40 protein-coding genes, 1 tRNA gene and 1 pseudogene (2 of these 42 running past the window's edge) are annotated in these 57671 nt (G+C 70.0%); 26 read left to right on the top strand and 16 right to left on the bottom strand.

All coding sequences use genetic code 11. The annotated features are described in order from the left end of the window. Together ACFW48_RS23570 and ACFW48_RS23565 are read left to right on the top strand one after the other, a co-directional pair. A protein-coding gene (locus ACFW48_RS23570; RefSeq protein WP_386317580.1) for an NUDIX hydrolase crosses the window boundary here: on the top strand, positions 1-335 show its 3' portion. The gene continues 625 nt to the left of window position 1, outside the view; only the last 335 of its 960 coding nucleotides appear in the window; the start codon falls outside the window, past its left edge; the stop codon is at positions 333-335. Continuing rightward, positions 332-1174 (top strand): MBL fold metallo-hydrolase, encoded by an 843-nt coding sequence (locus ACFW48_RS23565; protein WP_386317578.1) that lies wholly within the window; start codon positions 332-334, stop codon positions 1172-1174. Before ACFW48_RS23570 ends, ACFW48_RS23565 begins: the two co-directional genes overlap by 4 nt. Positions 1175-1224: 50 nt before the next feature. On the opposite strand, the gene ACFW48_RS23560 is transcribed toward ACFW48_RS23565, so the two are convergent. Continuing rightward, complete coding sequence (locus ACFW48_RS23560; RefSeq protein ID WP_003975365.1) at positions 1225-1899, bottom strand: Crp/Fnr family transcriptional regulator; 675 nt, start codon at positions 1897-1899, stop codon at positions 1225-1227. A gap of 276 nt (positions 1900-2175) precedes the next feature. Between ACFW48_RS23560 and nth the strand changes: the two genes are divergently transcribed. The 3 genes from nth to ACFW48_RS23545 are packed head-to-tail and all read left to right on the top strand — an operon-like array spanning position 2176 to position 5184. Continuing rightward, positions 2176-3177: an endonuclease III gene (gene nth, locus ACFW48_RS23555; RefSeq protein WP_386317576.1), complete on the top strand. Its 1002-nt coding sequence runs from the start codon at positions 2176-2178 to the stop codon at positions 3175-3177. Positions 3178-3229: 52 nt separating this feature from the next. Then, complete coding sequence (locus ACFW48_RS23550) at positions 3230-3937, top strand: NUDIX hydrolase (protein WP_386317574.1); 708 nt, start codon at positions 3230-3232, stop codon at positions 3935-3937. Between the two features lie 47 nt (positions 3938-3984). Next, positions 3985-5184 carry a MarP family serine protease gene (locus ACFW48_RS23545; protein ID WP_386317572.1) on the top strand — a complete coding sequence of 400 codons (1200 nt, stop codon included), beginning with the start codon at positions 3985-3987 and terminating at the stop codon, positions 5182-5184. A gap of 43 nt (positions 5185-5227) precedes the next feature. Here the strand turns inward: ACFW48_RS23545 and ACFW48_RS23540 are convergent, their stop codons facing one another. The 6 genes from ACFW48_RS23540 to ACFW48_RS23515 form a co-directional block, all read right to left on the bottom strand. Continuing rightward, a complete protein-coding gene (locus tag ACFW48_RS23540; protein WP_121748302.1) occupies positions 5228-5419 on the bottom strand; it encodes a hypothetical protein in 192 nt (63 codons plus the stop codon). 127 nt (positions 5420-5546) lie between these two features. Further along, entirely contained in the window at positions 5547-6545 is a 999-nt protein-coding gene (locus ACFW48_RS23535; protein WP_386317571.1) for an alpha/beta fold hydrolase, read from the bottom strand. After that, on the bottom strand, positions 6542-7030 hold the full coding sequence (locus ACFW48_RS23530; protein ID WP_386317729.1) for a phage holin family protein: 489 nt from the start codon (positions 7028-7030) through the stop codon (positions 6542-6544). Before ACFW48_RS23530 ends, ACFW48_RS23535 begins: the two co-directional genes overlap by 4 nt. Positions 7031-7143: 113 nt before the next feature. Further along, complete coding sequence (nhaA, locus tag ACFW48_RS23525; RefSeq protein WP_386317569.1) at positions 7144-8574, bottom strand: Na+/H+ antiporter NhaA; 1431 nt, start codon at positions 8572-8574, stop codon at positions 7144-7146. 238 nt (positions 8575-8812) lie between these two features. Continuing rightward, positions 8813-10768: an acetate--CoA ligase gene (gene acs, locus ACFW48_RS23520; RefSeq protein ID WP_386317568.1), complete on the bottom strand. Its 1956-nt coding sequence runs from the start codon at positions 10766-10768 to the stop codon at positions 8813-8815. A gap of 218 nt (positions 10769-10986) precedes the next feature. Continuing rightward, positions 10987-13509 (bottom strand): SulP family inorganic anion transporter, encoded by a 2523-nt coding sequence (locus ACFW48_RS23515; protein ID WP_386317567.1) that lies wholly within the window; start codon positions 13507-13509, stop codon positions 10987-10989. Positions 13510-13857: 348 nt separating this feature from the next. On the opposite strand from ACFW48_RS23515, the gene ACFW48_RS23510 reads away from it, so the two are divergent. Beyond that, positions 13858-15141, top strand: coding sequence for a hypothetical protein (locus ACFW48_RS23510; RefSeq protein ID WP_386317566.1), 1284 nt, complete (start codon positions 13858-13860; stop codon positions 15139-15141). Positions 15142-15170: 29 nt separating this feature from the next. Here the strand turns inward: ACFW48_RS23510 and ACFW48_RS23505 are convergent, their stop codons facing one another. Then, positions 15171-16151, bottom strand: coding sequence for an ATP-binding protein (locus ACFW48_RS23505; protein WP_386317565.1), 981 nt, complete (start codon positions 16149-16151; stop codon positions 15171-15173). Positions 16152-16262: 111 nt separating this feature from the next. On the opposite strand from ACFW48_RS23505, the gene ACFW48_RS23500 reads away from it, so the two are divergent. Beyond that, the gene (locus ACFW48_RS23500; RefSeq protein WP_386317563.1) at positions 16263-17087 is read left to right on the top strand and encodes an oxidoreductase; all 825 of its coding nucleotides are present in this window, start codon (positions 16263-16265) and stop codon (positions 17085-17087) included. A 426-nt stretch (positions 17088-17513) separates the two neighbouring features. Here ACFW48_RS23500 and ACFW48_RS23495 read toward each other — a convergent pair whose 3' ends face one another. Then, a complete protein-coding gene (locus ACFW48_RS23495) occupies positions 17514-18359 on the bottom strand; it encodes an HAD family hydrolase (RefSeq protein WP_386317561.1) in 846 nt (281 codons plus the stop codon). Between the two features lie 671 nt (positions 18360-19030). Here ACFW48_RS23495 and ssd point away from each other — a divergent pair. The 7 genes and pseudogenes from ssd to ACFW48_RS23460 form a co-directional block, all read left to right on the top strand. Next, positions 19031-20155, top strand: a complete 1125-nt coding sequence (ssd, locus tag ACFW48_RS23490; protein WP_386317559.1) for a septum site-determining protein Ssd — start codon at positions 19031-19033, stop codon at positions 20153-20155. A 770-nt stretch (positions 20156-20925) separates the two neighbouring features. After that, on the top strand, positions 20926-22098 hold the full coding sequence (locus tag ACFW48_RS23485) for a TadA family conjugal transfer-associated ATPase (RefSeq protein WP_386317557.1): 1173 nt from the start codon (positions 20926-20928) through the stop codon (positions 22096-22098). Continuing rightward, positions 22095-22970: a type II secretion system F family protein gene (locus ACFW48_RS23480; RefSeq protein ID WP_386317555.1), complete on the top strand. Its 876-nt coding sequence runs from the start codon at positions 22095-22097 to the stop codon at positions 22968-22970. The genes ACFW48_RS23485 and ACFW48_RS23480 overlap by 4 nt, the downstream gene beginning before the upstream one ends. Beyond that, on the top strand, positions 22967-23764 hold the full coding sequence (locus tag ACFW48_RS23475) for a type II secretion system F family protein (protein WP_386317553.1): 798 nt from the start codon (positions 22967-22969) through the stop codon (positions 23762-23764). Before ACFW48_RS23480 ends, ACFW48_RS23475 begins: the two co-directional genes overlap by 4 nt. Positions 23765-23859: 95 nt before the next feature. Then, complete coding sequence (locus ACFW48_RS23470; RefSeq protein ID WP_386317551.1) at positions 23860-24087, top strand: DUF4244 domain-containing protein; 228 nt, start codon at positions 23860-23862, stop codon at positions 24085-24087. After that, positions 24074-24475, top strand: coding sequence for a TadE family type IV pilus minor pilin (locus tag ACFW48_RS23465; RefSeq protein ID WP_386317549.1), 402 nt, complete (start codon positions 24074-24076; stop codon positions 24473-24475). Before ACFW48_RS23470 ends, ACFW48_RS23465 begins: the two co-directional genes overlap by 14 nt. 287 nt (positions 24476-24762) lie before the next feature. Then, positions 24763-25095: pseudogene (locus ACFW48_RS23460) on the top strand (Rv3654c family TadE-like protein); the annotation flags it as partial. Between the two features lie 253 nt (positions 25096-25348). On the opposite strand, the gene ACFW48_RS23455 reads toward ACFW48_RS23460, so the two are convergent. Beyond that, complete coding sequence (locus ACFW48_RS23455) at positions 25349-27946, bottom strand: DEAD/DEAH box helicase (RefSeq protein ID WP_386317547.1); 2598 nt, start codon at positions 27944-27946, stop codon at positions 25349-25351. 83 nt (positions 27947-28029) lie between these two features. Between ACFW48_RS23455 and bldG the strand changes: the two genes are divergently transcribed. The 11 genes from bldG to ACFW48_RS23400 all read left to right on the top strand — a co-directional run bounded on the left by bldG (position 28030) and on the right by ACFW48_RS23400 (position 44413). Then, a complete protein-coding gene (gene bldG, locus ACFW48_RS23450; protein WP_003975386.1) occupies positions 28030-28371 on the top strand; it encodes an anti-sigma factor antagonist BldG in 342 nt (113 codons plus the stop codon). 107 nt (positions 28372-28478) lie between these two features. Beyond that, positions 28479-28910: an ATP-binding protein gene (locus ACFW48_RS23445; RefSeq protein WP_386317546.1), complete on the top strand. Its 432-nt coding sequence runs from the start codon at positions 28479-28481 to the stop codon at positions 28908-28910. Positions 28911-29266: 356 nt separating this feature from the next. Further along, positions 29267-31672, top strand: a complete 2406-nt coding sequence (locus ACFW48_RS23440; protein ID WP_386317544.1) for a sodium-translocating pyrophosphatase — start codon at positions 29267-29269, stop codon at positions 31670-31672. Between the two features lie 206 nt (positions 31673-31878). Further along, positions 31879-32469, top strand: coding sequence for a small secreted protein (locus ACFW48_RS23435; RefSeq protein WP_386317542.1), 591 nt, complete (start codon positions 31879-31881; stop codon positions 32467-32469). A 49-nt stretch (positions 32470-32518) separates the two neighbouring features. Then, entirely contained in the window at positions 32519-34039 is a 1521-nt protein-coding gene (locus ACFW48_RS23430) for a methyltransferase (protein ID WP_386317540.1), read from the top strand. Positions 34040-34204: 165 nt separating this feature from the next. Next, on the top strand, positions 34205-34402 hold the full coding sequence (locus tag ACFW48_RS23425; protein WP_386317538.1) for a hypothetical protein: 198 nt from the start codon (positions 34205-34207) through the stop codon (positions 34400-34402). A 270-nt stretch (positions 34403-34672) separates the two neighbouring features. Then, a complete protein-coding gene (gene topA / locus ACFW48_RS23420; protein ID WP_386317536.1) occupies positions 34673-37525 on the top strand; it encodes a type I DNA topoisomerase in 2853 nt (950 codons plus the stop codon). Positions 37526-37671: 146 nt separating this feature from the next. Beyond that, positions 37672-41085, top strand: a complete 3414-nt coding sequence (gene tmk, locus ACFW48_RS23415) for a dTMP kinase (protein ID WP_386317534.1) — start codon at positions 37672-37674, stop codon at positions 41083-41085. Between the two features lie 177 nt (positions 41086-41262). Beyond that, positions 41263-42468 (top strand): DNA polymerase III subunit delta', encoded by a 1206-nt coding sequence (locus tag ACFW48_RS23410; RefSeq protein ID WP_386317532.1) that lies wholly within the window; start codon positions 41263-41265, stop codon positions 42466-42468. A 135-nt stretch (positions 42469-42603) separates the two neighbouring features. Further along, positions 42604-44220 (top strand): alpha/beta hydrolase, encoded by a 1617-nt coding sequence (locus ACFW48_RS23405; RefSeq protein ID WP_386317530.1) that lies wholly within the window; start codon positions 42604-42606, stop codon positions 44218-44220. Positions 44221-44339: 119 nt separating this feature from the next. Continuing rightward, a tRNA-Thr gene (locus tag ACFW48_RS23400) sits at positions 44340-44413 on the top strand. A gap of 630 nt (positions 44414-45043) precedes the next feature. Here the strand turns inward: ACFW48_RS23400 and ACFW48_RS23395 are convergent. The 5 genes from ACFW48_RS23395 to ACFW48_RS23375 form a co-directional block, all read right to left on the bottom strand. Further along, complete coding sequence (locus ACFW48_RS23395; RefSeq protein WP_386317528.1) at positions 45044-46645, bottom strand: protein kinase; 1602 nt, start codon at positions 46643-46645, stop codon at positions 45044-45046. Between the two features lie 68 nt (positions 46646-46713). Then, complete coding sequence (locus ACFW48_RS23390; RefSeq protein ID WP_383648571.1) at positions 46714-49860, bottom strand: type I restriction endonuclease subunit R; 3147 nt, start codon at positions 49858-49860, stop codon at positions 46714-46716. After that, positions 49857-51188: a restriction endonuclease subunit S gene (locus tag ACFW48_RS23385; RefSeq protein WP_386317526.1), complete on the bottom strand. Its 1332-nt coding sequence runs from the start codon at positions 51186-51188 to the stop codon at positions 49857-49859. The genes ACFW48_RS23390 and ACFW48_RS23385 overlap by 4 nt, the downstream gene beginning before the upstream one ends. Next, on the bottom strand, positions 51185-53140 hold the full coding sequence (locus ACFW48_RS23380) for an N-6 DNA methylase (RefSeq protein ID WP_386317524.1): 1956 nt from the start codon (positions 53138-53140) through the stop codon (positions 51185-51187). The genes ACFW48_RS23385 and ACFW48_RS23380 overlap by 4 nt, the downstream gene beginning before the upstream one ends. A 23-nt stretch (positions 53141-53163) precedes the next feature. Beyond that, entirely contained in the window at positions 53164-54924 is a 1761-nt protein-coding gene (locus ACFW48_RS23375; RefSeq protein ID WP_386317522.1) for an N-6 DNA methylase, read from the bottom strand. 714 nt (positions 54925-55638) lie between these two features. Between ACFW48_RS23375 and ACFW48_RS23370 the strand changes: the two genes are divergently transcribed. Next, positions 55639-57420: a DUF6119 family protein gene (locus ACFW48_RS23370; protein WP_386317520.1), complete on the top strand. Its 1782-nt coding sequence runs from the start codon at positions 55639-55641 to the stop codon at positions 57418-57420. A 92-nt stretch (positions 57421-57512) separates the two neighbouring features. Here ACFW48_RS23370 and ACFW48_RS23365 read toward each other — a convergent pair whose 3' ends face one another. Next, on the bottom strand, positions 57513-57671 hold the final stretch of the coding sequence (locus tag ACFW48_RS23365) for a hypothetical protein (protein WP_386317518.1). Its footprint extends 1122 nt past the window's final position; only the last 159 of its 1281 coding nucleotides appear in the window; its start codon lies off the right edge, out of view — the gene reads right to left on this strand; its stop codon occupies positions 57513-57515.

Raw genomic sequence — 57671 nt, 5'->3', positions numbered from 1 at the left:
GTAACGCCTCCACGGAGGCCGACCGCACGGTGTGGGTCACCCCGGCCGAGGCGGCGGCCGGGTACGACAAGGGCGAGCTGCTGATGATGCCGCCGACCATCGCGACCCTGCGCGGTCTCGCGGCGTGCGGTACGGCGGCCGAGGCGCTGGCGTCGGCTCCGGGCCGCGACATGACGCCCGTGCTGGCCCGGGCACGGCTCGTCGGCGGCGAGATCGTGCTCTCCTGGCCGGGGCACGACGAGTTCACCAAGCACGTCCCGAGCACGGATACGGCCGCGCGTTCCGGTCCGGCGCCGGCGACACCTTCCGACCCGACCGGAGGAGCCTCCGCATGACGGACGCAGCAGCACTGCCCGGACAGCCGCGCGGCGGCGTCCTGTCGGGCCCGGCCACCGCGCGCGCGGTGAACGTCCTGGCACCCAACGCCTCCGCGATGACCCTGGACGGCACGAACACCTGGATCCTCGCCGAACCCGACTCCGACCTGGCCGTCGTCGTCGACCCGGGCCCCCTGGACGACATCCACCTGCGGCATGTCGTCGACACGGCCGAGCGGGCGGGCAAGCGGGTCGCGCTGACGCTCCTGACGCACGGTCACCCGGACCACGCGGCGGGCGCCGCGCGCTTCGCCGAGCTGACGCGGACGAACGTGAGGGCCCTGGACCCGGCGCTGCGGCTGGGCGGCGAGGGGCTGGCCGCCGGTGCCGTGATCGAGGTGGGCGGTCTGGAGCTGAGGGTCGTACCGACCCCCGGGCACACGGCCGACTCCCTGTGCTTCCATCTCCCGGCCGACCGGGCGGTCGTGACCGGCGACACGATCCTGGGCCGCGGTACGACGATGGTGGCCCACCCCGACGGCCGTCTCGGCGACTACCTGGACTCACTGCGCAGGCTCAGGTCGCTCACGGCCGACGACGGGGTGCACACGGTGCTTCCGGGCCACGGCCCCGTCCTGGACGACGCCCAGGGCGCCGTGGAGTACTACCTCGCCCACCGCGCCCATCGCCTCGCCCAGGTCGAGACGGCCGTGGAGGACGGCTACCGGACGCCGGGCGAGGTCGTCGCCCACGTGTACGCGGACGTCGACCGCTCACTGTGGCCGGCGGCGGAACTGTCGGTGCGGGCGCAGCTGGAGTACCTGGACGAGCACGGGCTCATCGAGCTGCCCGACTGACGTCTGCCCGACCGACGTCTGCCCGACCGAGGTCGCCCGATCGAGCCGCGTCAGCGGGAGCGCTTGGCCAGCCGCTCCACGTCCAGCAGGATCACCGCGCGGGCCTCCAGGCGGAGCCAGCCGCGCTGGGCGAAGTCCGCGAGTGCCTTGTTGACCGTCTCGCGGGACGCGCCGACCAGCTGGGCCAGCTCCTCCTGCGTCAGGTCGTGCACGACGTGGATGCCCTCCTCGGACTGCACGCCGAAGCGGCGGGACAGGTCCAGCAGGGCGCGGGCGACACGGCCGGGGACGTCCGAGAAGACGAGGTCGGACATGGCGTCGTTGGTCTTGCGCAGGCGGCGCGCGACGGCGCGCAGCAGTGCGGTGGCCACCTCGGGGCGGACGTTCAGCCAGGGCTGGAGGTCGCCGTGCCCGAGGGCGAGCAGCTTGACCTCGGTCAGCGCGGTGCCGGTCGCCGTGCGCGGGCCCGGGTCGAACAGCGACAGCTCGCCGATCAGCTCGCTGGGGCCGACGACGGCCAGCATGTTCTCGCGCCCGTCGGGGGACGTGCGGTGAAGCTTGACCTTGCCCTCGGTGACCACATAGAGGCGGTCTCCGGGGTCCCCCTCGTGGAACAGGGTGTCGCCGCGGGCGAGGGTCACCTCACTCATGGAGGCGCGGAGCTCCGCGGATTGCTCGTCGTCGAGCGCCGCGAAGAGCGGGTTGCGCCGCAGAACGTCGTCCACGAGTTCTCTCCTTGTCGACCGGCTCAGAGGATCATGTTCCCCCGGTGTACCAGGGGTCCGTGGTGCCCATTTTGCCGGACAGTCCAAACAGTGTGATCTGTCACAAGGATGCCGCACTGGTGTCCTGGGGTACGCGGCAGGGGTCCAATTGGACGCCGATCTTCGGGGTCCGGGGCGGATGTCGGTGCCGGGCCGTACGCTGGCCGGGTGTCCAAATCGCCGGTGAGAGCACAGGCCGAGGGGGCTGCGCGGGTGGGTGTACGTCGCGATTCCGCCGTGGGCGAACAGAGCCCCGATGGCGGTAGGAAAACGGCGAAAGCGACAAAGAAGGCGGCACCTGCCAAGAGGGTGACTGCGGAGAAGGGTGCCGTGAAGAAGAAGACCGAGAAGAGCCTCAAGAAACAGGCGCCCGCCAAGAAACCCGCCGTCGCCCCGAAGAAGGCCACCGCCGCCGTCAAGGGCGTCGCCGCGGCGAAGACCGTCGCCCCGAGTGCGCCGCGCGGCGAGTCGCGCACCGCGCTGGTCCGCCGCGCGCGCCGTATCGACCGCGAGCTCGCGGAGGTCTACCCGTACGCGCACCCGGAGCTGGACTTCGAGAACCCGTTCCAGCTGGTCGTGGCCACGGTGCTGTCCGCCCAGACCACCGACCTGCGCGTCAACCAGACGACGCCCGGCCTCTTCGCCAAGTACCCCACTCCGGAGGACCTGGCCGCCGCCAACCCCGAGGAGGTCGAGGAGATCCTGCGCCCGACCGGTTTCTTCCGGGCCAAGACCAAGTCGGTCATAGGGCTGTCCAAGGCCCTGGCGGAGGACTTCGGCGGCGAGGTGCCCGGGCGCCTCGAAGACCTCGTGAAGCTGCCCGGTGTCGGCCGCAAGACCGCCTTCGTCGTGCTCGGCAACGCGTTCGGCCGCCCCGGCATCACCGTGGACACGCACTTCCAGCGCCTGGTGCGCCGGTGGCAGTGGACCGCCGAGACCGACCCGGACAAGATCGAGGCCGCCGTCGGCGCGCTCTTCCCCAAGAGCGACTGGACGGACCTCTCCCACCACGTGATCTGGCACGGCCGCCGGATCTGCCACGCCCGCAAGCCCGCCTGCGGCGCCTGCCCCATCGCCCCGCTCTGCCCGGCGTACGGCGAGGGCGAGACGGACCCGGAGAAGGCGAAGAAGCTGCTCAAGTACGAGAAGGGCGGCTTCCCCGGTCAGCGTCTCAACCCCCCGCAGGCCTACCTGGACGCGGGCGGGAAACCGGCGCCGCCGCTGGGGGCGGCCGGGTGACGGAACGATCTCGGTGGCGTCGGGCGTTGGAATCGGCAGATCGGGGGTGGCTATGACTCGGGCGAGCGACACACAGGGGCACATCCGGGGCGAGATCCTCAGCGAGGAGGGCCTGCCGGGCTGGCTGGAGCCGGTGGTGCGGGCCGTCGAGACGGTGCGGCCCGACCAGCTGAGCCGCTTTCTGCCGCCGGAGGACGGCGCCGGGCGCCAGTCCGCCGTCCTGATCCTCTTCGGTGAGGGCGAGGCCGGTGGCGGCCCCGAGCTGCTGCTCATGGAGCGGGCCGGTTCCCTGCGCTCGCACCCCGGTCAGCCGGCTTTCCCGGGCGGCGCCCTCGACCCCGACGACGGCGATCCGCAGGGCGACGGGCCGTTGCGGGCCGCCCTGCGCGAGGCCGAGGAGGAGACCGGGCTGGACCCGGCCGGCGTGCAGCTCTTCGGCGTCCTGCCCAAGCTCTACATCCCGGTCAGCGGCTTCGTCGTCTCACCGGTCCTGGCCTGGTGGCGCGAGCCCACCCCGGTGGGCGTCGTCGATCCGAACGAGACGGCGCGCGTCTTCACCGTCCCCGTGGCGGATCTCACGGACCCCGCCAACAGGGTCACCGCCATCCACCCGAGTGGTCACCGAGGTCCGGCATTCCTGGTCGAATCGGCGCTCGTGTGGGGCTTCACGGCCGGCATCATCGACCGGTTGCTGCACTTCGCGGGCTGGGAGCGGCCCTGGGACAGGGAGAAGCAGGTCCCGCTGGACTGGCGGTCATGACAGGGTGACCGGTGTGAGCGTAGGACGACAAGGCGGGGCCTGAATCGGTGAACGTGCTGGACATCCTGTTGCTGCTGGCCGCCGTCTGGTTCGCGATCGTCGGCTACCGCCAGGGCTTCGTCGTCGGCATCCTGTCGGTGACCGGTTTCCTCGGCGGCGGTCTCGTCGCCGTCTATCTGCTGCCGGTGCTCTGGGACGGCCTGACGGACAACGCGGAGGTGAGTACGACCGCCGCCGTCGTCGCGGTCGTGGTCGTCATCGTCTGCGCCTCCGTCGGCCAGGCCCTGACCACCCACCTCGGCAACAAGCTCCGCCGGTACATCACCTGGTCCCCGGCCCGCGCCCTGGACGCCACCGGCGGCGCCCTGGTCAACGTCGTGGCGATGCTTCTGGTCGCCTGGCTGATCGGCTCCGCCCTGGCCGGCACCACGCTGCCGACACTCGGCAAGGAGGTCCGCAGCTCCACCGTGCTGCAGGGCGTCTCCCGGGCGCTGCCCGCACGGGCCGACACCTGGTTCGCGGACTTCTCCTCCGTCCTCGCGCAGAACGGCTTCCCGCAGGTCTTCAGCCCGTTCTCCAACGAGCAGATCCCCGAGGTCCAGCCGCCCGACCCGGCGCTGGCGAACAGCCCGGTCGCCACCCGCGCCAAGCGCTCCATCGTCAAGGTCATGGGCACCGCCACCGACTGCGGCAAGGTCCTGGAGGGCACCGGCTTCGTCTTCGACGACCGCCGCGTCATGACCAACGCCCATGTCGTGGGCGGCGTCGACGAGCCCACGGTGCAGATAGGCGGCGAGGGCAGGAAGTACGACGCGACGGTCGTCCTCTACGACTGGCGGCGCGACATCGCCGTACTGGACGTGCCGGAGCTGAACGCACCCGCGCTGCGGTTCACCGACGAGGACGCGGCCCGCGACGACAGCGCGATCGTCGCGGGCTTCCCGGAGAACGGGGCGTACGACGTCCGAGCCGCGCGCGTACGCGGGCGCATCACGGCCAACGGTCCGGACATCTACCACCGCGACACCGTCCGCCGCGACGTCTACTCGCTGTTCGCGACCGTCCGTCAGGGCAACTCCGGCGGACCGCTGCTGACGCCCGAGGGCGAGGTCTACGGCGTGGTCTTCGCCAAGTCCCTGGACGACGCCGAGACCGGTTACGCGCTCACCGCGGACGAGATCCGCGAGGACATCGCCAAGGGTCGCACCGCGAACCAGCAGGTGGACAGCGACAGGTGCGCTCTCTAGGAACGGGAACCCTGGGGCGCGTGTCGGGCGGGCGTCAGCTCGGTCAGCTCACGCCGCGTGGATGGCGCAGGCGCACGGAGACCCAGCGGGCCCGGCGGCGCAGGATGCGCGGAATGCCCACCCGTAGGTCCGCACCCGCCAGTTGCGGGGTGCCTCCTCGTCGGTGGGTGCTGCTCACGCCGCTCGTGGAGCGGCCGTCGCGTGCTACGTCACTGTAGTCGTGCGTCCAGCCCATACCCGGACGTGTGCCCCCGCCCCAAGGTCGATAACCGTTCTCGGGGCCCCCAATTGGCCTATGCGTCGGGCAAGTGGCCGTTCATAGGACAAGCGTTCCGGTTCGGATACCGGGAGCGTTCGTTCGGTCACCGATCGGGTTCCGGATCCTTCAGCCAATTGATCAGTTCGGTGGAAAACGCGACCGGATCCTCTTCGTGCGGGAAGTGCCCGAGACCGTCGAACAGCCGCCAGCGGTAGGGCGCTTCGACGTACTGCCCGGACCCGGCCGCGCTCCGCGTCCGCATCACGGGGTCCAGCGAACCGTGCAGATGCAGGGTCGGCACGCGCACCGGCCGCTTCATACGGCGGTAGAACTGGATGCCGTCCGGACGTGCCAGGGAGCGCACCATCCAGCGGTACGGCTCGACGGAGCAGTGTGCCGTGGACGGGATGCACATGGCCCGGCGGTAGATCTCCACCGCCTCGTCGTCCAAGGGCCGTGGCCCCGACCAGTCGTGGATCAGCCGACCGACCAGCGCGCCGTCGTCCGCGGTCAGTTGGCGCTCCGGGATCCAGGGGCGCTGGAAGCCCCAGATGTAGGACCCCGCCCGGGTCTGGCGGACGTCCCCGAGCATGGCCGAGCGCCAGCGCCTCGGGTGCGGCATCGACGAGACCGCGAGCCGCCGCACGAGCTTGGGCCGCATCGCGGCGGCCGTCCAGGCCAGGTAGCCGCCCAGGTCGTGGCCGACCAGCGCGGCGTCCGGCTCGCCGAGCGAGCGGACCACGCCGGTGATGTCGAGGGCGAGACCGGCCGGGTCGTAGCCGCGTGGGGTGCGGTCGCTGCCGCCGACGCCGCGCAGGTCCATGGCGACGGCGCGGAAACCGGCGTCCGCGAGTGCCACCAGTTGGTGCCGCCAGGTCCACCAGAACTGGGGGAAGCCGTGCAGCAGCAGTACCAGCGGCCCGTCACCCAGTTCGGCGATGTGGAAGCGGGCGCCGTTGGCGGCGACGTCCCGGTGGGTCACCTCGTGCCCGCCCGGGATGTCGTGCCGTACGGCCGAGGTGGGTTGTTGCGCCGATGGGGATTGTCCCGAGGGGGAGTGCCCCGAGGGGGACTGTCCCGAAGGGATGGAGGAGCCCGTCATGAGGACGAGCGTGCCACAGCCTCGATGGCTTCGGGGGACCGGTCCGCGGGGAGTTCCGGCCGCGGGTGCGGCTTGGCGTTCTGCAGGACGCCCGCCGACTGCTTCACGGACGCGGCGACCTTCTGCGGGCCGCGGCCCTTCTTGGCCTTCTTCGCGAAGACGACGCCGATCAGCGCGAGGAGGGCCGCGAGGAGGACGTTCGCCGCGAAGGACAGCAGGAAGCAGACCGCCAGGTTCCAGTCGCTCCAGGTCCGGATGGCGTAGGCCAGCGCGAAGCTCAGCATCGGCAGCGAGAACAGGAGAACGGCACCGGCCAGCGAGAACGCGCCGCCGCTCGTCGCCCCGCGCTTGACGTCCTGCCTCAGCTGCGCCTTGGCCAGCGCGATCTCGTCGTGCACGAGCGCCGACAAATCGGTGGTCGCCGAGGCGAACAGCTGACCGATGCTGCGTTCGGTGCCGACCGGGCTGCCGTCGGGTGCGCTCATCGCGGTCTCCCTCTTCTGCTGGCTCATCTGCGTACGGTTCCGTGGCAGTCGTGTGCCGCCCGCCTGCTGCGGCCCGACCGCGTACGGTCCGTCTTCTGTACCGTCTCGTCAGATCATGCCGGACGGTCGCCCTCATCGCCTGCCCCGCCGGTCACTTCGGCAAGCCCGTGGCGTTCCTGGGTCTTCTCCTGGGCGAGCCGGCGGTGCTCGGCGGCCTTCTTCTCGTGGATGGCGGCCATGCGCAGGTGGTACGCCGGGTCGTCCTCCTCGTAGATGTCCGGGATGCCGCTGAGGTCCTCGTCGCGCTCCTCGGCCTCGATCAGACGCCGGTACTTGGCGTTCCGTACCTTCAGCAGCACCGTGGCCAGGAGTGCCGCCATGAGGGAGCCGATCAGGACGGCGGCCTTGACCTGGCCGGTCATCTCCGCGTCGCCCTCGAAGGCCAGCTCGCCGATGAGCAGCGAGACGGTGAACCCGATTCCGGCCAGTGTCGCCACCGCGAACACGTCGGCCCATTCCAGGTCGTCGCTGAGCGAGGCCCGGGTGAAGCGCGCCGTCAGCCAGGTGCCGCCGAAGATGCCGAACGTCTTGCCGACCACGAGCCCGAGCACGACACCGAGGGTCTCCGGCTTGGTGAACACGTCGGCGAGCGCGCCACCCGACAGCGCGACACCGGCGCTGAACAGCGCGAACAGCGGCACGGCCAGGCCCGCCGACAGGGGCCGCACAAGGTGCTCGATGTGCTCGCCGGGGGAGTGCTGCTCACCTTCGCGGGTGTGGCAGCGCAGCATCAGGCCCATCGCGACGCCGGCGATGGTGGCGTGGACGCCGCTGTTGTACATCAGCCCCCAGATCACCAGGCCGAGCGGGACGTACACGTACCAGCCGCGCACGCCCTTGCGGAGCAGCAGCCAGAAGACGCCGAGACCGACGATCGCGCCGCCGAGCGCGGCGAAGTTGAGCGACTCGGTGAAGAAGACCGCGATGATCAGGATCGCGAACAGGTCGTCCACGACGGCGAGCGTCAGCAGGAAGGCGCGCAGGGCGCTCGGCAGGGACGTACCGATGACGGCGAGTACGGCGAGTGCGAACGCGATGTCGGTGGCGGTGGGCACGGCCCAGCCGGCCAGCGAGCCGCCGCCCGCGGTGCTGGCGAAGGTGTAGACGAGCGCCGGTACGGCCATGCCGCACAACGCCGCCACCACAGGGAGCGCGGCGGCCTTCGGGTCCTTCAGGTCTCCGGCGACGAGCTCGCGCTTGAGCTCGATGCCGGCGACGAAGAAGAAGACCGCGAGCAGTCCGTCGGCGGCCCAGTGCGCTACCGACAGGTCCAGGCCGAGGGACTCTGGACCGAAGTGGAAATGGCTGACGCTCTCGTAGCTGTCGCTCAGCGCCGGTATGTTCGCCCACACCAGTGCGGCGACCGCGGCGATGAGCAGCAGGACACCGCCGACCGTCTCGGTGCGCAGCGCCTCCGCGACGTAGTTCCGCTCCGGGAGGGACAGCCGTCCGAAGGCTTTGCGGGGGGTCTGGGGCGCGGTCACGGGGAGAACCTCCGGTCGGTGGGCAGCACGAAACGCTTGCCGACCAGACTTCCCGGCACACCATGAGGATCTTCGAGGTGGAGTTCTTCGAGGATCTTGTTGACTCTCTTACGCGTTCCTTAGCCTACCTAAACTGCGGCGAGGGTGCCGGGTGATCTCCGTGACGGTGCGTAACGGGGTATTCCGCACGAAAAGGGCACCCGGCGCGTTCTCGCCGGGTGCCCTCGGAACAGGCGGTTCAGTCCTCGCTGGACGCTGCCGGGAGCTTCGTCTGGATGAGATCCATGACGGTGGAGTCGGTCAGGGTGGTGACATCCCCGAGCTGCCGGTTCTCCGCCACGTCGCGCAGCAGGCGCCGCATGATCTTGCCGGAGCGGGTCTTCGGCAGCTCGGCCACCGGCAGGATCCTCTTGGGCTTGGCGATCGGGCCGAGGGTGGCGCCGACGTGGTTGCGCAGCTCTCCGACCAGGGTCTCGGTCTCCGCGGCCGTACCGCGCAGGATCACGAAGGCCACGATGGCCTGCCCGGTCGTCTCGTCCGCCGCGCCGACCACTGCCGCCTCGGCGACCGACGGGTGGGAGACGAGAGCCGACTCGACCTCGGTGGTGGAGATGTTGTGGCCGGAGACCAGCATCACGTCGTCGACGCGGCCGAGCAGCCAGATGTCGCCGTCGTCGTCCTTCTTGGCGCCGTCGCCGGCGAAGTACTTGCCCTCGAAGCGCGACCAGTACGTGTCGATGAACCGCTGGTCGTCGCCCCAGATGGTGCGCAGCATCGACGGCCACGGCTCGGTGAGGACCAGGTAGCCGCCACCGCCGTTCGGCACCTCGTTGGCCTCGTCGTCGACGACGGTGGCGGAGATGCCGGGCAGCGCGCGCTGGGCGGAGCCCGGCTTGGCGTCCGTGACGCCGGGCAGCGGCGTGATCATCATCGCGCCGGTCTCGGTCTGCCACCAGGTGTCGACGACCGGGGTGGCGTCGGCACCGATGTTCTTGCGGTACCAGATCCACGCCTCGGGGTTGATCGGCTCGCCGACCGAGCCGAGGACGCGCAGGGACGACAGGTCGAACTTCGCGGGGATGTCGTCACCCCACTTCATGAACGTCCGGATCGCGGTGGGCGCGGTGTAGAGGATGGAGACCTTGTACTTCTGCACGATCTCCCAGAAGCGCCCCTGGTGCGGGGTGTCCGGAGTGCCCTCGTACATGACCTGCGTCGCGCCGTTGGCGAGCGGTCCGTAGACGATGTACGAGTGCCCGGTGACCCAGCCGACGTCGGCGGTGCACCAGTAGACGTCGGTCTCCGGCTTGAGGTCGAAGACCGCCCAGTGCGTGTACGCCGTCTGCGTGAGGTAGCCGCCGGAGGTGTGCAGGATGCCCTTGGGCTTGCCCGTCGTACCGGAGGTGTACAGGATGAACAGCGGGTGCTCCGCCTCGAACGCCTCCGGCGTGTGCTCGGCGGACTGCCTCTCGACGGTCTCGTGCCACCACTTGTCGCGTGAGCCGTCCCAGGCGACCTCCTGGCCGGTGCGGCGGACGACGAGCACGTGCTCGACGATGCCCGCGCGCTCGACGGCCTCGTCGACGGCCGGCTTGAGCGCGGACGGCTTGCCGCGCCGGTAGCCGCCGTCGGCGGTGATGACGACGCGGGCGTCGGCGTCCTGGATGCGGGTGGCGAGGGCGTCCGAGGAGAAGCCGCCGAAGACCACCGAGTGGGCGGCGCCGATCCGGGCGCAGGCCAGCATCGCGATCGCCGTCTCGGGGATCATCGGCATGTAGACGGCGACCCGGTCGCCCTTCTGCACGCCCAGCTCCAGCAGGGCGTTGGCGGCCTTGGAGACCTCGTCCTTGAGCTGGGCGTAGGTGATGGCGCGGCTGTCGCCGGACTCGCCCTCGAAGTGGATGGCGACCCGGTCGCCGTTCCCGGCCTCCACGTGCCGGTCCACGCAGTTGTAGGCGACGTTGAGCTTGCCGTCCTTGAACCACTTGGCGAACGGAGGGTTCGACCAGTCGAGGGTCTCGGTCGGCTCCTCGGCCCAGCTCAGCCGGCGGGCCTGCTCGGCCCAGAAGCCGAGCCGGTCGGCCTTGGCCTGTTCGTACGCCTCCGCCGTGACGTTGGCGTTCGCGGCCAGGTCGGCGGGGGGCGCGAACCTGCGCTCTTCCTTGAGCAGGTTGGCCAAGGATTCGTTGCTCACGACATCTCCCGTTCTCAGGGTTGTCCGTTGTGTCCCAGGCCACAGCTCATCAGACCCGGGGGGCCGGTGACAAGGGTCGACGGACAATTGGTTTAGACCTGTCTGGCGCTCGCCTGTCTTCGCGGCCAGTGGTCATCCGTACCCACGGACGCCGACGGCGCGGGGTTCAGGGTCTGTAACACCCCTCACACTCCCCGCGCCTCGGCCCGCCGTGTCGCTCAGGCGGTCAGGTCGGTCTCCAGCACCAGCTCGAACACCCCGTCCCCGGCGTCCTCGGAGAGCAGGTACGCCTGGGCCTCGCCCACGTGGAAGTACATGCCGTGCAGCTCCAGGTCGCCCGCGCCCAGTGCCCGGGACACCGCGTCGTGGGCGCGCAGGTGCTCCAACTGCTGGACCACGTTGGCCAGGCAGAGCTGCTCGGCCGCGTCGGCGGACCGGCGTCCGGCCAGGCGGGGCCGGGACGTCTCGTCCTCGGAGATGCGTTCCAGGCTCGGCAGCGCGTGCCGCAGCCACCGCTTGAGCGGGGTCTGCACACCTCCGGGCTCGGCGCTGAGCAGCGCCTGCATGGCCCCGCAACCGGAGTGCCCGCACACCGTGATGGACCGCACCTTCAGGATGTCCACCGCGTACTCGATCGCGGCGGCCACCGAGTCGTCGCCGCTCTCCTCGCCGGGCAGCGGCACGAGATTGCCCACGTTGCGCACGACGAAGAGGTCACCGGGGCCGCTGGAGGTGATCATCGACGTGACCACCCGCGAGTCGGCGCAGGTCAGGAACAGCTGAGAGGGCTGCTGCCCCTCGCGAGCCAGCCGGGCCAGCTCACCGCGCACCAGCGGGGCGGTGTTGCGCTGGAACGCGCTGATGCCACGGGCCAGTTCCCGCCCGCTTGGTCCGTTGGGGCTGCTCGGTCTGACAGGCGCGTCGGTCCTGCCGGTTGTGCCGGTTGTGCCGGCCCTGCCGCTCGTGCCGGGCACGTCGGGCCGTCCGGCTGGTCCGTTGGGCCCGTTGGGTCCATCGGATCCGTTGGGCCCGCTCGGGCCGGTCGCCGCGTCGGCGTTCTCGCCGGCGTCGTCCTGCAGGTCCGTGTCGGGCGGGGGTGCCGACTGCTGGGGTGCCGGCCGCGGGGGTTCGCACTGGTGATTGCGCCAAGGCGTCCAGGGGCGGCAGCGGCAGCCGTCCAGGTCGGCCGGTTCGGAGATACGGGTGCCGGGCCGGCGGCCGGTGATGTCGACGGAGCCGCCCTGCGCGATGTGCGTCCTCTGCCAGTCCTGCAGTGTCTCGTACGCCGCGTGGTCCATGAACGAGCCGTCCAACTCCACGACGACATCCGCACCTTGGGGAACGTGGTGCAGGACCCGGCTGAGCCTCGGCACCGCGAGGAACGTCAACTGGCCTCGGACATGTACGTGATGGACTCCTTCCGTCTCGTCGTGCGTGATACGGGTGCGGGTCAGGCGGTGCAGGGCGACGCCGACGGCCACGGCGATGCCCAGCGCGACGCCCTCCAGGACCCCGAGGAACACTACGCCGCAGGTGGTGACCGCGTAGACCAGCACCTCACGGTGGCGGGTCACCGTGCGAATGTGGTTCAGCGACACCATCTTGAGGCCGACGGCCATGACCAGGGAGGCCAGCGCGGCCAGCGGGATGAGCTCCAGGGCCGGGACCATCAGCAGTGTGGCGATCACTACGAGAACGCCGTGCAGCATCGTGGAGTTCCGGCTGACGGCGCCCGCGGCCACGTTCGCGGAACTGCGCACGGCCACGCCGGCGATGGGCAGCCCGCCGAGCGACCCGGAGACGATGTTGGCGGCGCCCTGTCCCAGTAGCTCGCGGTCCAGGTCGGAGCGCTTTACGCGGCCGGTCAGGCCGGGCCGGGCGGCGGCCAGCTTGTCCACGGCGACCGCGCCGAGCAGGGACTGCACACTGCACACCAGCGTGGTGGTGAGGACGGCCGCGACGAGTCCGAGCACCGGGCCGTCGGGCAGCGTGGCCAAAGCGTGGCTGCTCCAGGACGGCAGGTCGACCTTGGGCAGGCGGAGCCCGGCGAAGGCCGCGACCGCGGTGGCGCCGGCGACGGCGATCAGGGCGGCGGGGAGCTTGCCCAGGAGTCGGCCGGCCCGGCCGGGGACGCGCGGCCAGAGCAGCAGCAGGGTCAGGGTCAGCACGCTCACCGCGAGGTCGGCCGGTCTGGGGCTCGCCAACTGGGCGGGCAGGGCACGCAGGTTGTCGGGCACGGAACTCTGCGGGGTGCCGCCGAGGACGATGTGCAGCTGGGCGACGGCGATGGTGACGCCGATGCCGGCGAGCATGCCGTGCACGATGGCGGGGCTCACGGCGAGCGCGGAGCGTGCCACGCGCAGACAGCCGAGGCCCAGCTGGGCGAGCCCGGCGAGAACGGTGATGGCACAGGTCGTACGCCATCCGTAGCGCACGATGAGGTCGGCGGTGACCACGGTGAGCCCGGCGGCCGGGCCGCTGACCTGGAGCGGGCAGCCGCCGAGCCATCCGGCGACGATCCCGCCCACGGCGGCGGCGACGAGGCCGGCCTGGAGGGGGGCGCCGGTGGCGAGGGCGATGCCCAGGGAGAGGGGCAGGGCGATCAGGAAGACAGCGATCGAGGCCGACAGGTCGGCGCCCGCGACGCGGAAGCGCCGGGGGCCGCCGGGCGGCGGGCTGTGCGGTGGATGGACGTGTTCGGTACGGGCCGAATCGGCACGGGCGGGGACGCAGGCAGACATGTTTCCCGTCTCCTCCGGGGCTGCGCGGTCGCGGTCATGGTCGGTCCCCCGCTGGACGGGGGCGGTTCGCGGCCGTGGGTCACGGCGTACAGCGGCGGGATGCCCGAGCGCTCGGTTGTTGCGCTCTGTAAACAGATCGTAATTCAGAGTAAAGAGGAGGCATAGACTTTTCCCGCAAATGGAGTAATGGGCTGCTCAGGCGGGTGAATCAGGCTTTTCATCGGCTTGTCGTACTAATTCCTTCTCACATTCGTGCCACCTTGACGGCGCTGACGGCACGTCCCGGCTCAGCACCCGACATCGCCCTCGTCGGCGTTGGCCCGAGAGAAGGAAGAAGGTGGGCGGAACATGGCCGCCACCCAGAGGATCGCCGCGCGCACCGCGATCGCCGTCGCGGTCTGCGCCGCGTCGCTCGCCGGTTGCGCGATCGGCAGCAGTAACGGTTCCGGTGAAGGGACGCACAGTCCGCAGAAGGAGAAGGGGAAAGCGGCACCGGCGCCCAAGAACGCGGTCCGGCTCATCGGCGACGGTTCCACCGCGTACACCGGGGCCCAGCCGCACCTGCCCCGCCCCGAACGTCTCAAGCCCGGCCAGAAGCCCCCGCAGTTCGTGGTGTTCTCCTGGGACGGCGCGGGCGAGGACAGCCAGAAGCTGTTCTCCCACTTCCGTGAAGTGGCCAAGGAGAACAACGCGACGATGACGTACTTCCTGAGCGGCGTGTACATGCTGCCGAAGGAGAAGCGGGACCTGTACCGGCCGCCGCAGCACTCCCCGGGCCGCTCGGACATCGGCTTCAACGACGAGCAGGGCATCGCCGACACCGTCAAGCAGCTACGGCTGGCGTGGCTGGAGGGCAACGAGATCGGCACCCACTTCAACGGCCACTTCTGCGGCGCCGGCGGCGGGGTCGGCGAGTGGTCCGTCGAGGAGTGGAAGGACGAGATCAGCCAGGCCAAGCAGTTCGTGAAGACCTGGAAGACCAACACCGGGGCGAAGAACGCGGCACCCCTGCCCTTCGACTACGACAAGGAGCTGATCGGCGCCCGCACCCCGTGCCTGGAGGGCCAGAAGAACTTCGTGCGGGCCGCCGGTGAGATGGGCTTCCGCTACGACAGCAGCGGCGTGAACAACCAGGTCTGGCCGAAGAAGAAACAGGGGTTGTGGGACCTGTCGATGCAGCTCGTGCCGTTCCCCGGGCACACCTTCGAGCAGCTCACCATGGACTACAACTTCATGGTCAACCAGTCGGGCACCACCACCCAGGGCGACCCGGCCAAGCATGAGTTCTGGGGCGACCAGATGCGCGACGGCCTGCTCCAGGGCTTCCAGCGGGCCTACGACGGCAACCGTGCACCTCTGATCATCGGCAACCACTTCGAGTCCTGGAACGGCGGCACCTACATGCGTGCCATCGAGGAGGTCATCGAGGGGGTGTGCACCAAGGACGAGGTGCGCTGCGTCTCCTTCCGGCAACTCGTGGACTGGCTGGACGCCCAGGACCCGAAGGTTCTGAAGAAGCTGCGCACCCTGGATGTCGGTGAGGCCCCGAAGAAGGGCTGGGCGTCCTTCCTCTCGGCCGCCCCCGCACCGGCGCCGAAGGGCGTGCCCGGGGCGCCGGCCGCCAAGCAGTAGCCGAGGCGGCGGGAACGGTGAGGGTGTCGTCACGCCGGGGCGACGACTCCCTCGCCGAGGACGAACCCGGGGTCGACCTGCGCCGCCAGGTCGGCCCCGGTGCGCTCGTTGCCCCAGCTGAGGGCGTTCTTCACGTGGAAGTGGACCATCTGGCGCGTGTAGCGCTCCCGGTCCCGCAGCTCGTACGTCGCGTCGACGGCCGTGTGCAGGGCGCTGAGCGCACGGCGGTTGGCGTCCTCCAGGAGCTCGAACAGGGGTGGCCGGCCCTTCTCCATGGCGCGCACCCAGTCCGAGTGCCCGACGGTCACCAGCAGGTCGTCTCCCACCTGTTCACGGAGGAAGTCGAGGTCGTCCGGTCCCTGCACCTTGTTGCCGACGACCTTCAGGGCGACGCCGAAGTCGCGGGCGTACTCCTTGTACTGGCGGTAGACGGAGACTCCCTTCCGGGTCGGCTCGGCGACGAGGAACGTGATGTCGAAGCGGGTGAACATGCCGGAGGCGAACGAGTCCGAGCCGGCGGTCATGTCGACCACGACGTACTCGTCACGGCCGTCGACCAGGTGGTTCAGGCACAGCTCGACCGCTCCCGTCTTGGAGTGATAGCAGGCGACACCCAGGTCGGCGTCCGTGAAGGGCCCGGTGACCATCAAACGGACGGCCCCGCCGTCCAGTTCCACCGGCCGGGCGCAGGCGTCGTAGACCGGGTTGTCCTCGCGCACCCGCAGCAGGCGCGACCCCTCGCCGGGCGGGGTGGTTTTGATCATCTTCTCGGCGGAGGCGATGCGCGGGTTGGTGCCGCGCAGGTGGTCCTTGATCAGCGGGAGGTGCTCGCCCATCGCGGGCAGCCCGGCCGCCTCCGCCTCGTCGAGCCCCAGCGCGGCCCCCAGGTGCTGGTTGATGTCGGCGTCGATCGCGACGACGGGTGCCCCGGTGGCGGCGAGATGACGGACGAACAGGGAGGACAGGGTGGTCTTGCCGCTGCCGCCCTTCCCGACGAAAGCAATTTTCATGTTCACCAAGCGTAGTTGTGCGGTGGCCGTAGGTGGCGCGGGAGTCCGGAGGTACGTGAAGAAGACCACTCGTTCGTGGGGTGTGGCGCCGGGATGCGTAGGGTCGTACTCATGAGTACGACAGGCGCGACCGCCGATCCGCTCGCGGCCCTGGGCGCACTGCCCGGCGTGGCCGAGTCCGTGGAGTCCGTACGCAAGGCCGTGGACCGGGTCTACGGCCACCGGATCATGCGGCGCCGCAGCAACGAGATCACCTCCGAGGCGGCCCTGCGCGGCGCCCGGGGCTCGGCGGCGCTGTCCGGGGCGGACTGGGTCCTGGAGGAGGTGCGCAGGCGGACCGACTTCAGTGGTGACGACGAGGCGCGTGCGGTGGGTGCGGCCCTGCGGCTGACCGCCGAGGCGGGGCAGCTGCTGTCCATCTGGCGGCAGTCCCCGCTGCGGGTCCTGGCCCGGCTGCACCTGGTGGCGGCCGCGGACAAGGCCGACCACGTGGGACGGCCCCGCCAGGAGGGCGAGCCGGTGGACGAACCGCTCGTGGAGCTGCCGCTGCCCGGCGCCGAGGAGGCGCACGGCCGCCTGGACGGCCTGGCCGCGCTGGTCATGGCGGGCGGGTCCGCGCCGGCTCTGGTGACGGCGGCCGTCGTGCACGGCGAACTCCTGGCGTTGCGTCCCTTCACGACGCACAACGGCCTGGTCGCGCGCGCGGCCGAGCGAATCGTTCTGATCAACAGCGGTCTGGACCCGAAATCGGTCTGTCCGGCCGAGGTCGGCCATGCCGAGCTGGGCCGCGCGGCCTACTTGGCGGCGCTCGACGGCTACGTCTCCGGGACCCCGGAGGGCATGGCCGCCTGGATCGCCCACTGCGGCAGGGCGGTCGAACTGGGCGCGCGCGAGTCGACGGCGGTGTGCGAGGCGCTCCAGCGCGGGGCGGCGTAAGAGTACGCAAGACAGGCGCCCGAGGGGCGTACGAGAGGCGCACAGGAGGCGCGCGAGACGGAGAAATGCGGCGGTACGAGTGCTCGTACCGCCGCTGGCATGACCACCGGGTTACCAGGCGTCCTCGATGTGTTGCCCATCAGGTCGGGAACTTTGCCCGTCACCTGGTGCGGCTGGCCCGTAATCGACGGGTCGACGTCGCGTGGGTGCCCGGTGTCCATGCTCGGTCCGTGGGGCCAGATGCGTTCTTAAGGTGATCCTTTCGGATGTCCTTGGTCTCGCGGGCCGTTGATTCCTTTGTACTCCTGCCCCGGAGCAAGCGGAAGTGCCGACCGCACTTCTTTACTTTTGCGCTCATACACGGGTGAAAGGGTGGATCCGGATCAATGGCTGCCGGATCAATGGCTGCGGATTCGGATCAGTGGCTCAGGCCGCCGCGGACCGCCGTCGGCTCGCGTACCAGACGAGGCCCGCGGTGGCCGCCGCGGCGCCTACCGCGGCCGCGGCGACGAGCGCCGGACGCGGCGGTACGGAGAAACCCCGGATCCGCTGCTTGAGGCGTACCGGACGATGGAAATCGAGAATCGGCCACTCGCGCGCGAGAGCCTCGCGGCGCAGAGTTCGGTCCGGGTTCACCGCGTGAGGGTGTCCGACGGACTCCAGCATCGGCAGGTCGGTCGCCGAGTCGCTGTAGGCGTAGCAGCGGGTCAGGTCGTACCCCTCGGACTTGGCCAGCTCCTGGATCGCCTCCGCCTTGGTGGGGCCGTACGCGTAGTACTCCACCTCTCCCGTGAAGCATCCGTCGTCGCCCACGATCATGCGGGTCGCCACCACCCGGTCCGCGCCGAGCAGCTCACCGATCGGCTCGACGACCTCGGCGCCCGACGTGGAGACGATCACGACGTCGCGGCCGGCGGTGTGGTGCTCCTCGATCAGGGAGGCGGCCTCGTCGTAGATGATCGGGTCGATCAGGTCGTGCAGGGTCTCGGCGACGAGTTCCTTGACCAGCTGGACGTTCCAGCCGCGGCACAGTGCGGAGAGGTACTCGCGCATCCGCTCCATCTGGTCGTGGTCGGCTCCGCCCGCGAGGAAGACGAACTGGGCATATGCGGTACGCAAGACTGCCCTGCGGTTGATCAGCCCGCCTTGGTAGAACGACTTGCTGAACGTGAGCGTGCTCGACTTCGCAATGACCGTCTTGTCCAGGTCAAAGAAGGCGGCTGTGCGGGGCATGGAGTGCGGCAAGGAGTGGTTTTCCACGACCCCGAGCATAGGCGCAGCCCATTCGGCGTAAGGTGGGGCGCGTGGGTTTGCCTGAGATGGCTCTCGGGTACACCATGGAAGTCACGGATCGTTCGCGACCGTGCTAACCCGGTCCGACTCCTCCCCCCCCGAGTCGGCCGTGGAGACGACCCCCGCTCTCCCCCCCGGCGGGGGTCGTCGCATGTCCGGGTGGGTTTTTCCGCTCTCCTCGCTCCCGGTTCCGGGTCGTGGCGGCGCCGATCCCCGATGACATGTCATGCGCATGACCCGCTACGCAGCGTAGTCGTCGGACTGCTCTGCGGGAGTCGTACAAGGGCTGGAGCGGCGCGCGTGCGGGCTCACCGGTTTGAGTGACGCGATATTCACAATCGTTGAGTTGTCCACAGTTTTTGAACAAGATCCACACGATTTTCCGGATCGCTGCACCGTGATTCCCATGCGTCCGGGCCGCGCCGACTTCCACGGCCGGTTCTGTTAGCCGGATGCGTATGGCCGGGCTCGACCGATGTTCAAGCCGACGCGCAAGTCGGTGCCCAAGTCGGGCGTTCACGTCGGCCGTTCATGTGGGGACCGTTTTGCCGGTTCTCCACACGGTTGGGAAGCGCGGGGCCGCAAGGGCTGCGCGAGGTCACAGAAGTCGGGCGCGACCGCGGGAGTCGCGGCGAAGGGGGACACGAGTCATGACCGGAACCATCACCCACGATCCGCCGCCCGCAGCCGGAGGGCGGCAGAGCGGACCACTGATCGTCACCGAGGACACCGAACTCCTCGACGACCTGCTGCGCCTGTGCGCGGCGGCCGGCGCCACGCCGGAGGTGCACCACTCGGTGCCCTCGGCGCCCTCTGCCTCCGGACAGCGGGGTGGCTGGGAAGCCGCGCCGCTCGTGCTCGTCGGCGACGACGCCGCGCGACGTGTACGCGGAGCCGTGCGGAGACGAGGAGTGGTCCTCGTGGGCCGTGACCAGGACGATTCGGGGGTCTGGCAGCGGGCCGTCGAGATCGGCGCCGACCACGTCCTGATGCTGCCCGACGGCGAGCAGTGGCTGGTCGACCGCATCGCCGACGTCGCCGAGGGCGTCGGCCGGGCCGCACTCACCGTCGGCGTCATCGGCGGCCGAGGCGGCGCCGGAGCGTCCACGCTGGCCTGCGCGCTCGCCGTCAGCTCCGCACGAGAGGGGCTGCGCAGCCTCCTGGTGGACGCCGACCCGCTGGGCGGCGGCCTCGACGTGCTCCTCGGCGGGGAGACGGCCGAGGGGCTCAGGTGGCCCGCGTTCGCGGCCTCGCGGGGGCGGGTCGGCGGCGGCGCCCTGGAGGAGTCGCTGCCCGAGCTGCACTCGCTGCGGGTGCTCAGCTGGGACCGGGGGGACTGCGTCACGGTGCCGCCCCAGGCCGTTCGGGCGGTGCTCGCTGCGGCCAGGCGCCGGGGCGGCACGGTCGTCGTCGACCTGCCGCGCCGGATCGACGACGGCGTCGCCGAGGTCCTCGCCCAGCTCGACGTCGGACTCCTCGTCGTCCCGGCCGAACTGCGGGCCGTCGCGGCGGCCGGCCGGGTGGCCGCCGCGGTCGGCATGCTCCTGCGCGACCTCCGAGTCGCGGTACGCGGGCCGTACGCCTCCGGACTCGACGACCGCGAGGTGTCCCGGTTGCTCGGACTGCCCCTGGCCGGCGAGGTGCCCGTCGAGTCCGGGCTCCTGCGCGCAACCGAGGCCGGGCGTCCCCCGGGCGCGTCCGCACGCGGGCCGCTCGCGCGCTTCTGCAGGGAGTTCTGGGAGCGGGCGCTGGTGGAGACGGGAGGGGACGCATGAGGGCGCTGATGGGACCTGAGAGGGCGACTGGTGGCGTGTGGGCCGACGCGGTGAGTGGTGAGAGGCGGGTTGAGGTGGGTGCGGGGACGTCTGGTGGGACGTCGGGCGCGGGGTCCGCGGGGATGACGCTCGGGGGGTGTGGGGGGATGACGCTCAAGGGGTCTGCGGGGCGGGCCCTCGGGCTGTCTGCGGGGACGGGCTCCGGGCTGTCCGCGGGGCGGGCCCTCGGGCTGTCCGCGGGGACGGCCTCCGGGCTGTCTGCGGGGATGGGCTCCGGGCTGTCCGAAGGCCCGCCCGCGGGCGGGCCTTCGATGGCATCGGCCCGGGCGGCCGACGGGGCGGCGGCGGGGCGGTTCGCGGGGGAGCCCGCTGGGGTGGCCTGCGGACCGAGGTCCGTGAAGGTGGACACGGCCGGGAAAGCCGGAGGCAGGCGTGCAGGGCCCCCTGGGGGAGAGCCCGGGGCGGTGATGGCCTCACGGCTGTCGGCGATGGCGGGCTCCGGGGAGCTACGACGGCCGGTCGGCGAGCGGTCGCCGGGCGGGGTCCCCGGGATGCCCGAGGGGCGGTCCGCGGGTCAGGGCCGGGGCGGCCGGACTTCCGGGACGCCCGCGGGGCCGGCTGCGCGGATGGTCCCGGGCTGGGCTTCCCGGGCGTCCCCTGGAGCAGCTTCCGCCCGGCCTGCGGGGTCGGCCGTCGGGCGGCTGTCGGGGGCGGCTTCCGGGCGGACGCCGACGGCGACTTCCGGAAGTGGGCCGGGCCCGGCTGCCGGGATGCTCGACGGTGTCCGGCGGTGGCTTGCCGAGAGCGGGGCCGAACCGACGCCCGCGCGTGTGGCACAGGCCCTGCGGGAGCAGGGGCGGGTGCTCGGGGACGCCGAGATCCTCGGTGCCGCCGAGCAGCTGAGGTCGGAACTCGTCGGCAGCGGACCACTGGAACCGCTGCTCGCCGACCCGTCGGTGACCGACGTACTGGTGTCCGCCCCGGACCGGGTCTGGGTGGACCGGGGCGGCGGCCTTGAGCTGACGACGGTCTCCTTCCCGGACGCCGGTGCGGTACGGCGGCTCGCGCAGCGCCTCGCCACTGTCGCCGGGCGCCGGCTGGACGACGCCCGGCCGTGGGTGGACGCCCGGCTGCCCGACGGCACCCGGCTGCACGCGGTACTGCCTCCGGTAGCCGTCGGCTGCACGTGTCTGTCGCTACGGGTGGTACGGCCGCGCGCGTTCACCCTCGACGAACTCGCGGCGGCCGGCACCGTGCCGCCCGGCGGTGACCGCGTACTGCGCGCGCTGCTGGGAGCACGGCTGTCCTTCCTCGTCAGCGGTGGCACCGGCAGCGGCAAGACGACGCTGCTGAGCGCGCTGCTCGGGCTCATCGGACCGGACGAGCGCGTCGTGCTCGCCGAGGACTCGGGGGAGCTGCGGCCGGACCATCCGCACGTCGTCCGCCTGGAGACCAGACCCGCCAACCAGGAGGCCGCGGGCCTGGTGACCCTGGAGGACCTGGTGCGGCAGGCGCTGCGCATGCGCCCGGACCGGCTGGTCGTCGGCGAGGTGCGCGGGCCCGAAGTGGTCCATCTGCTCGCGGCGTTGAACACCGGCCACGAGGGCGGCTGCGGGACGGTGCACGCCAACGCCGCCGCCGACGTACCGGCCCGGCTGGAGGCGCTCGGCACAGCCGCGGGCCTCGACCGGGCGGCCCTGCACAGCCAGCTCGCGGCGGCCCTTTCGGTGGTCCTGCACTTGGTACGGGACAGGTCCGGACGACGCCGGATCGCCGAGGTGCACGTACTGGAGCGCGACCCGACGGGGCTGGTGCGGACGGTGCCGGCGCTGCGGTGGGGAGCGGAGGCCTTCGTGGCCGAACGCGGGTGGGAGCGGCTGCGGGAGCTGCTCTGCGGTGACGGGCTCGACATGCGAGCCGTTGGACGGGAGGCGTACAGGTGACGGGGACGGTTGAGCTGTCGACGGGCGTGGCCCTGGTCTGTCTGGGGGCGGCGGCGTGGCCGGCCGGGAGTGGGTGGCACTCCGGGGTGCGGCGTGCGCGGCTGGTGCTCGCCGAGGGCGGGGCGGCCGGCACCGGACCGCCCGCACTGCGCCGGGTGACCGACGCTCTGCGGCGTGTCCGTGGCCGGTTGCGGCCCGAGTGGTGGTCGTTCGGGGCCGGGCTGCTGCTGGCCGTGCTGGGCAGTTCGGTGCTGCCGGTCGTCGCGGGGGCGGCCGGGGTGCCGGTGCTGCGGCGGACACGGCTGGCCGGCCGGGCACGGCGGGCCCGGGAGCACCGGCAGGACGGGGTGATCGCGCTGTGCGGGGCGCTCGCCGGGGAGGTGCGCGCGGGGCGGCAGCCGGGCGAGGCGCTGCTGTGCGCCGCCCACGTCTCCGGAGGGCTCGGTGAAGCGCAGGCGGCGGTGCTGGCGGCGGCCCGGTTCGGAGGGGACGTCCCGGGGGCGTTCGCGGCGGCGGCGCGGCAGCCGGGTGCCGAGGGGCTGCGGGGGCTCGCGGCGTGCTGGTCGGTCGCCGTGGATCAGGGTGCCGGGCTGGCGGCCGGGCTCGATCGGCTGGAGGGCGCTCTACGCGCCGAACGGGACCAGCGCTCCGACCTACGAGCCCAGTTGGCGGGCGCTCGCGCCACGGCGGTGATGCTCGCCGGCCTGCCGGTCCTCGGGCTCCTGCTCGGCTTCGCCCTCGGAGCCGACCCGCTGCACGTGCTGCTGCACACCGGACCCGGGCTGGGTTGTCTGCTGGTCGGCGGGGTTCTGGAGGGCCTGGGCGTGTGGTGGGTGACGCGGATCGTGCGAGCGGCGGAGGCGGTGTCGTGAACGGGGACGTTGTCCACAGGCTGGGGGCGGTGGTGGGGACGGTGCTGGTCGCCGGATGGCTGGCGCGTGCGGTCGGGGCCGCGCGGCGGGAGCGGACGGTACGCAGGCGGCTCACCGCGCTGCTGACCCCGCGACCGGCCCGTACCGTCCCACGACGCGCCGAGGTGCTGGGCGCCGTGCGCGGATGGCTGCCGCTGGTGGGCACGGTGGGTGCCGGCTGGGCCCTGATCGGGGGCGGTGCCGGAGTCGTGGTGGGGCTGCTGGGCGCGGCAGCGCTGTGGCGTTGGCGCTCCCGACGGTCGGCTTCCGGTACGGCCGCGGCGGAGACCGTTGCCGCGGAAGCCGCCCGCCAGATGCCGTTGGCGGCCGATCTGCTGGCCGCGTGCATCGCGGCGGGTGCCGGACCGGTGGCCGCGGCCCAGGCGGTGGGCGACGCCCTCGGCGGACCCGTCGGAGACGCGTTGGGGCGCGGCGCCGCCGAGGTCCGGCTGGGCGGCGAACCGGGCGGATCCTGGCGGGGCTTGGCCGCGATTCCGGGCGCCGGGCCGCTGGCGCGGCTGCTGGAACGGGCCGACGTGTCCGGCCTGCCCGCGGCCGGCCCGGTCGCCAGGCTCGCCGCCCAGGCCCGTGCCGACTGGGGCCGCGCCACGACCGCCCGGGCCCGTCGGGCGGCCGTCATGGTCACCGCGCCGGTGGGGCTGTGCTTCCTGCCCGCGTTCATCGCGGTGGGCGTACTGCCGGTGGTGATCGGGCTCGCGGGCGAGGCGCTGGGAGACGGAGGAGGCGGCGGCTGACGGAACGGAGAGGGCGGGCGGGCGCCGGGCCCGCGAGTGAGTGACCGGCGACGGACGAGCAAGTGGCAACGGGAACGGACCTTACGGGGGTTGCGATGTATCAGGTGGTACGGGCACAGGTGGTACGGGCACGGCTGAGTGCCCTGGTGCGCGGAGCAGTACGGATGGCGCGGCGGGACGCGGGGATGGTCACCTCGGAGTACGCGATGGGGATCGTCGCGGCGGTGGCGTTCGCCGTGGTCCTCTACAAGGTGGTGACGAGCGGCGCGGTCAGCGCGGAGCTGCAGGGCATCGTGAAGCAGGCACTCGATGCGCGGATGTGAGCGGGCAGCGAGGGCGGGAGCCCGCAGAGGCTTCGTCGGCCGCTCCGACAGGGGGTTCGTGACGGCGGAGACGGCCGTGGTGCTGCCGGTGCTGGTGGTGTTCGCGATGGCGCTGGTGTATGGGCTGCTTGTGGTGGCCGCTCAGATCCAGTGCGTGGACGCGGCCCGGACGGGCGCCCGCGCGGCGGCCCGTCAGGATCCGGCCGACGCGGTCGCCGAGGTCACGAGAGAGGCGGCACCGCGCGGGGCGCGGGTCACGGTCAGCCGGGAGGCGGACCGGGTCCGTGTGACCGTGGTGGCCGAGCCACCGGCGTTGCACGGGCTGCCCTTCGAGGTCCGGGAGGAGGCCGTGGCTTTGGTGGAGCGGACGGTGGGGGCGGGGCCATGAGGGGCGGCGTCCTGCTCCGGTCGGGGACCGGCCGATGCGCTGGCGCCGGCTCGGGTGCCGGGTCGGGCTCGGGATCGGGCTTCGGCTCTGGTTCGGGCGCTGGCTCTGCCTTGGGCGTCGGCTCGGGCTCTGTCTTGGGCTTCGGCGCAGGCGCAGGCGCTGGCTCGGGCTCTGCCTGGGGCGCTGGCTCGGGCACTGGTTTCGGCTCGGACGCCGGCTTCGGCACTGGCTCCGGCTCGGGTACTGGCTCCGGCTCCGGCTCCGGAAGCGGTTCCGGCTTCGGAGGCGGCTCCGACAGAGGTTCCGCAACAGTCTGGAGCGTAGGCGCCGTCGCCATCCTGTGCCTGGTGTTCGGCATCGTGCTGGCCCTGGGTCAGGCCGTCGTGGCCCGGCATCGCGCGGCCGGCGGCGCCGATCTGGCGGCGCTCGCGGCGGCGGACCACTGGGCACGCGGCGGCACGGCCGCGTGTGCCAGGGCGGACCAGGTCGCGCGGGCCCAGGGGGCCCGGCTGGTGCGGTGCGTCCTCACTGGCCAGGTCTCGGACGTGACGGTGGCGTCGGGCCGAGGGCCGTTCGCGGCGGAGGTCCGGGCGAGAGCGGGGCCGGCGACGGATCTACCGGGGACGGGTGCCCCGCTGGGGGATGTCCCGGGGGAGGGCGTCTCGCTGGGTGGTGCCCCGGGGGTGGGTGACCCGGGGGCGGGTGTCCCGCTGGGTGGTGTCCCAGGGACGGGTGCCCCGCTGGGTGGTGTCCCAGGGACGGGTGCCCCGCTGGGTGGTGCCCCAGAGACGGGTGCCCCGCTGGCTGGTGCCCCGGCGACCGATGTCCCGGCGACCGGGGCCCCGCCGAGCGGGCTCACGGCGGGGGTTCCGCCTACCCGGCCTCCGTACCGGCCGACTCCGGCCCGGCGGCGGGACTCACCTCCGGATCCGACCCCGGATCCGACCCCGGATCCGACCCCGGATCCGACCCCGGATCCGTCCTCGGACCCGTCCTTGTCTCCGCGCCTCGGCCCGCGTCCCCCTCCGCCGCTCCCCGCAACAGCACCGTGAGCAGCCGTACGGCCCCCCGCTTGTGCAGCGGCTCGTTGCCGTTGCCGCACTTGGGGGACTGGATGCAGGACGGGCAGCCGGCGTCGCACTCGCAGGAGGCGATGGCCTCCCGGGTGGCCGTGAGCCAGTCGCGGGCCGTGTGGAAGGCGCGCTCGGCGAAGCCCGCGCCGCCGGGGTGGCCGTCGTAGACGAAGACCGTCGGGAGCAGTGTGTCGGGGTGCAGGGGAACCGACACGCCGCCGATGTCCCAGCGGTCGCAGGTCGCGAACAGGGGTAGCAAGCCGATCGAGGCGTGCTCGGCGGCGTGCAGGGCTCCGCCGAGGATCTCCGGGTTGATCCGGGCAGCGTCCAGCTGGTCCTCGGTGACCGTCCACCACACCGCGCGGGTGCGCAGCGTCCGAGGGGGGAGGTCCAGCTTCGTCTCACCCAGGACCTCGCCGGTGATGAGGCGTCGGCGCAGGAAGGAGACCACTTGGTTGGTGACCTCGACGGAGCCGTAGCACAGGCGCCCGTCGCCCCAGGGGACCTCGATGTCGGTCTCCAGGACCGAGATCGCCGTCGTGTCGCGGGCGACCGTCGAGTAGGCGGGTGTGGCCTCCTCGACCAGCGCGACGGAGTCCTCCAGGTCGAGGGAGCGGACGAGATACGTGCGGCCCTGGTGGAGGTGTACGGCGCCCTCGTGGACCGTCGTGTGGGCGGCGCCGGCGTCCACCGTGCCCAGCAGTCGGCCCGTCCCGGCCTCGACGACCTGGACCGGCCGTCCGCCCTCCCCGCGGATGTCGGTCAGGTCGGCGGCCCTCTCCCGGCGCGTCCAGTGCCAGGCCCGCGTCCGGCGGCGCAGCAACCCGGCCGCCTCCAACTGGGGGAGCAACTCCTCGCAGGCGGGGCCGAACAGCGTCAGGTCATCGTCGGTCAGGGGCAGCTCGGCCGCCGCCGCGCACAGGTGGGGGGCGAGGACGTACGGGTTGTCGGGGTCGAGGACCGTGGACTCCACGGGCTGGTCGAACAGGGCCTCGGGGTGGTGGACGAGGAAGGTGTCCAGCGGATCGTCGCGGGCCACCAGCACCGCGAGGGCTCCCTGCCCGGACCGCCCCGCCCGGCCCGCCTGCTGCCACAGAGAGGCCCGGGTGCCCGGGTAGCCGGCGATCACCACGGCGTCCAGGCCGGAGATGTCGAGGCCGAGTTCGAGGGCGTTCGTCGCCGCGAGGCCGAGGAGTTCGCCGGAGTGGAGGGCCCGTTCCAGGGCGCGGCGCTCCTCGGGGAGGTAGCCGCCGCGGTAGGCCGCGACGCGCCCGGGCAGCGAGCGGTCGACCTCGGCCAGACGTTCCTTGGCGATCACCGAGATCAGCTCGGCGCCACGCCGGGAGCGTACGAAGGTGATCGACCGCATCCCCTGCACGGTGAGGTCGGTGAGCAGGTCGGCGGCCTCGGCGGTGGCCGTGCGGCGGACCGGCGCGCCCTTCTCGCCCTCCAGCTCGGTCAGTGGCGGCTCCCAGAGGGCGAACACCAGTTCACCGCGCGGTGAGGCGTCGTCGGCGACCTCGACCACCGGCAGGCCGGTGAGCCGGCGGGCCGCCACCGAGGGCTCTGCGGCGGTGGCGGAGGCGAGCAGGAAGACGGGCGACGCGCCGTAGCGGGCGCACAGTCGGCGCAATCTGCGCAGCACCTGGGCGACATGGGAACCGAAGACGCCCCGGTAGGTGTGGCACTCGTCGATGACGACGTACTTCAGCGACTTCAGGAAGGAGGACCAGCGGGGGTGGGACGGCAGGATGCCGCGGTGCAGCATGTCCGGGTTGGTCAGCACGTAGGTGCCGTACTGGCGGATCCACTCGCGTTCCTCGAACGGCGTGTCGCCGTCGTACACCGCGGTCCGCACTGATGTGCCCAGAGGCTGTGAAAGTTCCTTCACGGACCGGCACTGGTCGGCGGCCAGCGCCTTGGTCGGAGCCAGGTAGAGGGCGGTGGCGCCGCGCCCGTTGGGGGCCTCGGATCCGTCCAGGAGCGTCGACAGCACCGGCACCAGATACGCCAGGGACTTGCCGGAGGCGGTGCCCGTGGCGACGACCACCGAGTCGCCGTCCAGGGCGTGCTCGGCCACGCGTGCCTGGTGGGCCCAGGGGTGTTCGATGCCCGCGGCCCGCACCGCCGCGAGGACCTCTGGTCGAATCCGGTCCGGCCAGACGGCATGACGGCCCGCACGCGGGGGCAAGTGCTCCGTATGAGTGATGCGCGCAGCCCGGCTCGGTCCCGCGGCGAGCCGGTCCAGGAGCATGCCCGGTTCCGGCCTGGAGCCGGGCTCCGCCGGGGGTCGATCGGTTCGGTGATTCTTGGCCATCGGCACCGAGTCTGTCACCGGCGTGACGGACAATGGGACCAAGGCGTCGTGCACGCCTGCCGGTAAGTGATTGAATGCCATCGCGGCTGGCGAACCGTCCTGGGGGCTTCAAGCCGAGGTGTCCCGAAGGGCGACCCGCTCGATAGCAAGGTGCTGGAGGATCCGTGGACCTGTCCCTGTCGACCCGTACCGTCGGCGATCGTACGGTCGTCGAGGTCGGTGGCGAAATTGACGTATACACCGCGCCCAAGCTGCGTGAGCAGCTGGTCGAGCTCGTGAACGACGGGAGTTTCCACCTCGTCGTCGACATGGAGGGCGTGGACTTCCTCGACTCCACCGGGCTCGGCGTGCTGGTCGGCGGACTGAAGCGGGTGCGTGCCCATGAGGGCTCGCTGCGCCTGGTCTGCAACCAGGAGCGCATTCTCAAGATCTTCCGTATCACCGGCCTCACCAAGGTGTTCCCCATTCACACCTCGGTCGAGGAAGCGGTGGCGGCCACCGACTGACGACCGGTTCCGGGCCCCTGGGCCCGGGACGGCAAGAGAACAAGGGGGGTCCGGGCTGTCGGCGGCCCGGACCCTCGTAAGCACGCCCGTAGTTCCGAGGGGGATGCATGGCCACCGTTGAACTCCGCTTCAGCGCGCTGCCCGAGCATGTCCGCACCGCCCGTCTGGTGGCGGCGGCGGTGGCACGCAGGGCCGGAGTGGACGAGGCCGTCCTCGACGAGGTCAGGCTCGCCGTCGGCGAGGCCTGCACCCGGGCTGTGGGTCTGCATCAGCACGTCGGCATCACGGCGCCGGTCAAGGTGTCGCTGATCGAGGAGGAGAAGCAGTTCTCCATCGAGGTCGGCGACGAGGCGCCGCACGCGGTACCCGGGGCCGGAAACCCGGGCACCGCCGCGGACGCGCTGGAGGCCGAGGAGGACGAGATGGGTCTCGCGGTCATCAGCGGACTCGTCGACGACGTGGAGGTCACGGCCGGCGAGGAAGGCGGACTGATCCGCATGACCTGGCCGACCGCGCCGGCGGTGCTGCCGCCGGTCTGACACCCACTTCGGCTCCCCGAAGTCACGCACTTCGACCCCCCGAAGTCACCTGCTTCACCTGCTTCACCTGCTTCACCCGAAGGGCCCTACCTCGTAGGGCCCTTCGTCATGTGCGGAAGTCGAGGTCCACGCATACAGTGGTGCCGAGCGGGCGTTAAGTGAATTCATTCACGATCAGTCGTGCGGTCAATCGCGCGGAAAAAGGATCACGGCGTTAATGCCGGAAGGGCATTACTACTTCTGGGCCCCTTGTGGTTGACAGGCCAATTCCTTTTGTCGTGCACTGTTTTGATCAGGTTCCGGTACCTACAATCCCGTCCACATCTTGAGCTCAGCCCAAGCGTCAAGGAGGACGAATGGCGGAGCTTTCCACCCCTCATCAGTTGGGCGATGCCTCGACCATCGCAGCCGCCGTACTGACCGACTCGAACCGCGCCCTGGTCGCGGTCATCGCGGTCGTCGCGCTGGCCGCGCTGGTGCTCGCGGGTGTCCTGGTGCGCCAGGTACTCGCGGCGGGCGAGGGAACCGACAGCATGAAGAAGATCGCGGCGGCCATCCAGGAAGGCGCGAACGCCTACCTGGCCAGGCAGCTTCGCACGCTCGGCGTATTCGCCGTCATCGTGTTCTTTCTGCTCATGCTGCTGCCCGCGGACGACTGGAATCAACGTGCCGGACGATCGATCTTCTTCCTGATCGGCGCGGCGTTCTCCGCGGCCACCGGCTATATCGGCATGTGGCTCGCGGTACGCAGCAATGTGCGCGTCGCCGCGGCGGCGCGGGAAGCGACACCGGCCCCCGGCGAACCGGAAAAGGATCTCACCCTCGTCTCGCACAAAGCCACGAAGATCGCATTTCGCACGGGCGGCGTGGTCGGCATGTTCACGGTGGGGCTCGGCCTGCTGGGCGCCTGCTGCGTGGTGCTGGTGTACGCGGCCGACGCGCCGAAGGTGCTGGAGGGCTTCGGCCTCGGTGCCGCGCTGATCGCGATGTTCATGCGAGTCGGCGGCGGCATCTTCACCAAGGCCGCCGACGTCGGCGCCGACCTGGTCGGCAAGGTCGAGAAGGGCATCCCGGAGGACGATCCGCGCAATGCCGCGACCATCGCCGACAACGTGGGCGACAACGTCGGCGACTGCGCGGGCATGGCGGCCGACCTCTTCGAGTCGTACGCCGTGACCCTGGTGGCCGCGCTGATCCTCGGCAAGGTGGCCTTCGGCGACGCGGGACTGGCGTTCCCGCTGCTGGTGCCGGCGATCGGCGTGATCACGGCCATGATCGGCATCTTCGCGGTGGCGCCCCGGCGGTCCGACCGCAGCGGCATGAGCGCGATCAACCGGGGCTTCTTCATCTCCGCGGTGATCTCGCTGGTGCTGGTGGCGGTGGCCGTCTTCGTCTACCTGCCCGGGAAGTACTCGGAGCTGGACGGCGTCACCGACGCGGCGATCGCCGGCCGGGACGGCGATCCGCGGGTCCTCGCGCTCGTCGCGGTGGCGATCGGCATCGTGCTCGCCGCGCTGATCCAGCAGCTCACCGGTTACTTCACCGAAACCACCCGGCGCCCGGTCAAGGACATCGGCAAGAGTTCGCTCACGGGGCCCGCCACCGTCGTCCTGGCCGGCATCTCCATCGGTCTCGAATCCGCCGTCTACACCGCCCTGTTGATCGGTCTCGGCGTCTACGGGGCCTTCCTGCTCGGCGGTACGTCGATCATGCTGGCGCTGTTCGCGGTGGCGCTGGCCGGCACCGGCCTGCTCACCACGGTCGGTGTGATCGTCGCCATGGACACCTTCGGGCCGGTCTCCGACAACGCGCAGGGCATCGCCGAGATGTCCGGCGACGTCGAGGGCGCCGGCGCCCAGGTGCTCACCGACCTGGACGCGGTCGGCAACACCACCAAGGCCATCACCAAGGGCATCGCGATCGCCACCGCCGTCCTGGCGGCGGCGGCCCTGTTCGGGTCGTACCGCGACGCCATCACCACCGGCGCGGCGGACGTGGGCGAGAAACTCAGCGGCGAGGGAGCGCCGATGAGCCTGATGATGGACATCTCGCAGCCCAACAACCTGGTCGGGCTCATCGCGGGCGCGGCGGTCGTCTTCCTCTTCTCGGGGCTGGCGATCAACGCGGTGTCGCGGTCGGCGGGCGCGGTGGTCTACGAGGTGCGGCGGCAGTTCCGGGAGCGTCCCGGAATCATGGACTACACCGAGAAACCGGAGTACGGCAAGGTCGTCGACATCTGCACCAGGGACGCCCTGCGTGAACTCGCCACGCCCGGGCTGCTCGCCGTGATGGCGCCCATCTTCATCGGGTTCACGCTCGGCGTGGGCGCGCTCGGCGCGTTCCTGGCCGGCGCGATCGGCGCGGGCACGCTGATGGCGGTGTTCCTCGCCAACTCCGGTGGTGCCTGGGACAACGCCAAGAAACTCGTCGAGGACGGTCACCACGGCGGCAAGGGCAGCGAGGCCCACGCCGCCACCGTCATCGGCGACACGGTCGGCGACCCGTTCAAGGACACCGCGGGTCCGGCGATCAACCCCCTGCTCAAGGTCATGAACCTGGTGGCGCTGCTCATCGCGCCGGCGGTCATCAAGTTCTCCTACGGCGCCGACAAGAGCGTAGGCGTACGGATCGCGATCGCCGTCCTCGCGTTCGTCGTCATCGCCGCGGCGGTCTACGTCTCCAAGCGGCGCGGAATCGCCATGGGTGACGAGGACGACGCCGACCGGGACCCCAAGTCAGCCGATCCGGCGGTGGTTTCGTAGGTCTCAGCCAGGAGCCTCGTCACAGGCGCAGGACAAAGAGTGGGCGGACGGCGCGTATTGACGCGTCGTCCGCCCGCGTCGTGCGTGCGTGCGCCCCTCACCGTGAGCCTTCTCTCTCTTGGTGCAAATGGCTGCAATACGGTCTTAATGGATGTTCGTCCTGCGAGTGTCCCCCATCCGGCGTGTATGTTCCGGGGCCGAGAGCCATGGAAGGGACCAATCCGGTGAACAAGAAGCTCGCGGCCGCACTGTCCGGCGGTGCGGTACTGGTACTGGCGCTGACGGGATGCAGCAGCAGCGACGACAACGACAAGCTGGACTCCTGGGCGAAGGAGGTCTGCGACGCGGTGAAGCCGCAGGCCACGAAGATCGAGGCGGCCAACGCGGCGATCCAGAAGGAGACCTCGGACAACAGCACGCCGGTCGAGGTCCAGAAGACCGACGCCAAGGCGTTCCAGGACATGTCCGACGCCTACAAGGCGATGGGCACCGCCGTCCAGAAGGCCGGAGCCCCGGACGTCGAGGACGGCGAGAAGAAGCAGAAGGACGCGGTCACCGAGCTCAACGGCCTCTCCTCGTCGTACGCCTCCCTGAGGAAGCAGGTGGAGGACCTCGACACCAAGGACCAGGCGAAGTTCGCCGACGGCCTCAAGGACATCGCCACCGAGCTGAACAAGCTCAGCAAGAGCGGCAACGACGCGCTGAAGACCCTGGAGGAGGGCGACGTCGGCCAGGCGATGGCCAAGCAGGAGAGCTGCAAGTCGGCCTCGGTGACGCCGTCGGCCGCGGCCGGCTGACCTCTGCCGCACGGGGGCGGGGCGGGGGACGCGGGGCCACAATGGGGGTGTGAGTAACGCCAGCCTGTTGTCCCCCCTGCCCTCCGCCGACCGTCCCGACGTCACCGCCCGGTTGCGGGACGCCCTGCTCGGGGCCTCCTTCACCGCCGACGGACTGCTGGAGCTGCTCGGCGCCCCCGCCTACGCGGCGCTGTCGCGCAGCGAGACCGTGCCCGCGCTGCGGGCCACCCGCGGCGACACGCCGCTCGAACTGCTCGTACGGCTGTTCCTGCTCCAGCAACCCGTGCTCCGCGCGCGCGTGGCCGACGTCCTGCCCGTCGACGCCTGCCTGGAGAGCGGGTGGCTCGTCCGCGCGGGCGACGACGAGGTGGCGGCCACCGCGGACGTACGGCCGTACGGCGGGCCCGGCGGCGAGGACTGGTTCATCGTGTCCGACCTGGGCTGCGCGGTCGGTGGCGCCGGTGGCATCGGCAATCGCGCCGAGGGCGTCGTCCTCGGAGTCGGCGGCGCCTCCATGACGCTGGCCGGCCTCACCGTCCGTACGCCCGTCTCCGCAGCCCTCGACCTCGGCACCGGCTCCGGCATCCAGGCACTGCACGCCGCCCGGCACGCCACGCGTGTGACGGCGACCGACCTCAACCCGCGCGCGCTGCACATCACCGCGCTCACGCTCGCCCTGTCCGGGGCCCCGGCCGCCGAGCTGCGCGAGGGCTCGCTCTACGAGCCGATCGAGGACGACGAGACGTACGACCTGATCGTCTCCAACCCGCCGTTCGTGATCTCGCCCGGCGCCCGCCTCACCTACCGCGACGGCGGAATGGGCGGGGACGATCTGTGCCGCTCGCTCGTTCAGCAGACGGGGGAGCGCCTGAACGACGGCGGGTTCGCGCACTTCCTCGCCAACTGGCAGCACGTGGAGGGGGAGGACTGGACGGACCGGCTGCGCTCCTGGGTGCCGCGCGGCTGCGACGCCTGGATCGTGCAGCGCGAGGTGCAGGACGTCACGCAGTACGCCGAGCTGTGGCTCAGGGACGCGGGCGACCACCGCGCCGACGCGGCCGAGTACCAGGCGCGGTACGACGCGTGGCTGGACGAGTTCGAGACACGCAAGGTCAAGGCCGTCGGCTTCGGCTGGATCACCCTGCGCCGGACCGGGTCCGACGAGCCCTCGATCACCACCGAGGAGTGGCCGCACCCGATCGAGCAGCCGCTCGGCGAGACGGTGCGCGCGCACTTCGACCGCGTCGACTATCTGCGCGCCCACGACGACGCCGCCCTCCTCGAGGCGCACTTCACACTGGCCGGCGAGGTCGTCCAGGAGCAGGTCGGGCTGCCCGGCGCCGAGGACCCGGAGCACGTCGTCCTGCGCCAGAACCGCGGCATGCGCCGGGCCACCCGGGTCGACACGGTCGGCGCCGGTTTCGCGGGCGTCTGCGACGGGACCATGAGCGCGGGCCGCATCCTGGACGCCATCGCCCAGCTGGTGGGCGAGGACCCGGTGGCGTTGCGCGACCGCACGCCCGCCCAGATCCGGCTGCTGGTGGAGCAGGGGTTCCTCGAACCGGCGTAGAGACGCGTCGGCGGAGGGCGCCGTACGGGAGAAACGAGCCACGGGCAGGGCCGCACCGAGTCCGTCGGCTCCCCGTTCACCTGGGGTTCGCCTGTCCGCCGCCCGTGCGTGACAGCCTCCCGGAGGCTGGACACTCGCGGGTTGGAGAAAAGGGGCACGGGGACCATGGAAAGCGGGCCGGCGATCTTCGCGGGAATGGTGTTCGCCCTGTTCGGGGCCGGTCTGCTGGTGTGGACCGCGACGCGGGTCCGGCACGGCCGGCCTGTCGCGCACGGTGTGAGCCCCGTCGCATCGGCGACCGTCGCGAGCGTCGCCGCAGTGGTCGCTCTCGCCCTCGGGGCATGGTGCCTGACGCACGTGTGAGAGGCCGGTTCCGGCCCCCGGCCGCACCCCCGCCCGAGTAATCGGGGGATCGCGCTCCGGATACACGCATCAGGGCCGGTAAACACTCCGGGCGGCAGGAACAGGGTTCGTCGGGTTACCGTTCGAGTGGCCGTTGCGGGCTTTTCCCGTTTGACACGGGGGCGGGAGGTACCGTCACACTCCGCAGCGTCACGACCGAAGCGCAGCACGACCCGACCCCGGGAGCACTGCCTGGGGACGCCCCAGCGTCGACCGGAGAGAAGAGCGAAGTTGTCCCCGACCAGCGAGACCGCGAACGGCGGCCGCCGACTCGTCATCGTCGAGTCGCCTGCCAAGGCGAAGACGATCAAGGGCTATCTCGGCCCTGGCTACGTCGTCGAGGCGAGCGTCGGGCACATCCGCGACCTTCCCAGCGGCGCGGCGGAGGTGCCCGAGAAGTACACCGGCGAGGTCCGCCGCCTCGGTGTGGACGTCGAACACGACTTCCAGCCGATCTATGTGGTCAACGCTGACAAGAAGGCGCAGGTCAGAAAGCTCAAGGACCTGCTGAAGGACTCCGACGAGCTCTTCCTCGCCACCGATGAGGACCGCGAGGGCGAGGCCATCGCCTGGCACCTCCAGGAAGTCCTCAAGCCGAAGATCCCGGTCAAGCGCATGGTGTTCCACGAGATCACCAAGGACGCGATCCGCGCCGCCGTCGCCAACCCGCGCGAGCTGAACCAGAAGCTCGTCGACGCCCAGGAGACCCGCCGCATCCTCGACCGTCTCTACGGCTACGAGGTCTCGCCGGTCCTGTGGAAGAAGGTCATGCCGAAGCTCTCGGCAGGCCGCGTCCAGTCCGTCGCCACGCGCCTCGTGGTCGAGCGGGAACGCGAGCGCATGGCGTTCCGTTCCGCCGAGTACTGGGACCTGACGGGCACCTTCGCGACCGGCCGCGCGGGGGACGCCTCCGACCCGTCGTCGCTGGTCGCCCGCCTCCAGACCGTCGACGGACGGCGGGTCGCGCAGGGCCGCGACTTCGACTCCCTGGGGCAGATCAAGAGCGCGAACACCCTCCACCTCGACGAGGCGAACGCCCGCGCGCTCGCCGCCGCGCTGGAGAACACGCGCTTCGCCGTCCGCTCCGTCGAGTCCAAGCCGTACCGCCGCTCGCCGTACGCCCCGTTCCGTACGACGACGCTGCAGCAGGAAGCTTCGAGGAAGCTCGGCTTCGGCGCCAAGGCGACCATGCAGATCGCCCAGAAGCTGTACGAGAACGGCTACATCACCTACATGCGTACGGACTCGACGACCCTGAGCGACACGGCGGTCACCGCCGCCCGCGCCCAGGTCACGCAGCTGTACGGCGCCGACTACCTGCCCGCCCAGCCGCGGACGTACGCCGGCAAGGTCAAGAACGCGCAGGAGGCGCACGAGGCGATCCGCCCCTCGGGCGACCGTTTCCGTACGCCCGCCGAGACCGGTCTGACCGGCGACCAGTTCAAGCTGTACGAGCTGATCTGGAAGCGGACCGTCGCCTCCCAGATGAAGGACGCGACCGGCAACAGCGTGACCGTGAAGATCGGCGGCGCGGCCTCCGACGGCCGGGACGTCGAGTTCAGCGCGTCCGGCAAGACGATCACCTTCCACGGCTTCCTGAAGGCCTACGTCGAGGGCGCCGACGACCCGAACGCCGAGCTGGACGACCGCGAGCGCCGGCTGCCGCAGGTCGCCCAGGGCGACGCGCTGACGGCCGAGGAGATCACGGTCGACGGCCACGCCACCAAGCCGCCGGCCCGCTACACCGAGGCGTCGCTGGTCAAGGAGCTGGAAGAGCGCGAGATCGGCCGCCCTTCGACGTACGCGTCGATCATCGGCACGATCCTGGACCGCGGCTACGTCTTCAAGAAGGGCACGGCCCTCGTCCCGTCCTTCCTGTCGTTCGCCGTGGTCAACCTCCTGGAGAAGCACTTCGGGCGGCTCGTCGACTACGGCTTCACCGCCGAGATGGAGGACGACCTCGACGCCATCGCCCGCGGCGAGGCCCAGGCCGTGCCGTGGCTGCGGCGCTTCTACTTCGGCGAAGGCGCGGGCAACGGCGGCGCGGCCGACGCCGGCAACGGCGACGGGGACCACCTCGGCGGCCTCAAGGAGCTGGTGACCGACCTCGGCGCGATCGACGCGCGCGAGGTGTCGTCCTTCCCCGTCGGCAACGACATCGTGCTGCGCGTCGGGCGCTACGGTCCGTACATCGAGCGCGGCGAGAAGGACTCCGAGAACCACCAGCGCGCCGACGTCCCCGAGGACCTGGCGCCGGACGAGCTGTCCGTCGAGCTGGCGGAGGAACTGCTCGCCAAGCCGAGCGGCGACTTCGAGCTGGGCACCGACCCGGCCACCGGCCACGCCATCGTCGCCAAGGACGGCCGTTACGGCCCGTACGTCACCGAGGTGCTTCCCGAGGGCACCCCGAAGACCGGCAAGAACGCCGTGAAGCCGCGTACGGCCTCGCTGTTCAAGTCGATGGCGCTGGACACGGTCACCCTGGACGACGCCCTGAAGCTCATGTCGCTGCCGCGTGTCGTCGGCGCCGACGCCGAAGGCGTCGAGATCACCGCGCAGAACGGCCGCTACGGCCCGTACCTGAAGAAGGGCACGGACTCGCGGTCCCTCACCTCCGAGGAGCAGCTCTTCACGATCACGCTGGAGGAGGCGCTGGCGATCTACGCCCAGCCCAAGCAGCGTGGCCGGGCCGCGGCCAAGCCGCCGCTGAAGGAGCTGGGCACCGACCCGGTCAGCGAGAAGCCGGTCGTGGTCAAGGACGGCCGCTTCGGCGCGTACGTCACCGACGGCGAGACCAACGCGACCCTGCGCTCCGGCGACAGCGTCGAGGAGATCACGCCGGAGCGCGGTTACGAGCTGCTCGCCGAGAAGCGTGCCAAGGGGCCCGCCAAGAAGACGGCGAAGAAGGCCGCCGCGAAGAAGGCCCCGGCCAAGAAGGCGACGGCGAAGAAGACCGCGGCCAAGAAGACGGCGGCGGCCAAGACGACGGCCGCGAAGAAGACCACGGCCAAGACCGCCACCAAGACGGCCACCAAGAAGACGGCCACCAAGAAGGCGACCGCGTCGAAGACTTCGGAGGACTGACCTCCTCTCCTCGACGCTTCGCGGACTCTTCCGCAGTGTTCCGCGCTCTTCGCGAAACGAACGCCCCGGCATCATTTCGATGTCGGGGCGTGCGTACGTTCGGCCGGGCACGCCGGACTGTCGGTGCCGACCGATAGGCTGAACGCATGACGCGAGCCGAGCAGCCAACGGCCCCTCACCCCGCCCCGGACGACGCCCTGGTCGCGGACTCCCGCGAGCGCGCCGTCCGCGCCCTGCTGCGCCGCCCGCAGCTGAGGCGGTTGTGGAGCGCACAGCTCGTGGGGGGTGTCGGCGACATCCTCGCCCTCCTGGTGCTGGTCCTCCTCGCCGTCCAGGCCGCGATCGGCGCGGGCTCGTTCGGCGGCGGCTACCGGGGCGTGGCGTTCGCAGTGGCGACCGTTTTCGGCGTACGCATCCTGGCGACGCTGCTCTTCGGTGCCGTACTTCTGGGGCCCCTCACTTCACTCACCTCGCATGACGGCCCGCTCGACCGCCGCTGGACCATGGTCGGCGCCGACGGGCTGCGGGCCGCGCTGCTGATCGTCGCGCCCCTGTGGATCGACTGGACGCCGGACGACGCGCTCGCCGTCCTCCTGGTGACCGTCTTCGTCACCGGCGTCGCCGAGCGTTTCTGGACGGTGTGCCGGGAGAGCGCGGCGCCCGCGCTGCTGCCCGCCCCACCCCCGGAGGGCGCGACGGTACGACCGCTGCCCGACCACATGGACGCGCTGCGCCGCCTGTCGCTGCGTACGGGCTTCGTGGCGGTCCCGCTCGCCGGTGCCGTGCTGGTCGTCGCGGGGCTGCTCAACAACCTGCTGGGCGCCGGTGTCGACTGGTTCGCCGAGCACCAGGCGGCGCTCGGTTCGTATGTCGCGGCCGGGCTGTTCGCCGCCTCCCTGTCCGTGGTGACCTTCCTGGAGCTGCCCGGCGTCCGCACCCCGCGCGCGCGGTCGCCGCTGGAGGGCATGCGCCGTCCGAAGAGCGACTCGGGTGTCGACAAGGGCCGCACCGGCGCCCTCCCGCTGCTGGTGCTCGCCTGCGCGGCGGTCGCCGCGGTGGTGGCCGCCGCGGTCGCCGTGGCGGTGCTGCACGCCAAGGACCTCGGCGGCGGCCCCGTGCTGTACGGACTGATGGTGGGCGCGCTGACCGGCGGTGTCGTCGTCGGCATCCGCACGGCCCCCGCCCTGCTGCCCTCCCTGTCCCGTCGGCGGCTGCTGGCCCTGGCGATCGCCTTCGCCGGCGTCGCCCTGCTGGCCGCCGGCCTCGTTCCGGACGACACCTCCGTGCTGCTGCTCCTCGCGCTGGCCGGAGTCGGCGCCGGCGTCGCGGCCAACACCGGGCACACGCTGCTCGACCAGGAGACCGAGGATCACCGCCGGACGCGCACGACCGAGCACCTGCACGCGGTCGTCCGGGTCTGCGTGGCGCTCGGCGCGGTCGTCGCGCCCGTGGTGGCGGCGGCGATCGGACCGCACCGCCTGGAGAATGGCAAGTTCGTCTTCGCGCACGGCGGCGCCGCGTTCGTCCTGATGCTGGTCGGCGCGCTGCTGCTGCCGGTGGCCGCGCTGGTGCTGGCCAAGGTCGACGACCGTTCCGGCGTACCGCTGCGGCACGACCTGCGGGACGCGCTGCTCGGCGGCGACGACCCGGTGCCGATGCCCGCGACCGACGGCTTCTTCATCGCCCTGGAGGGTGGCGACGGCGCGGGGAAGTCCACCCAGGCCGAGGCACTCGCCGAGTGGATCAGGGGCAAGGGGCACGAGGTCGTGCTGACGCGCGAGCCAGGGGCGACCCCGGTGGGCAAGCGCCTGCGGTCCATCCTGCTGGACGTCTCGAGCGCCGGTCTGTCGCACCGCGCGGAGGCGCTGCTGTACGCCGCCGACCGCGCGGAGCACGTCGACACCGTGGTCCGGCCCGCGCTGGAGCGCGGTGCCGTGGTCATCTCCGACCGGTACATCGACTCCTCGGTGGCCTACCAGGGCGCCGGCCGCGACCTGTCGCCGACCGAGATCGCCCGCATCAACCGCTGGGCCACCGACGGGCTCGTTCCGCACCTGACCGTCCTGCTGGACGTCGCGCCGGAGGCCGCCCGTGAGCGGTTCACCGAGGCGCCGGACCGGCTGGAGTCGGAGCCCGCCGAGTTCCACGCGCGCGTGCGCTCCGGTTTCCTGACCCTGGCCGCGGCCGACCCCGGGCGCTACCTCGTCGTGGACGCGGGCCAGGAGCCCGAGGCCGTCACCACCGTCGTACGCCACCGGCTCGACCAGGTGCTGCCGCTTTCCGAGGCTGAGATCAAGGCCCAGGAGGAGGCACGCCGCAAGGCCGAGGAGGAAGCGCGCCGCAAGGCCGAGGAAGAGGCCGCGCGCAAGGCCGAGGAGGAGCGCCTGGAGCGCGAGCGCCTCGAACAGCTGGAGCGGCTGCGCGCCGAGGAGGAGGAGCGCAAGCGCCGCGAGCTGGAGGAGGCGCAGCGGCGCGAGGCCGAACGGCAGGCCGAAGAGGCCCGGCAGCGGGCCGAGGAAGCGCGCCGCAAGGCCGAGGAGGAGCGGGCACGGCTCCTCGCGGAGGAGAAGGCACGGGCCGAGGAGGAGGCGCGGCGCCGGGCCGAGGAGGAACGGCGGCGCAAGCAGGCCGAGGAGGAGGAGCGGCTGCGGGCCGAGGCCGAGGCCCGGCGCCTGGAGAAGCAGCGCAAGGCCGAGGAGGCCCTGATGCGGGCCGAGGAGGCACGCCGGGCGGCGGAGCAGGCGGCGGCAGCGGCCGCGGCGGGTCCGAGGCCGACGGTGCCTCCCGCGGCGGACGCGCCCCGGCCGAAGCCGGCCGCTCCGGCCCCTTCGGACGCGGTGACCGTGCCGACGCCGGTCGTGACTCCGACGAACGCCTCCGGCGGGCCGGTGGAGGACACGGCGGTACTGCGGCCGGTGCGGGACGCGGCCGATGCTCGGGACGCGGCCGTCTCGCGGGACGACCGGGGCGGCGCCGAGGACGACACCCGGGGTGGGCGCGGCGACGACGGCCGGGCGTTCGGGGTGTCCGAGGCGCCCGCATCCGAATCCGCATCCGAGTCCGAGGCCGAGTCCGAGTCCGAGGTGACGACCGAACTGCCCAAGCCGCCGGTGCCGCCCGGCCCGGCGGACGAGACGGCGGTGGAGCCGCGGGCCGCCGACGAGACGGCGGTGCTGCCGCCCGTGACGCCGGGAGCTGCCGACGAGACGGCGGTGCTTCCACCCGTACGCGGGGACGACCCCGCCGACCGGGTCCCGCCGGGCTACTTCCGGGAGGAGGGCCCGGCCGCTCGCCCCGACCGGTCCGAGGAGTCCCAGGACCGCACGCGCGAGCTGCCCCAGATCGACCCCGACCAGGCACCGCCCCGCAGGCGCCGCTCGGACTGGGCCGAGGAGACACCGCTGGACGACCTGCCGACGCTGGCGGACGAGCTGCTCGGCCCGCGTGACGGCGACCGCGACGGAGGCGGCCGGGGTGACGGCGGCCGAGGTGACGGTAGGCGGGACGACGGCCGTGACGGCGACGAGGGCCGTCGGGGGAAGGGGCGGGGCCGACGCTGACCGGCCGGCCCCCAGGTTTCCGCCCGCCGCCCGCCGCCCGCCGCCCGCCGCCCGCCGCCTCCCCGGGCGCCCCCGGCCCCCGTTGTCAGTGCCGCCCCGCACAATGGAGGACGCGACGCGGAGTACGGAGCGGCGCGGTGGAGCATGACGGAACGTGACGGAAGGGCGGCGTGACCCATGACCGTGTGGGACGACCTCGTCGGGCAGGAGAAGGTGAGCGAACCGCTCGCCGCCGCTGCCCGGGACGCCGACGCCTTCGTCACCGCCGCCGCGGCCGACGGCCCGCTCCCGGAGACGTCGAGCATGACGCACGCCTGGCTGTTCACCGGCCCGCCCGGCTCGGGGGTGACGCAGACGGCGCGGGCCTTCGCCGCCGCGTTGCAGTGCGTGAGCCCCGACCGCGCACTCGGCGGTGTCCCCGGCTGCGGCTTCTGCGACGGATGCCACACGGCGCTCATCGGCACCCACGCGGACGTCAGCACGGTGGTCGCCATGGGCGCGGAGATCCGCGTCACGGACATGCGGGACACCGTCCGCAAGTCGTTCACGTCGCCCGCGAACGGCCGCTGGCAGATCATCCTCGTCGAGGAGGCCGAGCGGCTGAACGAGAAATCCGCCAACGCCGTCCTCAAGGCCGTGGAGGAACCCGCTCCGCGTACGGTCTGGCTGCTGTGCGCCCCGTCCGTCGAGGACGTCCTGCCCACGATCCGCTCCCGCTGCCGCCACCTGAACCTGCGCACCCCGTCGGTCGACGCCGTCGCCGACATGCTCGTACGGCGGGAGGGCATCGAGCCGGACGTCGCCGCCGCGGCGGCCCGCGCCACCCAGGGCCACATCGACCACGCCCGCCGCCTGGCCACGGACCCGGCCGCCCGGGGCCGCCGGGCCGCCGTGCTGAAGCTCCCGCTGCGGGTCGAGGACATCGGCGGTGCCCTCAAGGCGGCCCAGGAACTGGTCGACGCCGCGGCGGAGGACGCCAAGCAGCTCGCCGAGGAGATGGACACCAAGGAGACCGAGGAACTGAAGGCCGCCCTGGGCGCGGCACAGGGCGGCCGGCTGCCGCGCGGCACGGCGAGCGTGATGAAGGACCTGGAGGAGAACCAGAAGCGCCGCAGAACCCGCACCCAGCGCAACAGCCTCGACCTCGCCCTGACCGACCTCACCGCCTTCTACCGCGACGTCCTCGCCCTCCAGCTCGGCTCCCGTGTGGCGATCGCCAACGCCGACGCCGAGGACGCCCTGGATCGTCTCGCCCGCGGCAGCTCGCCGGAGTCCACCCTGCGCCGCATCGAGGCGATCGCCGCCTGTGGGGAGGCCCTCGACCGCAATGTGCCGCCGCTTCTCGCAGTCGAGGCGATGGCGATGGCACTCAGAGCGGGCTGACCCTCCGAAGGCCGGACGCCGAGACGCCGGACGCCGAGACCCCGGACGCGGAGACCTTGGTTGACGGCGTAACTCGTACGAGGCACGTCGAGCACGCAAAGCATCGATGCCGTCGCGGAGAGTTACGCTCGCTGAATGCACACAAGGCGCACTCACCGCAGGACCCGCATCGGCAGGACCCGTACCGGAGCCACGCTCCTGGCCGCCGCGCTGCTCGCCACCGCCTGCTCGGCCGGGGGCGCGTCGACGTCGGCCGGTTCGGCGGCGGAGGCGGCCGGATCGACGGAGGCGGCGAAGGCGTCCCTGGCCGCGCTGCCGCAGGCCACGCCCTCCGCGCTGTCGCCGTACTACGAGCAGAAGCTGAGCTGGCGCGACTGCGGTGTTCCCGGCTTCCAGTGCGCCACCATGAAGGCCCCGCTCGACTACGCGAAGCCGACCGAGGGAGACGTCCGGCTCGCCGTGGCCCGTAAGAAGGCCACCGGCCCGGGCAAGCGGCTCGGCTCGCTGCTGGTGAACCCGGGCGGACCGGGCGGTTCGGCGATCGGCTACCTCCAGCAGTACGCGGGCATCGGCTACCCCGAGGAGGTCCGCGCCCAGTACGACATGGTGGCGGTCGACCCGCGGGGCGTGGCCCGCAGCGAGCCCGTCGAGTGCCTCGACGGCCGCGAGATGGACGCGTACACGCGGACGGACGTCACCCCGGACGACGAGGCCGAGGCGGACGAGCTGGTCGACGCCTACCAGGAGTTCGCCGAGGGCTGCGGAGCGGACGCGCCGAAACTGCTACGGCACGTGTCGACCGTCGAGGCGGCCCGTGACATGGACATCCTGCGGGCCGTGCTGGGCGACGAGAAGCTGACCTACGTGGGCGCGTCGTACGGCACCTTCCTCGGGGCGACGTACGCCGGCCTGTTCCCGGACCGGGCGGGCCGCCTGGTGCTGGACGGCGCGATGGACCCGTCGCTGCCCGCACGCAGGCTGAACATGGAGCAGACGGCGGGCTTCGAAACGGCGTTCCAGTCCTTCGCGAAGGACTGCGTACGGCAGCCCGACTGCCCCCTCGGCGGCCAGGGCACCACCCCCGACCAGGTCGGCAAGAACCTGAAGGCCTTCTTCGACGACCTGGACGCCAAGCCCATCCCCACCGGCGACGCGGACGGCCGCAAGCTCACCGAGTCACTGGCCACCACCGGCGTGATCGCGGCGATGTACGACGAGGGCGCCTGGCAGCAGCTACGCGAGTCGCTGACCTCGGCGATGAAGGAGAACGACGGCGCCGGCCTGCTGGTCCTGTCCGACAGCTACTACGAGCGCGAGGCCGACGGCAGCTACAGCAACCTGATGTTCGCCAACGCCGCCGTGAACTGCCTGGACCTCCCCGCGGCCTTCTCCTCCCCGGACGAGGTGCGAGACGCGCTCCCCGACTTCGAGAAGGCGTCCCCGGTCTTCGGCGAGGGCCTCGCCTGGTCCTCCCTGAACTGCGCGTACTGGCCGGTGGAGCCCACGGGAGAGCCGCACCGCATCGTGGCCGCCGGCGCCACCCCGATCGTCGTGGTCGGTACCACCCGCGACCCGGCCACCCCGTACCGCTGGGCCGAGGCCCTGGCCGACCAGCTCGCCTCCGGCCGCCTCCTCACCTACGAGGGCGACGGCCACACCGCCTACGGTCGCGGCAGCACCTGCATCGACTCCGCGATCAACACCTACCTGCTGCGCGGCACCGCGCCGGAAGACGGCAAACGCTGCTCGTAGCCGCCCCGGCAACCGTCCCGTCCGCCCCGGAGCCCCAGCCTCCGGGGCGGGTACGAAGCACCCTCGGAAACTGTGTAGACTTACCGACGTTGCTGATCGCACCATGGTGTCCAGCGCACGCCGCCTTAGCTCAGATGGCCAGAGCAACGCACTCGTAATGCGTAGGTCTCGGGTTCGAATCCCGAAGGCGGCTCAAATTAACCCCAGGTCAGGCTTCTGACCTGGGGTTTCTTGTATTCGTGAGTCTTGAAAACCGGGCTAATCGGTCACCTGCGACCTACGCATTTCAATGCGTAGGTCGCAGGTGACGCTTTCTCGACCCGGCGGGCGAAGTTCCTCTGACCTGCTGTTTCTCTATCTAGGACAGTTGGTCAGGTCATGCAGTGGGTCGCGGTGGACAACCGGTGGACAGGCGCGCTTGGCGCTCCGCAGAGGTCTACCGCTGCCGTCCTAATCATGGTGAAGTGCGCCCCTCCTTCGCTGGGGAATCGGCGGCGTCGAGACTGGCCAGTTCTCACAAGCCTCAAGAGCTGGCCTGCCTCGGAGGCGGCTATGCAGCGAGAGACGGTTGCGATACCCGACGGCGAGCTGGGCGTGGGTGTCACCGCACCGTAGATGAACCAGAGCGACCATGTCCGACGTGCGGCGGTACAGTGTCGCCACTGCGCCCCGATCTCCTGCAGCCTCACGTTCAGTCGCGCTCTTGGTGGACACGGGTGATTTCGCTTGAGAGCCTGTCTACCAGGCGTTTCGTCCTTATACAGGACTGTCCAACTCTCGGCCCGCCAGGCCAGCTTGGAAACGGCTCACTGTTTGGGGCGGTTCAGTGTTCCCTCCGCATGTGTTCCGACAGCCGGTGGATTTGTTTGTCCAGGTTACGTACCTGGGTCGAGTTGCTACCGAAGGCGGCGGTCAGAAGTGGACGAACGGCTTCGAGTTCCGCAAGAGCTTCGTCTAGGTGTTCCGAGGCGGCGAGCATCTGGGCGATGACGAAGCGCGACTCGCGGATTTGGTCTGCGGTATCGCGGCTCGCTGAGGCGTCGGCGTTCTGCACGTAGAAGCGGAGTTGGGGCAGCGACTTATCCGGTTTGTCGACTTCCGCATACGCGTGGCCTGCGTGGTAGGCGCAGTCAAGGACGTACGAGTCGGTCGAGGCCAGATGCTTGCGGTAGGCACGACCGACGACCTCGAAAAGCGTGGCGGCACGGGTGTACTCGCCGGCGTAGAAAAGTGCGGCGGCGAGGAAGTGCCGCAGGCGCAGGTCCAGGAACGGATCGTGGGCGGCGCGGGCGACACCGTCCTCGAGCAGCCGGATGGCCTCGGAGGGATGATCGTTTTCCAGCAGTACCCTTACGTTCGCCTGCAGTTCCTCGGCCTCGGCGTCGGTGAGCTTTCCTCGGCTCGTGGGCTGCTCCCGCTGCCTGGCCGGGGCAAGGAGGGGGCGACGGAATGGACGCGTCGGGTCCCGGTTCTCGTCGCCGCCTGCAGTGGAAACGCTCGGAGTCGATGCCAGGGGCAGCAGAGCCTCGTAGACCGCCTCCGCGGAGGGCCTCTCCCGTGGTTCCTTCGCGAGCATTGACGACAGGAGCGCGCTAAGAGCACCTGGTATGTCGGCCCGTCGGCTCTGGACGGAGGGGGCGGGTGTCTGCAGGTGATGGGCCCGCAGCGGCATGCTGTCGGTCCCGTGAAAGGGCACGTCGCCAGTGAGCAGCTCGTAGAACAAGCAGCCGAGCGAGTAGATGTCCGAGGCGAAGGTCACCGCCTTGCCGAGACACTGCTCAGGCGACATATAGGGCGGGGTCCCGACGGTCTTGTCGATCTGAGTCAGACGTGGCAGCGCGCCGGCGCCGCGCAAGATGGCAATGCCGAAGTCTAGGACCTTGACCAAGCCGCCGTTAACGAGGATCACGTTGGAGGGCTTGATGTCGCGGTGAACGATGTCAACTCGGTGCACATCCGCTAGTACTGCTGCGATCTGGGCCGCGATCGACGCTGCCCATGCCACGTTCGGCGCTGCGGTGTCGTAATCCGTACGGTCGAGCACCGCTTCCAGCGTCGAGCCGCGCAACAACTGCATGACGAGCCACAGCTGCACGCTGCCATCGGGGACGGTTTCAACTCCCGTGTCGTAGACCGCAGGAATCCCGGGATGCTCCAGCTGCGCCGTGGTACGGATCTCGCGTAGGAACCGCTTACGGTCACGTTCCAGACCGTCAAGGATCTCCGCTGCTTCTGGACTGTCCGGCGAAGCCGGGATCGCAGCCGCCGGCGACGGGCGAAGCACCTTGATGGCGACGCGTCGGTCCAGCCGTTCGTCATAGCCGTGGAAGACCTCGCTCATGCCACCGCGGCCGATCGAACCGTCCACGCGGTAGCGTCCTGCGAGCAGAGGTCTTTCGGCTGGATGTTCTGTATCGTCCGTCATGCCCCACTCCTGCCAGAGAGCTCGGAGCATACGGCTCAGCCTGCCCCGCTGCCTGTCTGTTACAGCGATTACTGCTCGATCGCCTGGCCTCCGGTTTCACGACGCATCTCACTGCGAAGTTTCGCGAGGGCTTCGTCCCGCGCTGGTTCGGTGATGATCCGGTAGGCACGCTTGCGAGCCGCCTCCTTGATCGCCTTCTGGAACTCGTTGTTGTCGAAGTACAACTTCATGAAGTCGGTGTTGCGTTCGGCGTTCTCCGCGACGATGTCGTCGAGGCGGTCGTCGGCGACCTGTCCGAAGCGGGCCTCGTCGTTCATGAGCGCGATCTGCTGCATCGAGGTGTCCTCGACCAGGCCGACGACCTGCTGGTAGACCAGGATCTGGTCGGAGGTGCTCAGGTCGAGGCCGAAGCGCTCGTTGAGATCCTCGATGATTTCGGAGAGCGGTTTCACCTCTGGCTCGCGGTAGCCACCGCCGTCGGCGGCGTGCCCCCGGACGTCGCGGTCGCCCGCGGTGGAGAGCGAGACGTTGTGCCGGCCAGTGAACTCGAGCCGGAAATGACTCAGGTCGGCGTCCCCAATGTCCACCGAGGCCGAAGGCCGCCCCGGCAGGCGGATCAGCAGGATCCTGCCGTACTGGTAGAGGCGCTCCAGGTCCCGGTCGCCCCAGTCGACGATCTGGGCGATGAGGCTGTAGGCGCGTACGTAATCCTGCAACGCGCCCCGGAAGCCTTCGCGTTCGTCGTCTGTTTCCAGGGCGTTGAAGCGGTCGAGAGCGGGCTTGAGATACTCGTGGAGTTCGGCATGGAGCTTGCGTTCGGCGGCGTCCGGCATCCGGCCGGGGCCAGCTGCGGACAATACGCGGATGAAGGCTTCCATTTCCGATGCGGCGAGGAGGCCGTATCCCATCACCTCGTGCTGCTTGGTGTAGAGGAGGTTCGGGTCGCTCGGCTCGGTGATGGTCGTCTCGAACCAGTCTTCGAAGGCGGCCTGGACATCGGCAGCCTCGTTGACGAAGTCGAGAATGTGCACGTCATCCTGCGACTTGAGCGGGTGGATGCGGTTGAGCCGGGAAAGCGTCTGCACGGCCGCGACACCGGTCAGCGGCTTGTCGACGTACATCGCGCACAGCAGTGGCTGGTCGAAGCCGGTCTGGTACTTCTCCGCGACGACCAGAAGCCGGTACTCATCCTGGGCACGCGCGACTGCCTGTGGATCGTCGGCCTTGGTGTAGCCGAACCTGTCCGGCAACTGCCCCTCGGGGAAACCGTTGAGCTGGGCCTCCGTGAACTCCAGACCGGCGTCGTCCTTGAGCTGCCCGGAGAACGCGACGAGAGCGCCGCAGTCCTTGTACCCGCGCAGAGTGACGTACGCGCGAATCGCTTGGTAAAGGTCGAGCGCGTGCTGACGACTGCTGGTGACGACCATGGCCTTGGCCCGGCCGCCGAGCCGCCCGGTGATGTTCTCTCGGAAGTCGTCGACGATCAGCCGCGCCTTCTGCTCCAAAGACTTGGGGTGCTGCTCGGCGTATCGGACAAGCTTGGTCTTGGCTTTCCTCTCATCGACATCAGGGTTCGAGATGGCCGACTCGGCCTGGTCGACGGCAGCGTTACGCAGGCGCCACTTGGTGTCATACGTGATGTAGTTGGCGAGCACGTCGAGGATGTAGCCCTCGTCGATCGCCTGCCGCATCGAATAGATGTGGAAGGGCACGTACATGCCCAGCTCGCCGGTGCGCTGATTCACCCGGTCTGGGTCAAAGGTGCCGAACAGCTTGAGGGTGGGCGACTTCGGGGTGGCGGTGAAGGCGAAGTAGGACAGGTTTGGCTGCTTGCCGCGTACCCGTGTCATGTACTCCACGGGGTCCTCGTTCTCCTCGCGAGGGGGAACATTCGAACCGAGTGCTTGCTTGATCTTGATCGCCGATTCGCTGCCCTGTGAGGAGTGAGCCTCGTCGATGATGACCGCGTAGCGCTTGCCGGACAAGCCCATGTCGGTGATCTTCTTCAGCACGAACGGGTACATCTGCAGCGTGCTGATGACAATCTTCGACGTGGAGTCGTCCAGGGAGCTGGCGAGTTGAGTCGAGTCCTCGTCGATCTTCTTGACAACACCAGGGGTGTGGTCGAACTGGAAGATGGTCTTCTGGAGTTGCCGGTCGAGGACCACCCGGTCGGTGATTACGATGATCTTGTTGAAGACCGGCTGATTAGCGGCGTCGAATAGGGTGGAAAGGCGGTGCGCCAGCCACGCGATCGTGTTCGACTTGCCGGAGCCGGCTGAGTGCTGGATCAGGTAGTTGTGCCCGGCCCCGTGCTCCCGTGCGTGGGTGACCATCTTCTGTACGGCGTCCCACTGGTGGTAGCGCGGGAAGATGCGGGGCGAGGTGTGCGGGTTCACCTTCGCGCCCTTCTTGTCCGGGGCCTGGACGTGGATGAAGCGGTGCAGGATCTCCAGCCAGTTGTCGCGCTGCCAGATCTGCTCCCATAGATAGGCGACGCTGTACGAGCCGGGGGCGCCGGCCGGGTTTCCGGCCCCGCCGGACACACCGGGGCCGTTGGAGCCGAGATTGAACGGCAGGAACTGTGTATCGGCACCGCGCAGCCGCGTGGTGATGAAGGCTCGGTCGGGGTCCACGGCGAAGTGGACCAGGGCGCGTTTGGCGAAGAACACGTCGTTCGGGTCGCGGTCGCGGCGGTACTGCGCGACTGCGTGGTCGGCGTTCTGCTGCGTACTAGGGTTCTTCAACTCGGCGGTGGCCACCGGTAGGCCGTTGACGAAGAGCGCCATGTCGAGGGAACGGCGAGGGTGGCGGGTGCTGTAGTGCAGCTGGCGGGCGACGGTCAGCATGTTCGCGTTGTACTCGGCGAGTGCGTCCACGGCCAGGGTGTGGCCGGGGCGGAAGTACACTAGGTCGATCTGCACGCCCCGGTCGCGTACACCCTGGCGCAGGACGTCCAATACGCCCCGCGCGTCGACTTCGGCGGCGACGCGCTCCGCGAACTGACGCTGGGCGGTGTTCTGGTCGCCACCGTAGAAACCGATGAGCCGTTCCCAGGCTTTCGTTTGCGTCGCGCCGATGAAGCGGTACATCTCTCCGGTGTCGATACCGAGCTCGACGTTGAACGTGCCTTGGGCGCGGGACCATCCGCGTGTGAGCAGCTCGGCCTCGATGTTGACCTCAAAGGCGTTTTCGGAGTGGGCTCCGTGGTTCATGCGATGCCCCCGGACGGGGTTGCGGTCGTGATGTCGAACTGGCCAGTGACAGCAGAAGTGATGAGAGTCTGGCGGCGTTCCGCGAGTAGGGCAAGCTGGCCGTCAATAGCATCGGCAGCAGAATCGATTGCCAGATTGCTCGACCGAATAACTTCGACGATGTTTCGCTGCTCCCGGATGTCTGGCAACGGGATCCGCAACCCTTGCAGATCTGGCATGTAAATAGTTTTGTGCGTCGAGCCCATTGCGAGCCTATTCAACAGATCAGTGCGCATCGCTCGGAGGCACCACAGCAAGAAGAATGGGTCGAGTTTAGGTCCACATGTCCAGGTCGCGAGATCCTGACTCGTTGCCATGTCTCGCCCCATGACTGCCGAATATCCAGCTGACGCCGCTGTGCGGCAGAGGACTACCGTACCGCTTGGGTGAATTTCGGCGGAACTGTTCAAGAGTCCCGTCTCGCTGATCTTTTCGCGAGTCTCCGTGAGGACTTCGAGGCGGTCAGAACGCATCTGACTTACTTCGCCCGTCGTGACCCATGGAATTGTGCAATCCATCCACCATTCCGGCTTGTTTCTGCTCGGCGTATGCCCACTTCCCATGCGAGCCACGTGGCCGAGCTTCACTGCTTCCCAGGTAGAAGGAAGGGTCTCGACCCAAGCCAGGGTCGACGGGATACGCTCTCTAATTTCCGATCCAGTTACCGCACTAAAGAGCCCCGCCGCTCGCCGCTCAAGAAGTGCCCGCTTTGCGGCTTCTTGAATAGCCTTCAAATAGTCGATCCGTGCAGTCTCGGCGTCAAGGAAGTCTGCAATGCGACGCTGCTCCGCTAGAGGAGGGAGAGGGATCGGTGATCCGGAGAGACGCTCTCGGTTCAGTTCGATCTGATTGGTCGCGCCTGAAATCAAAACTGAGTAAACGTAGTCTTGGAATGGCGTGGAAATGAACCAATAGTACATGTATCGAGGGTCTATGATTTGTGGATCCGCGCGAGTGACCGTCACGTGTCCGTCGGCAATGCAGGGGCGGTTGTCTGGTCCGGCGGTGAAGTAGCCGACGCGCCCCAGGGTTCCGGTCCCTGTTGAATTGATCAGAACGTCACGAGGCAGCAAGTAGCCTTTGATTTTTCTCGGGTCACCGCTGTAGTTGTGGAAGCGCGTGCGCTCCCAGTCGAGACCGGTGACTTGGTTTGCTGCTTGGCTGATTACTCGGACCGGCCCATTTTCAACGTAGTCGGGCGCCGTGCCTCGATTGAGGAATGTTGAGATGTACTTGAGTGGCGACCAGGACCACGAATCCGGGATCGTGATGTTGAAGCCTGAACTCATGCGGTCACCTCACCCAGCAGCTTCTGGATCTGTGCCTCAAGTTCGCGCAGTTCTGCGTCGATCTCGGCCAGCGGCCGTGGCGGGGTGTACACGTAGAAGTGCCGGGTGAAGGGGATCTCATAGCCGACCTTCGTTTTGTCGTGGTCGATCCAGGCGTCCGGAACGTGCGGAGTGACTTCACGGGCGAAGTAGGTCTCGATGTCCTCGCCGAGCGGGATGTTCTCGTAGTCGCGCAGGTCCGGATCCGGGAGGACCGTTTCGATGCCGGCCTTCTTGACCTTCTGGACCTCACCCTTGGGATCCGAGACGGAGACCGCACCCCAGAGCCCCTTGAGTAGCGCCGCCGTGCCTGGCCACTGTGCACCGTCTGCTGCGATGGCCGCGTGAAGGGCGTCCCGCGCTTCCCGCTTAGTCCACCATACCGAGCCGACCAGTCCGCGCAGCGCCGCTACCATCGCTTCGCGGCCTTCCCACTTGGCCAGGGCCTTCGCGTTCTCCAGTGCCGACAGGGTGTCCTCGGTGATCTCAAAGCGTAGCTTCAGGGGGCGTTCGACGGTGATGCGGTGGTAGCCGAAGTCACGGGTCTCGAAGACCTTGACCTTGGCATGGTCCGGGCGGTTCTCGTCCCCCTCGCCCTTGAGTGCGTCGACGTACATCTCGGTGATGTGCTTGATCTGCTCGTCGTTGATCTGCTTGCGCTTTTCGCCGAAGGACTTACGCATCTTCTCCCACTGGTCACGGGCATCGACCAGAGCCACCTTGCCGCGCAGCTTCTCGGGCTTGCGGTTGGAGAGGATCCAGAAATACGTGGAGATGCCAGTGTTGTAGAAGAGCTGGTCAGGTAGGGCGACTACGCCTTCCAACCAGTCGTTCTCCAGGATCCACTGGCGGATCTTCGATTCGCCGGACTCGGCCGCTCCCGTGAAGAGCGGCGAGCCGTTGAAGACAATGCCCAGGCGGGTCCCCTTGCCCTCGACGGGTTCCATCTTCGAGAGCAAGTGTTGGAGGAAGAGGAATGATCCGTCGTTGATGCGCGGTGTACCCGCACCGAAGCGACCCGCGTGGCCGATCTCGGTCTCGGCCTCGACCTCGTCCTTGACCTTCTTCCACTCCACACCGAACGGCGGGTTGGCCAGCATGTAGTCGAACTTCTGGTCCGGGTAGCCGTCGTCGCTGAAGGAGTTCCCGAAGTAGATGCGGCCGGGCTGGTTGCGCATGAGCATGTCTGCCTGGCAGATGGCCCAGGACTCCGCGTTGAGTTCCTGCCCGAAGAGGTAGACCTTGGTCTTCGGGTTGATCGACTTGATGTGGTCCTCGGCCGCGGTGAGCATGCCGCCGGTGCCGCATGCCGGGTCGAGGATGTTGATGACCTGACCCTCGCCGGCGATGGTCTCGGCGTCCGGGGCGATGAGTAGGTTGACCATCAGCTTGATGACTTCGCGCGGAGTGAAATGCTCACCAGCGGTCTCGTTGGAGTCTTCGGCGAACTTGCGGATCAAGTGCTCGAAGACGTAGCCCATGTCGTGGTTGGAGAGCTTGTCGAGGTCGCGCATCGTGTTGAACTTGCCGACGACCTTGTACAGGATCTTCGCGCCCGCGAGCCTGGTGATTTCGTTGTCCAAGTCAAAGCGGGACAGGATCTTCCGAACGTTCGGGGAGAAGCCGTTGATGTAGTCACGGAGGTTCTTCGCGACGTTCGGGGCGTCCGAGGCGATCGAGGCGAAGTCTTGATCGGAGGTGTTGTAGAAGGGCAGCTTGGCCGCGAGCTCAAGCAGCCGGTCCTTGTTCTGAACCTCCAGCGACGCGTTGCGGGCTCGCACCGCGTCGCGGGTTGGCGCCATCACCGCGTCGAGGCGACGCAGCAACGTGAAGGGCAGGATCACGCGCCCGTACTCATGGCGCTTGTAGTCGCCGCGCAGCAAGTCGGCGACCGACCAGACGTCGTTCGCCATCTTGGTGTGCGTGGGTGCTGAGGTCACAGAACTCTCGTCTCGTCGTCAGCCGGCTTGGCTTCATCAGTGTGCTGCGAGGTGGTGAACTCCGGTGCCAGAACACCGGTGGCCAGCCCAAGGAGGGTCTGCTCGATGACGTGTGTGCTCGTCTTCGCAAGCGTGGTGAGTACGTCTTCGAGCTGCTGGAGGTGGCGGAACGCGTCTCCGTAACGGCGTTGGTCGAAGAGGGGCATACGAGGAATGCGGCAGCGGCGCAGGTCCTCACGGCTGAGTACGCCGAGGGTGTTGGACACCGGCAGTGCGTTGGCGTCGATGCGCAGGAACGTGGCGAGGAAGTGCGCGTCCAGCCGGGTGTCGTCGATCTCGATGACCTGAGCGATGCCGATTTCGTCCTCGGCGCTGCCGGTAGCGACAACCGGCGGGCGGCCGTGCATCCGAAGAAGTAGATCGCCTGCGTGCGGGGTGGTCTCGCGGGAACGGATTCTCAGGGCGCCTGCACGTTCCAGCTCGCCGAAGGTCACGTACACGTGGTGCGTCGGCTTCGGCGGCGCGGCGAAGCGCGGAAGACCTTGGCCGAGGCTCGTGTACATGATCCGCAGCCGGTCGGTGACTCGGCGGAAGTCCTCGGGGCTCGCCTCGGTAGGAGAACTGATGTACCGGGAGGGCAGAAGGCTGGCGTCGCCGTCGAGGATCTCTCGGCGTGGAACGGCGCGGAATCTCGTCGGGTGGGCATCAGAGAAGAGACGTTGCCAGGCGGCGAACTCCTGCGGTACATCAGCAGGGTCGCCCAGTCCCGAGAGATCGACCATGCGCACTGTCTCCGTGGCGACAGCGTCGTAAGGGCGTTGCAGCACCCAAAGACAAAGCCCGGTGTCGGATGCCGATCCCATTCCCTTCGGCAGTGCGATCACATCGCGCAGGACCCCGGAACGTGTCAGCTCAGCGCGGATGTGTTCCCCGGAGGGCTGAAGGCTAGTACGGGGCGTTACGGCGACCACGGCCAGGCCGCGAGGCCGTAGATGGGCGTAGCAATGCTGGACCCAGGCCAGTTCGCCGTCACGTGGAGCAGCGACACCGAATTCCCAGCGCGGATCATCGGCCAGCTCGTCGGCCGGCCACCGGGGGAGGTCGAAGGGAGGCTCGCAGACCACTGCAGCCGCCTTGCCCAGGTAGGCGTCGAGTTGATTGTCCAGAAAGGAGTCGCCGGTGCGGATCTCGTACGGTGCCCCGTGTGCGTTGTTGCGCAGATTGCGGGCGGCGGCGGAGGCGGCTGACTCCTCGATTTCCTGGCCGACAAGATTGACGGCATCCCCGAAGCGGTCCGCGACGGCCAGCAGCAAAGTGGCGTCGGAACAGGCTGGGTCGAGTACCGCAGGTTCGTCCGTGAAACCGACCTCGATCGGTCGTGGCGTTGCGGTCGTGCGTGGCAGCAGCGCTGCCATCACCCTGGCCAGCAACTGCCCGGAGTCCAGGTTCGCGATTCCCAGCCCCGCTTCTGCCGTCGGCAGCTGGTCGCCGTGCGGAACAGGGTACGGCGCTTCTTGGGCCACGCGGTGGGTGCCGGTTTCAGTGCGGCCGGCAGTCGACAGCTGATCGCCCTTGCCGGTGGCTTCCAGCCATGCCTCGACCTCGGTCCGGGAGAACGTCGGCCTGCGCTCGTCACCGCCCACAGGCTGAGGGAACGCGGGGTAGCGACGGCGCCAGTTGGACACGGCGGCACGGCCGACACCCGCCAGCCTGGCGATTGCGGCGGCGGTCATCTCCTCGGACTCGGCTGGGGTCATGACAGTGACCATATCGGGCAGATCTCACCCCCGGCAAGCCCTTGTGTACACCTAAGCCCTCCGTCAACGAGCGTCTGTGAACATCGCTGACCTTAGTCAACATGCTTGCCTTCCGTCGTTCGGTGTGGCTACGGTTCCTTCCGGTGAGAGCCCTTGGTCCGCCGCCTGCACCCGTCACGCCATCACAGCCCCGCACGCCCCAGTCGTCCCTTGGCCTCCTGGCGCCGGACGCGGCACGCCCGCTAACGGAACCGACGTTCCACAGATCGAGCAGATCCCCCGCCCTGAACACGGAGGAATCCCGGTGCACCATCAGCGCAAGGTCCGCACGAGCAGGCGGGAACCCCATCCCTGCCGCCCCAAGCGGCAGACCTCCTGCGGCAAGACCAGGTTTGTCGACCGCATTGCGGCCGACCTCACGCTCGCCGGGATCCGCGCCCGCGGCCGTGCCAGGGGGAAGGACCCCATCCGCTCGTACCTCTGCCCGAGGTGCCACGGCTGGCACCTGACCTCGGCCCCGGCCCGCCGTGTACACGGCGGGCCCCAGATGACGACCCGCCGTCATTAACCGGCCGGAACCAAGTGCCGATGGTTCGAAGGGCACAACCGAACCGTCGGCACCTGCCGCACGCGGTCAGGCCGCTTCGCTGGCCAAGCGAGCTGTATGTGCACCAGAACGTCTCCCTGCCACAACCATCGAAGACGAGGACCCCCGTGACCCTTGAAGTCTCCCGCACCGTGACCCGCCCTCCTACGGCGAAGAAGGCGCCGACCACCCGGAAGAGCTCGCTGCACCGGCTGCGCGCCAAGGGGCCCGATCGAGGCGAGGACCTCAGTGCCTTCGTGCTTCCCCGCTACTTGGACCGCGAAGGCTTCACGAGCCGTCCGGTCAACAAGGATGGCCTCGTCGGCCTGCTCGTCACCGGCACGATCGCCCCGGGCCGGGCCGACTGGTGCGACCCGCTCAGCATCCTGACGGGGCACCCCGTCGCGGAGGAGAACCGGACCTCGCTCGCCCTCTTCCTGGTCCGGACCGAGAACTCGGTGTACGGCATCACCTACGGCATGGGGCACCTGATGATCGACCCGGTCCGGATCGACCCCGGGTTCGGCATCGAGTTCGCCGTCCGCTGCCTGAAGGAGGACCGCATCACCAAGGTCCGCCGACAGGTCATGGACGCCCGTGGCCGCACCGACGAGAACTCCGCCACCAGCGGTGAGCACATCCGAGGCTTCGGCATCGAACAGTTCGGCGAGATCGTCAGCCAGATCTCCGGACAGATCGAGAACGTCCCCCTCACCTTCACCGCAGGGAGTAAGCGGCCGGCCCACGTCACTGGCAACGACAGGTCGATCAAGATACATCTTGGCAACTCGCCCGCCGCCCTCCTCCGTGACCTCCAGGAGATCGAAGCGGTGTGCGCGCGGCCCAACCCGCTGCCCGAGTTCGAGTTCATCGCCCAGGTCCGGCCGCTCAGCCCGAAGAGCGAGCAGGCGCAGAAGCTTGACGTGCGCCTCGACGCCATGCTTGGCGAGGGGCAGACGAGCCGCATGGCGCTTGCTGTGCCCAGCGTGTGCAGGGAACATTTCGAGTTCGCCGAGTCCTTCAAGGTGACGCTCGCCGGTCATGCCGGGCAGCACGCCGAGCTTGACGTCGACCAGCTCGTTGCCGCTGTCCAGCGTCGTCCGGAGGGAGGTCGCCTGCGTGCGCTGCGCGAGGGCCGTATCCAGATGTTCTCCAGCACCGACGACTCCGAAGCGAACAGCGGCAAGGTTCCTGTCGACCACTGGTTCACTGCAGAAGTCCCCGACGGGGTTGCGCACTACTTCTACTGGCAGGGGAAGTGGTACGAGATCGGAGCTGAGTACCTCACCGTTGTCGAGCAGCGGGTCGCCGGTCTCCTCGCCCAGCCTGCCAGCGTCACCATGCCGCCCTGGACCGTCGAGATGTGCGAGACGGGCGAAAGGTGTGGGGTTCCCCAGGGGCACAAGAGGCACAACGTGCATGACGAGGATTGGTACAACAAGGAGGTTGCCGCGCAGGATCGGTATGTACTGCTCGATAAGAACAACGTACACACAGAGCGCCTGCGGGGAGGCGGCCTGGAGATCGCTGATGCTCTCGGGCCGCAGGGTCAGTTCATCTGCGTCAAGAAGGCAGCATCCAGTACCGCCCCGTTGAACCACCTCTTCGCTCAGGGGCGCGCCGGGATCGAGACGGTGCGCTTTGACCTTCAGGCCCGGAAGGACTTCCTCTCGAAGGTGGACAAGCTCTCGCCCAGGCACGCGCTGGACAGGTCGTTCAGTTCACCGACGCTCGTCTTCGGGATCCTGCTCAAGAATGGGGCAGAACTGACTTCGGACTCGTTGTTCGCGTTTGCCAAGATCTCCCTCCTGCATACGGCGACGGCGCTCGAGGGGATGGGAGCTCGCCTCGAAGTCGTCTCGATCTCGCGGACGGCAGAGACTGGGATGGCCCGCGCAACCACGGGCTGAAGCGTACGGTCCACGCCGCCCGAAGCGGGTCCGGCTCTGGTCCCGGCGTCCGCTCGTGTGAGGGACGCCGAGCGGCTGGGCACGGATCGCAATCAGTCGCGAGCCATGTCCCGCGATCGCTGGCCGATCGACAGCTCGAAGTCCTCCAGGCGTGGGAAGAGTAGGTCAGTGCCACGCGCGTTGCCGTTGAACAACAAGCCGGTCTTCGCATCCCACTGGAACGCGAGCGCCTTGGCCTTGTCCGCGAACTG

It is taken from the genome of Streptomyces sp. NPDC058812, from assembly GCF_042744565.1.
GTDB classification, from domain to species: Bacteria; Actinomycetota; Actinomycetes; order Streptomycetales; family Streptomycetaceae; genus Streptomyces; species Streptomyces thinghirensis.
The sequence above is the reverse complement of the archived record's forward strand: the minus strand, read 5'-3'. Positions and strand labels throughout refer to the sequence as shown.

Coding starts and splice junctions, on each gene's coding strand:
- ACFW48_RS23565 (WP_386317578.1), top strand. CDS start 332: ATGACGGACGCAGCAGCACTGCCCGGACAGCCGCGCGGCGGCGTCCTG.
- ACFW48_RS23550 (WP_386317574.1), top strand. CDS start 3,230: ATGACTCGGGCGAGCGACACACAGGGGCACATCCGGGGCGAGATCCTC.
- ACFW48_RS23540 (WP_121748302.1), bottom strand. CDS start 5,419: ATGGGCTGGACGCACGACTACAGTGACGTAGCACGCGACGGCCGCTCC.
- ACFW48_RS23535 (WP_386317571.1), bottom strand. CDS start 6,545: ATGACGGGCTCCTCCATCCCTTCGGGACAGTCCCCCTCGGGGCACTCC.
- ACFW48_RS23530 (WP_386317729.1), bottom strand. CDS start 7,030: ATGAGCGCACCCGACGGCAGCCCGGTCGGCACCGAACGCAGCATCGGT.
- ACFW48_RS23515 (WP_386317567.1), bottom strand. CDS start 13,509: ATGTCTGCCTGCGTCCCCGCCCGTGCCGATTCGGCCCGTACCGAACAC.
- ACFW48_RS23510 (WP_386317566.1), top strand. CDS start 13,858: ATGGCCGCCACCCAGAGGATCGCCGCGCGCACCGCGATCGCCGTCGCG.
- ACFW48_RS23505 (WP_386317565.1), bottom strand. CDS start 16,151: ATGAAAATTGCTTTCGTCGGGAAGGGCGGCAGCGGCAAGACCACCCTG.
- ACFW48_RS23500 (WP_386317563.1), top strand. CDS start 16,263: ATGAGTACGACAGGCGCGACCGCCGATCCGCTCGCGGCCCTGGGCGCA.
- ACFW48_RS23495 (WP_386317561.1), bottom strand. CDS start 18,359: ATGCTCGGGGTCGTGGAAAACCACTCCTTGCCGCACTCCATGCCCCGC.
- ssd (WP_386317559.1), top strand. CDS start 19,031: ATGACCGGAACCATCACCCACGATCCGCCGCCCGCAGCCGGAGGGCGG.
- ACFW48_RS23485 (WP_386317557.1), top strand. CDS start 20,926: ATGCTCGACGGTGTCCGGCGGTGGCTTGCCGAGAGCGGGGCCGAACCG.
- ACFW48_RS23470 (WP_386317551.1), top strand. CDS start 23,860: ATGTATCAGGTGGTACGGGCACAGGTGGTACGGGCACGGCTGAGTGCC.
- ACFW48_RS23465 (WP_386317549.1), top strand. CDS start 24,074: ATGCGCGGATGTGAGCGGGCAGCGAGGGCGGGAGCCCGCAGAGGCTTC.
- ACFW48_RS23455 (WP_386317547.1), bottom strand. CDS start 27,946: ATGGCATTCAATCACTTACCGGCAGGCGTGCACGACGCCTTGGTCCCA.
- ACFW48_RS23445 (WP_386317546.1), top strand. CDS start 28,479: ATGGCCACCGTTGAACTCCGCTTCAGCGCGCTGCCCGAGCATGTCCGC.
- ACFW48_RS23440 (WP_386317544.1), top strand. CDS start 29,267: ATGGCGGAGCTTTCCACCCCTCATCAGTTGGGCGATGCCTCGACCATC.
- ACFW48_RS23435 (WP_386317542.1), top strand. CDS start 31,879: ATGGAAGGGACCAATCCGGTGAACAAGAAGCTCGCGGCCGCACTGTCC.
- ACFW48_RS23425 (WP_386317538.1), top strand. CDS start 34,205: ATGGAAAGCGGGCCGGCGATCTTCGCGGGAATGGTGTTCGCCCTGTTC.
- tmk (WP_386317534.1), top strand. CDS start 37,672: ATGACGCGAGCCGAGCAGCCAACGGCCCCTCACCCCGCCCCGGACGAC.
- ACFW48_RS23410 (WP_386317532.1), top strand. CDS start 41,263: ATGACCGTGTGGGACGACCTCGTCGGGCAGGAGAAGGTGAGCGAACCG.
- ACFW48_RS23405 (WP_386317530.1), top strand. CDS start 42,604: ATGCACACAAGGCGCACTCACCGCAGGACCCGCATCGGCAGGACCCGT.
- ACFW48_RS23395 (WP_386317528.1), bottom strand. CDS start 46,645: ATGACGGACGATACAGAACATCCAGCCGAAAGACCTCTGCTCGCAGGA.
- ACFW48_RS23390 (WP_383648571.1), bottom strand. CDS start 49,860: ATGAACCACGGAGCCCACTCCGAAAACGCCTTTGAGGTCAACATCGAG.
- ACFW48_RS23385 (WP_386317526.1), bottom strand. CDS start 51,188: ATGAGTTCAGGCTTCAACATCACGATCCCGGATTCGTGGTCCTGGTCG.
- ACFW48_RS23380 (WP_386317524.1), bottom strand. CDS start 53,140: ATGGCGAACGACGTCTGGTCGGTCGCCGACTTGCTGCGCGGCGACTAC.
- ACFW48_RS23375 (WP_386317522.1), bottom strand. CDS start 54,924: ATGACCCCAGCCGAGTCCGAGGAGATGACCGCCGCCGCAATCGCCAGG.